The sequence below is a fragment of the Pedobacter ghigonis genome (assembly GCF_903166585.1).
GTDB lineage: Bacteria > Bacteroidota > Bacteroidia > Sphingobacteriales > Sphingobacteriaceae > Pedobacter > Pedobacter ghigonis.
In genome coordinates, this window is record NZ_CAESCM010000003.1 from 403700 (window position 1) to 461370 (window position 57671).

Sequence of the window (57671 nt, forward strand, 5' to 3'; positions counted from 1 at the left end):
GCAGGCGATCAGCAATCGGCTTTATTTGGCCAGATGTGTACCGAAGTGGGTATGGTAAAAAACACCTACGGCACCGGCTGTTTTATGTTGATGAATATCGGAACGACACCCAAAATTTCGGAAAATAATTTACTAACCACCATTGCCTGGCAGATTAACGGTGAAGTACAATATGCTTTGGAGGGCAGTATTTTTATTGGTGGAGCAGTAGTACAATGGCTGCGCGATGAAATGGGTTTAATTTCCAAATCGGCGGATGTAGAAACTTTAGCTAAAAAAGTAAAAGATACCGATGGTGTTTACGTAGTGCCGGCCTTTGCGGGTTTAGGTGCACCACACTGGGACCAACATGCACGCGGAACCATTACCGGCTTAACCCGCGGCACCAATAAATCGCACATTGCACGCGCTGCGCTTGAAAGCATTGCCTACCAAACCATGGATGTTTTAAAAGCTATGGAAGCCGATGCCGGTGTAAACATTGCCGAACTACGTGTAGATGGTGGCGCTACCGCCAATAACCTTTTAATGCAGTTCCAGGCCGATTTGTTGAATTGTAAAGTGATCAGGCCAAAAGTAACTGAGGTTACAGCAATTGGTGCAGCTTATCTGGCCGGTTTAGCTACCGGTTTCTGGGAAAACATCGACCAAATCAGATCGCAGTGGAAAATAGATACCACTTTTGTAGCTGAGGAAGGTGTAGACAATACTGCCCGAATAAAAGGCTGGAACAGGGCTGTAAAAGCAGCCAGGGTAAACGCAGAAGATTAAAAATAAGATATTCGCTAAGAAATTTAACGTATGAACATATATCTCGCAGAATTTATTGGCACCGCACTCATGATCCTTTTAGGTAATGGTGTGGTAGCCAATGTTGTACTTAAAGGTACAAAAGGAAACAATGGTGGCTGGATTTCCATTACCACCGCCTGGGCACTGGCCGTATTTGTAGGTGTAGTAGTAGCCGGGCCATACAGTGGTGCACACTTAAACCCTATTGTTACTTTGGGTTTAGCCATAGGCAAAGGTTTTAGCTGGTCTTTAGTACCTTTTTATATCCTGTCGCAATTAGCTGGAGCCATGGTGGGTTCATTTCTGGTATGGGTAATGTATAAAGACCATTTCGATGCTACCGAAGATCAAGGGTTAAAAGCCGCTCCATTTGCCACTGCTCCGGCCATCAGAAATAATGCTTCCAATCTGGTTTCAGAAATTATTGGCACATTCGTGCTCATATTCGTAATCTTTTATTTCACCGATGCGAGCATGGGTACCAAAGAAAATACTACACCAATTGGATTAGGTTCGCTTGGCGCTATACCTGTTGCATTTTTGGTTTGGGTAATTGGTTTGGCCTTAGGTGGTACTACGGGTTATGCCATCAATCCGGCCAGGGATTTAGGTCCAAGGATTATTCATGCACTGATTCCAATGAAAGGTAAAGGTAGCAGCGGCTGGGACTACGCCTGGGTGCCGATAATTGGCCCAATAGTCGGCTCAACTTTAGCGGCAGTAGTTTACCTGCTCATGCACAAATAAGCCAATCGTCATCTCGACCGAAGCAAAGCATAGTGGAGAGATCTTTAATCAGATTTCTCCACTATACGCTAAAAGACGATCCTCTTCAAAATACGCTCATTACTGAAATGCAGCCTTCCCTACCTGTTCATCGCCCAGGTAAACCCAAATTGCACCTTTCAGGTATTTGGTAAAAGAATCTTTCATATCTGCTAAGGTTACTTTATTAAAGTTAGGCACCATATCTTCCACCAGTGTGTAACTTCCCAATACTTCAGCCTCACCCAAATCTTCTACAATTGAGCTTGCACTTTCCTGGTGCCTGTAGTAACCATCACGATGGTCTTTTTTCAAAGCATCGAGGTAACGCTGACTGTATTTTCCTTCTTTGATGTTGTTGTAAACAGTAATCATAGCCTTAAAAGCTTTCTTGGGTTGCGTGGTGCTTACAAACATAGAACTATACGGAATCTGCTGTGTCTTAATGGTAGCACCCGGCGCGTAAGACAAGCCTAAACGCGTTCTCAACTCATAGTTCATGCTTCCGCTTAATGCATTAATAATCAACACAAAAGCATGATAGTCGGGACTGTTCATGGTGGGTGCATTCATGATGCAGCTCATGTAATTGGTGGCAATATCCCTTTGTTCAACTACCAGACGCTCGCCGGTTAACATTTTACGATCGTAAACCGGAGGTGTGTAAGGTTTTCCTTTAAGCTCCTTAAAAGATGCCTGTATTTTTTGTTCCAAAGCTTCTTTGGTAATCTTACCGGCCACAACCAGAAACATTTTGTTTTTGTTTAACAACTCGTTATGGTAATAATTACTCACCATTTCGGCGGTAAAGCCACCTACCGTTTTACTATTCCCCAATGGATTAATGCTGTACGGCGAATCTTTAAACATGCTTTCCATGCTCATTTGTTCAACCCTGGTTTCGGGATCAGACTGACTGTGGTAAATAGCCGAGATCATCCGCTCTTTGGTAGTCTGAAATTCAGTTTTATCAAAAGCCGGATTCACCACAGCATCCGAAAACAGCTTCCATCCCTGATCCAGGTATTTGGAAATACAGTTCATGCTGATGGTGCCATAATCTGTTGTAGATGAACCTGAAATAGCGATTCCGTATTCATCGGCCAGTTCCTGATAATCGACCACACTATAATTTTTAGTGCCGCAGGTGGCCGCCGATGCTAAAGCCAGGTTTTCTATTCCCGCTTGTTCGGCAGTATAATTCATTACACCACCCTTAAAAAACATGCTAATGCTAACCGTTTCTTTTTCAGTGGGTTTTAAAATTACTTTCAAGCCATTAACATCAAATGAAATCGCTTTGGTTTGGGCATCGCTATATTGGAATAATGCCACAAAGGCAATAAAAAATATAATTCTTTTCATGAGATCACTTAATTTGTCGATTTAAAAAATGTTTCGGGTTTTACCGTTTTCATACTCGCATTATCCATCATTAAACCAGCACAGTAGGGCTTATCTTTAATGTATTTACGCACATAGTCCAGCAAATCCTTTCTGGTTACCTTATTCACCTCTTCTTCGTAATGGGTATAATAATCTATTGAGGCCGATGCCCACCAAAAAGAAAGTAAATGCGCATAATCAGAGGTTACTTCTCTCCTTTCAACCTGTTCGATTGACAGTAATCTTTTTGCCCGCTCAATCTGCAGATCAGACAAATAATCTTCATTGGCCCAAAGCGAAATCTGTTTCAACACTTCATCATAACATTCTTTCACCTTTGCCGGATTTGGGCTCACCATTAAACTTATTGGTCCGGTATATTTCTGCGTATAATAATTTACATCTGCTTCCTGCGCCAGTCCGGAGTTAATTAAAGCCTGCTTCATTTTCGAACCGTTCTGGTTAACGATAAACGAAAACACATCGGCAGCATAGGTTGCCGGGATATCATTACGCGTATCGGGGCCATGCCAGCTAAACAACATGTATGGCACCGGACTTTTATTCGATTCTACCAGATAATAGTCGTTTTTAGTAAGCGGTTTAAATTCTGGAATTGGCCATTTTACAAAAGGATCTACTTTCGAGGGTTTCCAGCCGCTAAAAATATAATCAACGTAACTAAAGGCATCATCAACCTTTACATCCCCGGCAATAACCAACACCGAGTTATTTGGCCAGTAATATTTGTTCTTAATCGAATCCATTTTTGAAGGAGTAGCCGATAAAATTACCTCATGGCTGCCGATTACGTTTTTCCGTGAATAATTTGCACCCCACATATGGCGCGAATTGGCTTCCATTAAAGCAAAAATCGGACTCGATTCGTGACGGGTAAACTCGGCATTTACCACTTCGTTTTCGAGCGCCATGTCTTCCTTAATAAATTTCGGATAGCGGATAGAAGAATTCATCAGGCTTAGGCCGGCCTTTAAATTCGCAGCAGGCAGTGTAAAAAAGTAATTTACTACTTCCTCTCTGGTAGTGGCATTGGAGTTAATATCCAGATCGTTCATCCGGCCGTTAAGGCTTTCAAAATCAGGATAATCTTTGTTCGCCTTAAAGAACAGGTGCTCATATAAATGGCTCAACCCGTTAAATTCGTCGGTTTCGGTAAACGAACCATTTCTGCATGCCATTTCTATGGTAACCAGTGGTACCGTACGATCTACAACAACCAATACCTCCAGGCCGTTAGGCAGCTTTTTGAAGTGCATATTTTCAGCAAGCTTCTTTTGGGCAAAAGCAGAACCCAAACACATCATACATGCGATAACGCTAAATAATCGTGAGAGCATAATTTCAATTAATTTTTTTGGGCAAATAAGTGCAAATCTTTTACTTTATCAAATAATATACTCACAAATTGAAAATAATTTTTAGCCTGGCTATATCCTTAAATTGTTATCGTTTATCGGCCTTATTAATTATCTTTGGTCAACATCGGCTTTTAACTGTAAACCTAACCAAGCATTTTGCAAGCGTACTTCCTCATTGTGGATACTGAAACATCCGGCCTGCCTAAAAACTGGTCGGCTTCCTATGCCAAAGAAAATAACTGGCCGCATATTGTGCAGATTGCATGGGTAATTTATGATGCCAGCTATCAGGAAGTGAAGCGCGAAAACCATTATCTCAGCAATACGGGTTTTGTTATAGATAAGGCTGCGCAAAAAATACACAATATAAGTGAAGAGTACTTACGGGTACATGGAGAAGATAAAGAAGAAATTATGCTCAGGTTTTATGCCGATATTAAAAAGTATAAACCTTTAATTGTAGGACATTTTATTGAACTCGATTATCATATGGTGAATGTTGAGCTGTTTAGAATGGGTAAAGAAGATGTTTTTAAAGAGCTGTCCTTTTTCTGTACCATGAAAGCCAGTGCTTTGTATATTACCGATTCTGTAATCAGCCATTTAAAACTTGATAAATTTTATACCATATTGTTTAATGAGGTACCGGAGAATATGCACAACGCACTATCGGATGCGCTGAGTGCAGCTAAAATATTCTTCCACCTTATAGAAAGTAAAAAAATAAGTTTATCATCGGTTTATAGTCAGCAACATAGCTTTAACCGCGAAAAGAAGAAAGCAAAAGCATTTTCGTTCAAAAAAATTTTAAAAGGAATTTTTAATGGAAGATAAATTAGCCGACCGCATTTATACCGCCCGAATCGGAGATATCACTTTTAAAAAAATAGTGAGTTGCGATCCAGGTACCCCAATATTTGAAGCGGCAATTAAAATGGCCGAACAGAAAACCAGCTGCCTATTTGTTAAAGATGAAGCACAAGGTTATATGGGGTTTGTAACCGATATAACTTTAAGAGATGAGGTTATTGCCAAACAATTAAATGCAGGCTTAGCGATTGAAACCGTTATGGACCGAAACATTGTAACCATAACGCCCGATGCTTATGTTTACGAGGCCATTCTGATGATGTTCAGTAAAAAATCGCGCTACTTGCTCGTAAACGATAACGGTAATTTTGTTGGCTTTTTGAGCCGCAACAGGTTGTTAAGCGAACAGGCCGAATCTCCTTTGGTTTTTATTCAGTCAGTAAAATCGGCGGTAAATACCAGCGACCTGAAGTTGAAATGGCAAAAAGTACCCCATATTGTTGCACAATTGCTAAACAGAGGGGTGCACCCCAAAATCGTAAACGAGGTGGTAACTACCATTGCCGATACCATTTCGTTCAAAATTATTGAAGATGTAATTGCCAAACTCGGGCCACCGCCTGCAAAATTTGTTTTTATGGTTTTGGGCAGCGAAGGCCGTAAAGAGCTGAGCCTTAAAACCGATCAGGATAATGCCATTATTTACGAAGATACCCCCGAAGATAAACGGGCGGCCGTACGCTCCTACTTTCTCGATCTGGCTACGCAGGTTTCAGATAAGTTGAATTATGTTGGTTTTGTATATTGTGATGGCGATTACATGGCTACCAATCCGAACTGGACACATTCATTATCACACTGGAAATACAATTACAAAAACTGGATCGAAGAAGCTTTACCCGAAGCAGCGGTAAAGTTTGCAGCTTTTTTCGATTGCAGGGCAATTTATGGCGATTTAAGTATCATGGAAAGCTTAAGGTCTTTTGTGGATGAAGAACTGCAGAAACCGATAGAGAAATTTTATGTCTACCTGGCTAAAAATGCCTTGCTGTATGAACCGCCACTCACCTATTTCAGAAATATCCGCACACAGAAAATACAGAAGAAAGAGGTTTTCGATATTAAAACCGCTATGACACCCATTGTTGATCTGGCCAGGGTTTATGCCCTGCAAAACAGGATTTTTCAGAAAGAAAATACCGGCGAACGTTTAAAAACCTTAAGAGAACTCGGTGTATTTACAGAAGAGCAGTTTAACGAACTTTCGCAATCTTATTATTATTTGATGGGTTTAAGGCTTAAACACCAGGCCAATTTAATCATTAACCATCAGGCAGCGCCCAATAACTTTATTGAAATCGATACACTGACCAAAATTGAAAAGGTAACCTTAGTCGAGATCTTTAAAATAATCCTCAACTTTCAAAGCGGAATCAGGATGAAGTTTACCAATACTTTGGGCTAAAATCACAACGCTTTTCGAGGTTATTGCTTAGCATTGCCATCAATTATTTGAAGGTAATTTTTTCTTGTTACCCTCCTCTTTATCACATTTTAAGTGGTTATAATTTGATTTTTTTGCATTAAAAATTTCTTTTTTTATTTAACCATTTCTGCAACAAAACCAAAGTTTAAAAGCCTAATAAATAATACATCCAGGATATAACCGCAAAACCACATGTTCTTACAGTTTAACCTGACTAGACAATCAAACGTTTGCGTGTTATAATTATCACATTTTTTATCATCCAAAATAAAAGCTGTAAAAACTGGCTGATTATGTTTTTCAGGCTTCACGAATAAATGTATTTCAGACAATTATAACACAAACGTTTGCGCTGATTTATTTTAACGAAGTATGCTTACTGTGTGTAACTTAAGGATTACAAAACAAACAGAAACTAACTTATTGCGCTTCATTTTTAATTAAACACTGAGAGATAGCGGCCAGGTTTGGCAAATATTGATGATGTGATCTTCCGGTATTATGAAGATCAGGACATGTGGCTGAGGTAGGCACGTTAAACAAGGCATTATTAACCAATTGCATATTATCAAATTCCTAACCTAAAAATTATCTAATGAAAAAAAACAGTCTACTTTTTGCAGGCCTTGTCTCCGCCTGTCTGTTTGCCCTATCTTGCAAAAAGGCCGAAACCTTACAACCTGAGGAAAAAACGCCTACCCTGAGTCATAAAATGGCTACCGCAAACATTATTACTCAAACGCGTAATGTAAATGTAGTGTATTTTGTGCCTAACGACCTCGATACCTTAGCCGGTTACCGTAAAAGATTAAGTGATCTTTTATTGTGGACGCAGGACTGGTACAAACAGGAAATGAACCGGAATGGTTATGGTAACAAAACCTTTGGTTTGGCCGATGATGGTTCTGGTGGCGTCAAAATTCTAACCATCAGAGGAAGCTTACCAAAAAGCAGTTATCCTTACTCAGGAGGTTCGGGTGCTGTAGCGAGCGAAGTAAATGCATATTTTGCTGCTCACCCAGCCGATAAAACCAGCGATCATACCTTAATTATTATACCAAGGTACTCTATCGGTTCTAATGGTACGCCCAGTGGTGGCCCTTTTTACGGTACGGGTAAATGGTGCTATGCACTTGATTACGAAGAAATGGATATTGCCAACCTGGGTTTAAGCACTACCGTGGGTAACCGTTTCAGTGTTTGGTTTGGTGGTATGGTACACGAGCTGGGCCATGGTTTAAATTTACCACACAACAGGCAAAAAGTTTCTGAAAACTCTACGCTGGGTATGGCGTTAATGTGGGCCGGTAACGGAACGCTTGGTAAAAGTCCTACGTTTTTAACTGCTGCAGATGCTGCTATTTTAAACGCCAACCAGGTTTTTAACAATAACTCGAATACCTATTATGGTTCAGTTACGACAAACATTCCTAAAATTTATGCCAGTTACGATAGTGGTCTTGCATCGATTGTGGTGTCGGGTAAATTTACCTCAACAGGCAATGTAACCAGTATATTGTATTATAACGATCCAAACGTAAATAACGAAGGTACGGGCGTAAACAAAGATTACAATGCCATCACCTGGGAGTCGAAAAAGATTGGTACCGATAGTTTTAGGGTAGTAATGCCAATTGCCGATTTACAGGAAAAAGCAGATGGAATTCCTTACGAGCTGAAAGTGAAACTGGTACATGATAACGGTACAGTAACCGAACAGATTTATGCATATACCTTTTCGGGTGGCTTGCCGGTGCTGGGTTTCTCTACTAAGAACGAATTGAGTAAAACCGGATGGAGCATTGCTTCTTTTAGCTCGGAAGAGACCAGTGGCGAAGGGGCTACAAATGGCAGGGCGATCAGGTTAATCGACGGAAATGCAAGCACTTACTGGCATTCGCGCTGGTCGAGCTCTGCAACTACCTATCCGCATAATGTGGTAATTAACTTGGGTTCTTCGAAAACGGCTACAGGTTTAAGCTTAACCCAAAGAAGTGGTTTAAGCAGAGCCATTAAGAATTTTGAGTTGCTAACCAGTACAGATGGGGTGAACTTTACTTCGGTAAACAATTACGTAGCACAAAATGCAAATGGGCCACAGTACTTCGATTTCGGAAGCGCCAAAACCTTTCAATACTTTAAAATCATAGCCAATTCGGCGCAGGATGGCTTACAGTTTGCCAGCTTAGCAGAACTGGGATTATACTAATAAAATTATCGTCATTTCGAGCGGAGTGCAGCGTAGTTGAGATCTATTTAAAGATCTCTCCATTTCGCTACGCTTCATCCGATAGCTATCGGATCGAGATGACGATTCTTCTATCGGGTCTGTCAATACTGGGCTTAATTATTGGATAAAAATCAATATTAGCAACAGCCACTCCAGTGTCGTCATTTCGAGCGGAGTGCAACGTAGTTGAGAAATCTATTTAAAAATTTCACTCTGTTGTGCTCATCCTACAGCTATTGGATGGGAATCTTAAGCATAATGCATTAAGATTCCCTCTTGCGAGGGAATGACGATCTCGATTTTCGATCATTTAACCCCTACGTTAACATACTTTTAATTCTTACGCTGATATTGATTTTGCTTACAAACTTTTATAACTTTAAGTAAATAGCATTTTTTAACCAAATAATTAAAATCAGCACTATGGGAAAATTTGTGATTACTAAAAGGACTAACGGCGAGTATCAGTTTAATCTGAAGGCCGGTAATGGTCAGGTTATTTTAGCCAGCGAAGGTTATTCTTCGAAAGCAAATTGCGAAAACGGAATCGAATCCGTTAAAAAGAATGCTCAGGATGATTCGAAATTTGAAAAGAAAACATCAAGCAATGGCAAGCATTATTTTAGCTTAAAGGCAAGCAACGGACAAATTATAGGTTCGAGCGAAATGTACGAAAGCGCAGCAGCAAGAGATAACGGTATTGAATCTGTTCAGAAGAATGCCTCGGATGCAGAAACAGATGATCAGAGTTAAATGCATAAAAAAAAGGGAGCCATTTGGTTCCCTTTTTTAAATATGATTATCGCCTGAGCGAAAATTTCTATTTTACTGCATCAATTACAGCTTTGAAAGCTTCTGGGTGATTCATTGCTAAATCAGCCAATACTTTACGGTTTAAACCGATTTCTTTTGAAGCTAGTTTACCGATTAATTGAGAGTAAGAAATACCGTGTTGACGCGCACCAGCGTTGATACGTTGGATCCACAATCCGCGGAATTCTCTTTTCTTAACTTTACGGTCACGGTATGCATATTGCAAACCTTTTTCTACTGTGTTTTTAGCAACAGTATAAACCTTACTTCTTGCTCCCCAATAACCTTTGGCTAAATTAAGGATCTTTTTTCTTCTTCTTCTCGAAGCTACTGCGTTTACCGAACGTGGCATGTTGTTGTTGTTTTTTGGTAAGCGGCGTCCAACTAAGGAACTTTAATGCCTGATACCTGGTGAAATTAATGAATTACTTTCCGATGCAAAGCATACGTTTTACGTTACCTGAATCTGCATCTGTTACAATTCCTGCATTTCCAAGCGCACGTTTACGTTTAGTACTCATCTTGGTTAAGATGTGACTTTTGTATGCTTTGTTTCTTTTGATTTTACCTGTTCCAGTAAGCGAAAAACGCTTTTTAGCACTGGAATTGGTTTTCATTTTTGGCATAACCTGTTATTTAATTTATAAAATTGTTTTTATTTTTTTGCTACTTTAGGCGCAACAGTTAGGAACATACGTTTACCTTCTAACTTCGGTAATAACTCTACTTTTCCTACATCTTCCAAAGCCTGGGCAAATTTTAACAATAAAATTTCTCCCTGTTCTTTGTACACAATTGCTCTACCTTTAAAATGCACATAAGCCCTAACTTTCTCACCGTTCTCTAAAAAGCTTACTGCATGTTTCAATTTAAACTGGAAATCGTGATCGTTGGTGTTAGGACCAAAACGGATCTCTTTAATTACAGTTTGTTTGGCATTAGCTTTAATTTCTTTCTGCTTTTTCTTTTGCTCGTAAACAAATTTACTGTAATCAATAATCCTACAAACCGGTGGTACAGCATTTGGAGAAATTTCTACCAAATCCAATTCCAGTTCATCAGCAAGTGCCAAAGCTTTTGCCAAAGGATAAATCCCCGGTTCAACATTATCGCCAGCTAAACGCACTTCAGGCGATTTTATATACTGATTAATGTTATGCTCTGCTTCTTTTTTCTTAAAAGGTGGACGTGGTCCCCTGTTAAATCCTGGTCTTCCTAATGCCAAATTTGTACTATTTTAATTTAAACTGTTATTTCTTTTCTTAATAAATTGTTGAACTCTTCCAACGTCATTTCGCCTAAATCTCCTTCACCATGTTTACGGACAGAAACTTTTCCTTCTGCCATCTCTTTATCGCCGATAATGAGCATGTATGGGATCTTTTTAACCTCCGCGTCGCGTATTTTGCGACCGATTTTCTCATCGCGAAAGTCAATCAGCCCGCGAATATCGGAATTATTTAGTTCATCTAAAACTTTTTTTGCATAATCTTCATATTTTTCTGAAATAGGAAGAATGATAAACTGCTCCGGGCTTAACCATAACGGGAAGTTTCCGGCACAATGTTCAATCAATACTGCAATAAATCTTTCTAACGAACCAAACGGCGCACGATGGATCATTACCGGTCTGTGTTTCTGGTTATCGCTACCGGTATATTCCAGTTCGAAACGCTCAGGCAAGTTGTAATCTACCTGAATGGTACCCAACTGCCATTTTCTACCTAAAGCATCTTTAACCATAAAATCGAGCTTAGGACCATAAAAGGCCGCTTCGCCATATTCTACAACTGTATTTAAACCTTTTTCGGCAGCAGCTTCGATAATTGCAGTTTCCGATAATTTCCAGTTTTCATCAGAACCGATGTACTTCGCTTTATTTTCAGGGTCTCTTAATGAAACCTGTGCGGTGTAGTTTTCAAAACCCAACGATTTGAATACATAAAGTACCAGATCGATTACTTTCTTAAACTCATCTTTTACCTGCTCTGGCATACAGAACAAGTGTGCATCATCCTGAGTAAAGCCACGTACACGGGTTAAACCATGCAATTCGCCACTTTGTTCGTAACGGTATACAGTACCAAACTCTGCAAAACGAACCGGAAGATCTTTGTAAGAACGCGGTTTTGTTTTATAAATCTCGCAGTGGTGCGGGCAGTTCATCGGTTTTAAGAAGAACTCCTCTCCTTCCTGCGGGGTTTTAATTGGCTGGAACGAATCTTTACCATATTTTTCCCAGTGACCAGAAGTTACATACAGGTTTTTATGGCCGATATGTGGAGTAACCACTTGCTCGTAACCTGCTTTAGCCTGTGCCTTAGTTAAGAAATTAACCAAACGCTCGCGCAAAGCAGTTCCTTTTGGTAACCACAATGGTAAGCCCATGCCCACTTTTTCAGAAAAAGCAAACAATTCGAGCTCTTTACCCAATTTACGGTGATCGCGTTTTTTAGCTTCCTCAATCATTGCCAGATATTCGGTAAGCTCGCTCGCCTTAGGAAAAGTTACACCATATATACGGGTTAACTGTTTTTTAGTTTCATCGCCTCTCCAATATGCACCAGCCACATTCATCAGTTTTACTGCTTTTACAAAACCAGTATTCGGGATGTGCGGACCACGGCATAAATCGGTAAATTGACCCTGAGTATAGAAAGTAATTTTTCCATCCTCCAAACCATCAATTAAATCGAGTTTGTACTCATCACCTTTCTCAGTGAAATATTTAATTGCATCGGCTTTACTTACACTTTCGCGTACAAAAGTTTCCTTTTGTTTAGCCAACTCAATCATTTTAGCTTCGATGGCTTTGAAATCATCAGAAGAAAATTCCTGATCGCCGAAATCTACATCGTAGTAAAAACCGGTTTCAATGGCCGGACCAATACCAAATTTAGTTCCCGGATAAAGGGCTTCTAAAGCTTCGGCCATTAAGTGGGCTGATGAATGCCAAAAAGTTGATTTACCAGCTGCATCGTTCCAGGTTAATAATTTAACCGACGAATCAGCCTCGATTGGTCTTGTTGAATCCCAAACTTCGCCATTAACCTCGGCGGCTAATACGTTACGGGCTAAACCCTCAGAAATTGATAATGCAATTTGGTGGGCAGAAGTGCCCTTTTCGTACTGACGGACAGAGCCATCAGGTAAAGTAATGTTAATCATCTACAACTATGATTTAAAGTTTAATAAAAAAGTTTTAAAAGATCACTTACAATGTGATACTAATTTGCTGCAAATATAGGAGTTTTTCGGTCAAAAAGCAAGTTTTAGTTGAAGAGTGGTACGATGCCACGGAGGCACGGATTAACACGGATTTTTCGGGGTCGACATTGCGAGAAGGCTTTTTCAGCCGACGAAGATTGCCTGCAACGGGCAGGCAATCTTCCAGCGATCCTGCACCAGACAAAGCGCAATAATGCCACCGATGCACAGATTAACACGGAGCAACTTTTTGACCTTATATATTTTATGTATTGATTTGTCTAATATGGTTAACCATTAAGCGGCACGCAAAAATTTATCCTTCAAATATTTACGCAAAGGTGCATCTACAAAGCGCATAATGAGGTAAGCCAGAACAATTAAAAGTATTACCGAAACAGGAATTACACCAAAAAGCATCATGCCTGTTGGTTTCACTACCGCTACATAGGTTAAGTAAATCCACACAAAGGGATAATGCGTCATGTAAAGCGGGTAAGATATTTCTCCTGATAACCTACATACATTTTTTAAAGCAGGGTTTAACACAGCTCCTGCACCAAGCGATACCAGTAATGGAAAATAAAGGATCACAATTATGGGCTCGGTAATCCAGTTGTACTGATCGCGGTAAGGGAATAAGAAAGCCATCAGCAGCAGGATGCTAACACCTATAAAACCCAGTTTATTTTTGATGATCCAGTTGAAACGATAAACCATCATTCCCGCCATAAAAGAGAAAAGTACTCTTGCACCGCCATCAAAGAAGTTCTGACCTCCCCAGCCTCCACTTACATTGGTATGGATCACAGCTATATAACAAATGCAGGCCGCTCCTATTACAGTTAATACAGTTAGTATCTGTTTGCTGAGTTTGAAAAGGATGAGGATATAAAATATATTCGCAATATATTCCCAGAATAACGACCAGGCAGGAGCATTAAGGCAAAATAAATTGGTGTAACGCTCGGGCATTGCCGGATAAGGAATTAGAAATGCAGAAGCTAAAAACAGTAAAAGTGTTTTGCCAAATCCATAAATGGCGTAAAAATCGCTGTAAGGATCAAAAAGGAAAGTTAGCAGTCCCAGTACAGAACCGATTAACACCAGGGGATGTAAACGGATTAACCGCAGTTTAATGAACTGCATTAAAGTGATATGTTCGGCTCTGCTATCGTAAGCATAAGCAATTACAAAACCCGATAAACAGAAAAAGAAATCGACAGCCAAAAAGCCGTGAGATAGAAAATTCTTGTTATAGTCTGTAATGGCAATTTCCATAAAATGGTAAATAACCACTATAATGGCGGCTACGCCTCTTAGTCCATCTAAGATCTCGAAATGTTGTTTAGTATTGAGTAGGTTCGTTCTGTTTTCTGCTGTAATCACTTTGGTTAGGTTATATCTGAGGCCAATAATAGGAAATATGTCAGTATTACAATTAATATTTTCAAAAATGATACAAAAAAAGCCTGCCCCATAAATGGAACAGGCTGTTATGTTTTGTTGTTTGTATGCGCTTAATTGCCGCCGCCGCCAAATACCCTTACCTGGCCTGCACCGCCACCTGGTCTGTTTTGTCTAAAACGTTTCATCATGTTATCCATTTTAGTTTTATACTCGTCTGCGGTAATTAGTTTTGCTTTTTTTGGAGCAGTTACATCTTTAGCGCTTACGTTTCTGTACTCAATGCTTTTAGCGATTGAACTGTTTCCTCTGCCTTCGATAGCTAAAACTGCACCTTCGGTCCACATGTTTGGATTAGGAGAAAAATCGAAGCCCAAATCATTGGTGTACCAGATTTTAGTTTCTTCAACCACGTTTTTATCCATATCTAAAATTTTAATGGCCCTGGTTGATCTTACAATAGCCTGATGGCAGGTAAAACCTAAAATCTGTTTAGTAGAATCCGTTTTAACCACTTCAATTTTTGGAGCCGGTGCTGGTTTTGCTTTAGTAGTATCGTTTGGATTACCACCACCCATCCTGAAGGAAGAAATTGGTCCGGAGCTGGCAAGGGTTAACTTGCTTGGCATATAATAGGTCGTATCGTTCAGGTCGAAAACCTCGATTAAACCTTTATCAGCGAAAGTATAGTAGTACTCGCGGTTACCGCCGCCACCACCAAAACGCATCATCATCCGGCCCATGCCGCCGCCACCGCCACCTGCACCATTGCTATCCTCGGTTTCTTCAACCGGCATATAGCTCGCATTGGTTGCGGTAAATAATAACTCAAAATTGCTTTTGCTCGATGAAGGCATTCTGGCTTTCATCTGATCGGTTAACTGGATACCATTGGCAGATGCCATAGCAGCTGGATCGATCGTGTTTTCGAATTGTATAGCTCCTGAAGTTTTTTTCTTTTGCGCGTTTGCAACCGACGCAATCGATAAAACACCCAATAAAGCGATGAATATTTTTTTCATTTTGTTTTGAATTTGTTAGTTAGAGTTTAAAGCCTTTAAAAGGTTTAACAAAGGTATTTTAGATTTAACGTAAAGCTTGTTAAAAATTGTTAATTAAAACAGTAAGATAAACTAAACGAGCCCATTAAAGGCTAAAAATCTCCCTTGTAATTTATTTTTTACAAACGCTTTTACATAAAAAAACCTATCAGGTTTTTAAAGCCTGATAGGTTTGGAATTAGTATTCTGTACTTTCCAGCCAGCCATTACACAGTACATCGGCAATGTGCATGGTTTTTATGGGTAGATTGTTTTTATCGATATAACCTTGCAGGTGCAGCAGGCAGGATAAATCGGTCGAAATGATATAATCGGCACCTTGCGCCATGGCGTGATTTACTTTTTGCTCGGCCATTGCCGAAGAAATGGCATCGAATTTAACCGCAAAGGTACCGCCAAAGCCACAACACATATCGGTATCTTCCATTTCGATCATTTCCAAACCATGTACTTTTGAAAGTAACTGACGGGGTTCGTCTTTAATTTTACATTCGCGTAAAGCACTGCACGAATCGTGGTAAACAGCTTTTCCTTCAAGCTCGGCCCCGAAATAATCTTTCTTAGCCACTTTAACCAGAAAATCGGAAAGCTCCCAGATATTCGATTGCAAACTCCGGCATTTGTTGTGTACAATGGTATTGGTAAACAGATCGTTAAAACCACCTTTTACCATACCTACACAGGAGGCCGATGGTGCTACGATATAAGTGTTTTCAGAAAAATCGTTTAAGAATTTAGTACCTACCTGTTTGGCTTCATCCCAGTAACCAGCATTATAGGCTGGTTGTCCACAGCAGGTTTGTTTTGAATTATAGCTGACCTCGCAACCCGATTTCTCTAACAATCTTAAGGTATTAAAAGCGGTTTCAGGATATAACTGATCTACAAAACAGGGCACAAATAATTCTACTTTCATCATATTCTTTAGCCTACAAACTTACAATTTTGGTGCTTCTTTGCGTTCGATTTTTTTCAAAACAAACAAAAGAATTAAACCAATAATGAAAAAAGATGCCAGGGCGATAATAGAATAACGGATATTTCCTGTGATTTCTTCTATGTAAGCAAAACTAAATAAGCCGATTACAATAGCCAGTTTCTCGGTAACATCGTAAAAACTGAAAAATGAGGTCGTATCCTGTGTGTCAACAGGTAAATATTTAGAATAGGTAGAACGCGATAATGACTGGATTCCGCCCATAATTAAACCCACAATAGCCGAAAGTGAATAGAACTGATACTCATTCGTGATGTAATAACCGTACACACAGCAACCAATCCAAACCAATACAACCATAATCAACACATTTACGTTACCAATCTTTTTGGCCAGGTAAGACATGAGCATAGCGCCCGGAATAGCTACCAGTTGGATAATCAGGATTACCGCAATTAGTTTAGCTGTGCCCAGTTTCAATGTTTTTTCGGCAAAGCCTGCAGCCGCCAGCATAATGGTTTGTACTCCCATCGAGTAGAAAAAGAAAGAAAACAGAAAGCCTTTCAATTTTTGAATCTGTTTCAGCTGTCGCCAAACTTTTGTTAACTCGCTAAATCCGTCTTTAATAATATTGGTTTTAACCCTGCCAGCTTGCGGGGCTCCATTAGGCAGTGCCGAAAAAGGAATTTGCGAAAAGGCAATCCACCATACACCAACCAGCAAAAATGATAAACGCGGAGGAAAAGAAGCATCGGTGATACCAAACCACTCTGGTTTTAGTACGAACAGAAAACAAATTAACTGCAATAAAACTGAGCCGATGTAACCGTAAGAAAATCCTTGCGCACTTACGCGATCCTGGTGTTCTTCAGAAGCGATTTCGGGTAGGTAAGAATTACTGAACAAAACCCCGCCAATATACCCCATGGCTGCTAAAGCAAACAGGATGATACTCATTTCGAGGGTATCGAGTTTAAAGAAATATAAGCCAATACAGGCCAATCCACCCATATAGGTAAAGAATTTCATAAACGACTTCTTATTCCCTCTTCTGTCGGCAATTGATGATAAAATGGGTAAAGCCAGCGCCATAATCAGATAAGCGAAAGACAGCGCATAGTTAGATAGTGAAGTATTAACATAGGTCCGGCCAAAGAAGGTTACCTTATCTCCATGTTCTTTAGTGGTGGTAATAATGGTGTAATAAGCCGGAAAAATAGTTGAGGTAATAACCAGGTTATAGGCAGAGTTTGCCCAATCGAAGAAAGCCCATGAGCGGATGGTTTTCTTATTGTTTTTTTCTATCATTAACTAGCAGTTAAGTTATGGTGGTGTATCTGTCTTTTGTATGGATTATAATTTCGATCGTAAAAATAGAAATAGCTGCGAAAAGTTTTATTATAAAGTCTATGATTTAAAATATCAAATTCAAATGGAGATGAGGTCATTAGTTCTCTATAAATCTTTAAAAGTTTTTGATTTATTATCGGTTCATCCTTTTTAAGACATCTTAAACCGAAAAAAAACATATCATTCTGATCCGTTTCTTCTTTCGCTAAATCAAAAAAAGCAAATACCTGTTCATCGAAATTTGAATGAAATACTTCTACATCGTTATTAGCCCGATCATTATATCTTTTGATCAAGAAATCTCTATCTATCTCTATTTTCAATGTTGTTAAGATTTCAAAAATCTCATTTCCATTAAAATTCGTTTCCCAGTATGAATTCTCTATATTTAAAAGTTCGTAAAAGCATGCATAAAATGAGAATTCAACATAATTCTTATTTTCAGAAAAATCATGTCTTCCATAATGTAAATCTATCTTTTCTATTAACTCCCTTTCATTACTAATCATAAATACATTTTTCGCTTATATCTGTTAAATATAATATTTCTTTCCATCCGTTTTTATCTTGCCAGCATCTAATAATTCGCGGATGATTTCGATGCGTTCATTTTCAGCGCCATTTTTGATATTCATCACCAAATCATCAAGCACAAGTGGCTCTTGTTGCAGCAGCGAAATGATCTCGAATTCTATTTCATCAATCAGCTGGCTTTGGTTCTCTGCTCTTTTTTCGGCCAGGCAAACATCGCATACACCACATTTAGCAGCATTTTGTTCATCAAAATACTCAAGCAGCTGTATGCTCCTGCAAATGTTAGAGGATGCATATTTAACTACGGCGTTAATTTGTTTGTGTAAAATTTCTTTCCTTAAGCCCAGGTATTTTACATCCAGATCGAAATGATCCATATCTACCCGTGCGCGGATATATTGCAATTGTGGCTGATCGGTTTGCTGGATATAGGTAAGCAGTTCAAGCACTTGCAGTTTGTTTAATAAAGCTACAACATCGCGATAAGATAAACCGGTTCGTTTGGCGAGGTCTGCCTCATTTATTTTCACAAAACCATCAAAAGCCCCTCCGTGCGAACGCAATACGGTTTTAATCACGCCATCGTAAGCCTTATTTTCGATTTGGAAACGGTATATATCTTCATGACTGGCAATAAACATGATGCGTGAAGGCAAAAACACGCTTTCGGAAAGGGTGAGGTAACCATCGTGTTCCAGAAATTTTAAACCGGAAATTGTTTTTAAAACACTAATATTAAACCGTTTGCAAAAATCAGCTAAATCGAAAGAAAAGGTAAGTCCCTCTCCTGCTCCAAAAGCCAGCTGAAAGTAATTGCCCAGGTAGTGGTATATCTTTCTAATTTCATCAGGTGTTGGAAAACTATCCAGATACCGCGATTCGAGACTCAACACGTCAGACTGATTAGCCAGCAGCACTGCATAGCTCCGTTTTTCATCGCGACCAGCACGGCCAGCTTCCTGATAATAAGCTTCTAAACTTTCGGGCAGGTCTAAATGCACCACAGTACGCACATCCGCTTTATCTATCCCCATACCAAATGCATTGGTAGCCACCATGATACGGGTTTTGTTTTGTTTCCAGTCTTCCTGTTTCTGAAAGCGGATATCTCTTTCCAGGCCCGCATGGTAATAATCGGCCTTGATTTGGTTACGGTTTAAAAAGTTAGCTACTTCTGCTGTTTCCCTGCGGTTACGTACATAAACCAGGCCTGTGCCTTTTACATTGCTGCAAATATCAATCAGTTTTTTGTATTTATCTTCATTGCCAAAAACCACATAGCTTAAATTCTCGCGGGCAAAGCTTTTAATAAAAACCTGCGGATCTTTCATCTCGAGTTTGGCCACAATATCCTCACGCACAAAAGCCGTTGCTGTAGCCGTTAATGCAAGTACCGGAACATTCGGGTGGATTTCGCGGAGTTTAGCCAGTTGCTGGTAAGGTGGCCTGAAATCATAACCCCACTGCGAAATACAATGGGCTTCATCAACAGCAATCAGGTTCACATTCATGTAAGAAATCCTTACACGAACCAGGTCAGAAAGCAATCTTTCGGGCGATAAATAAAGAAACTTAATCTTGCCGTAAATACAGTTATCCAACAAAATATCGATTTCTCGTTTGCCCATACCTGCGTAAATGGCAATGGCTTCGATCCCTTTTGCTTTCAGATTTTCTACCTGATCCTTCATCAGGGCAATTAATGGTGAAACCACTATACAAATCCCTTCTTTTACCAATGCCGGCACCTGAAAACAAATCGATTTCCCTCCTCCTGTTGGTAAAAGCGCCAGGCTATCTTTCCCTTCTAAAACCGAAGCAATAATATCTTCCTGCAGTGGCCTGAAAGCCTGGTATCCCCAATATTTTTGTAAAATGTCTATTGCTGTCATAAATCGGCGATATCAAAACTATAAAAAAGCTATTGATATTGCCTAAATTGCGGCACAATTAATCAAAAATTTGATGAAGCACCTTTATTTTCTCTCTGCCCTCACCCTAATGTTTCTAAATTCGAATGCCCAGGAAAAAAAATGGGATATCGAAAAATACCAGGGAACAACCAAGAACTTTACTTTAAATACCGACGAAGGCACCTGGATGAATCTCGACGTAAGTGCAGACGGACAGGAAATTGTTTTCGATTTATTGGGCGATATTTATGTAATGCCTGTTACCGGCGGTATAGCTAAACTAATTAGCGGCGGTATTGCCTGGGATGTTCAGCCACGTTTTAGTCCAAATGGAAAATACATTTCCTATACCAGCGATAAAAGCGGTGGCGATAACATCTGGATCATGAACCGCGACGGATCGGGAAAGAAACAGATCACAAAAGAAAGCTTCAGGTTATTGAACAATGCTACCTGGACACCTAACAGCGAATATATTGTGGCGCGTAAACACTTTACAGCAGGCCGTTCGTTAGGTGCAGGCGAAATGTGGATGTACAGCATTAATGGCGGCGATGGTGTTCAGTTAACCAAACGTAAAAATGACCAGCAGGATGCAGGCGAGCCGAATGTTTCGCCTGATGGAAAATATGTTTACTTTAGTGAAGATGTAAGCCCCGGCCCGAATTTCGAATACAGCAAAGATCCCAACGGAACAATTTATGCCATTCGTCAGCTGGATTTAACCACAGGTAAACTAAACACTTTAATTAACGAACAAGGTGGCGCATGCAGACCACAGGCATCGCCAGATGGTAACCTGATTGCCTTTGTAAAACGGGTGAGGTTAAAATCTACTTTATATGTACAAAACCTTAAAACCGGCGAAGAATGGCCGGTAAGTGAAGAACTATCTCACGATCAGCAGGAAACCTGGGCTATTTTCGGGGTTTATCCCAACTTTGCCTGGACACCAGACAGCAAAAGCCTTATCTATTATGCAAAAGGCAAAATCAGGAAAACCGAAATCGGCACATTAATTAACAGTACCATTCCTTTTCAGGCCAATACCATTCAAACGGTTCAACAAGCGCTACACTTTGAGCAACAGGTTTTCAGCAATGAGTTTTCGGCCAAAATGTTGAGGCAGCTTACGACTTCGCCTGATGGAAAAACTATTGTTTTTAATGCTGCAGGTTATTTGTATAAACAGGAACTACCAGCCGGAACACCTGAGCGATTAACCAATGGTTTGGATTTTGAATTTGAACCTGCTTTTAGTCCCGATGGTAAATATGTAGTTTACACCACCTGGAGCGATGAATTACGCGGTGCCATTAAAAGAACCGACTATAAATCGGGCAAAACCATTACTTTAAGTGATGAAAAAGGCTTTTATTATTCTCCCCAATATTCAACCAAAGGCGATAAAATTGTTTTCAGAAAAGGAAGCGGCAACGATGTTTTAGGTTATAACTATGGCCGCGGAACCGGTATTTTTATGATGGCTGCCAATGGAGGTGCCAAAACTTTAGTATCAGAGAACGGCATCCGTCCGCAGTTTAACAACACCGATACCCGCATTTATTTCCAAAGTTATGCCGATGGTAAAAAAGCACTTAAAAGTATCGATTTAAATGGTGCCAATGAGCGTACTCATTTCACTTCTCAATATGCAAACCAGTTCGTGATTAGTCCGGATAACAAATGGGTGGCTTTTAACGAGCTGTTTAATGTGTATATCACCCCGATGATTAATATTGGTGCTGCCCAGGATGCTTCGGCAGGAAATAAAGCGATTCCTGTAACCAAAGTTACTACCGATGGTGGTACTTATATTCAGTGGAGCGCCGATAGCAAAACCCTGCACTGGACATTAGGCCCAAAATATTACAGCATTGATGTAAACAGTGCTTTCAACTTTGATGGCAACACACCAAAAACGCAGGCTACATCAACCGATATTAATCTGGTGCTTAAATCGGATTTACCAACCGGAATTGTAGCTTTAAAAGGTGCCCGTATCATTTCGATGAAAGGTGAAGAAGTAATTGAAAACGGAACGATACTTACCGATGGTAATAAAATAACCGCCATTGGCAAAGTTGATGCTGTAACCATCCCTGCCAACGCTAAGGTTATTGACGTAAACGGCAAAACAATTATGCCGGGTATTATTGATGTGCATGCGCATTTGCGTACCAGTCCTGATGGGGTTACCCCGCAAAACGATTGGAGCTACATGGCTAACCTGGCATTTGGTGTTACCACTTCGCACGATCCATCGAGCAATACAGAAATGGTTTTTAGCCAGAGTGAAATGCTTAAAGCCGGTCGTATGGTTGGACCAAGGGTATATTCAACAGGTTCTATTTTATATGGTGCTGACGGTGATTTCAAAGTCGTCATTAATAGCCTGGATGACGCATTGGCCAATTTACGCAGGTTAAAGGCTGTAGGTGCTTTCTCGGTAAAATCGTACAATCAACCCCGTCGTGAGCAACGCCAGCAGATTTTAGAAGCAGCCCGGCAACTAAAAATGGAAGTGGTACCCGAAGGTGGTTCTACTTTCTTTACTAATATGAATATGGTTGCCGATGGACACACCGGAATTGAGCACAGTATCCCTGTTTTGCCGGTTTATAAAGATGTAACCACGCTTTGGAACAATACTGAAGTGGGCTATACCCCTACTTTAATTGTGGCTTACGGTGGTCAGTGGGGCGAAAACTACTGGTACGACAGAACCAATGTTTGGGAAAACGAAAAGTTAATGACCTACACACCACGCTCGATTATTGATGCCAGGGCACGTCGCCGGACGACATCAGAGTACAGTGATTACAACCACATCGATATTGCAAAAGCGACAAAACAGATTGCAGATGGTGGTACCAAAGTTAATTTAGGTGCACATGGTCAAATTCAGGGACTTGGTGCACATTGGGAGCTTTGGATGCTGGTTCAAGGCGGATTCTCACCTTTACAGGCCATTAAATCGGCTACCTTAAATGGTGCACATTATTTAGGAATGGACAAGGAAATCGGATCATTAGAGGTAGGTAAACTGGCCGATATGGTTATTATGGATGCCAACCCACTTGATGACATCCGCAATTCGGAGAAAATTAAGTATGTAATGATTAACGGCCGCCTTTACGATAGTGCAACCATGAACGAGGTGGGTACCAGAGAAAAATTAAGAGGCAAATTGTGGTTCGAGAACACGAGAGGAAATGGCTTTATCATCCCAACAGGAGATTCAGAAACCTGGACTTTCACTGTTCCTCATTGTGATTAATATATAAACACCATGTAAGACTTTTGGCCCAACAGAAGATCTGAGCTTATAAGTCTTACATGGTAAATTACATCCCATATATGAAACCCAACAAAGTATACAACATTGCCTCAGCTGCTTTTCTGCTTTTAGGCTGCCTGGTATTTGCCTATGATGGTTATAGTTTATTGGGAATATCGACAGTAAACCTGTTTCTGGCCTTAATGGTTATGGCTTATGCCAGTTCTTTTATTGCCTTAATGAAAGACCGTAAATCGGTTATTTCTTGGCTATTGCTGATTTTAAATTCCATCATTGTTATCTGCATCATTTATTTCTTAACGCATTTTAGCATGAAGATGTAGTATCTTCATTTCATTAAATACTGCCCTAAATGAGGATTACGCATTGGTCGGTGAGGACACCAACCAATAGAGAAAGTATTTAGTTAAACTCTTCATTTCATTAAATACTGTCCTAAATGAGGATCGCGCACTGGTCGGTGAGGACACCAACCAATAGACAAATACTTTAGATTAGGCGATGAAATCGCCCGGTTATTTCCACACGCGTTAGAAACGAGCGTGAGCCTATAAGTACTAAACAAACGACTTACAGAACCAATAAGCCGTATTCCCGCAATGTATTAATGGGCTTCGAATACCAGAACAATTCGAAGTTTTCCCTTTCACGCTCAAAATCGGCTTTAATATCCTGAAAGGTGCTAACACCCTCGTTTGATATTGCGATTTTGGTTAATATATCAGCCAGCCATTTGCCTTCATTTTTGTTGGCCTGTACGGTAAAGGTTTCTTTTTTATCATGAAAAGTTAGCGAGGCCAGCTCCCAGGTATTTCCCTTTTTCGATTTGGTAAAATAATCTACCTCCGGCTTACCTCCTATCCAAACCACTTTGGCAGTAGGCTTGGTATTAAAATTTTGATCATCGTTTAAGGCCCTTTCAATAAAATCAGCTGGTATTTTAGTTCTCGGAATCTTAAAATCGAACCAGTCTTGCAACTCGTAATCGAAACAGATGCCATGCATAAAGTTGAACAACGATTTCTTTAAGCCGAAACTGAATTTATTGTGGTCGATGCCCGTTTTATCGATATAATTAATGTCGTTATTGGCAAAAGTACCGATTGTTTCAGTTTCCTTTACTACTCCAAATTTCTCAGGATACATGCCTACAGGGCTATGCGCCGTCATGGCAAACTGGTGCCAGAAACCCGATTGCAACACACCTGCTTCAAAAAGCTGGCGCACCATCTCCAGACTATCAACCGTTTCCTGTACTGTTTGTGTAGGATAGCCATACATTAAATAAGCGTGTACCATAATGCCAGACTCGGTAAAGTTCCGGGTTACCCTTGCCACCTGCTCCACAGTTACACCTTTATCTATAAGTTTTAATAAACGATCTGATGCTACTTCCAGTCCACCCGAAACGGCAATGCAACCCGAAGCTTTCAATAGCAGGCATAAATCGCGGGTAAAGCTTTTTTCGAAACGGATATTCGTCCACCAGGTTACCGCAAGTTTTCTCCTGATAATTTCGAGGGCTACCTCTCGCATTAAAGCTGGCGGAGCCGCCTCATCTACAAAATGGAAACCATTCTGTCCGGTTTTCTGGTACAAATCTTCTATCCGGTCTACAATTAGTTTAGCCGCAACAGGTTCGTAAACCTTAATATAATCTAAAGAAATATCGCAAAAAGTACATTTTCCCCAATAGCAGCCATGCGCCATGGTTAGTTTGTTCCATCGACCATCGCTCCACATGCGGTGCATCGGGTTTACGATTTCAATCACCGAAATATAGCTGTCAAGTAGCAGATCGCTGTAATCTGGAGTGCCTACATCTGCCTGTTTGTAGTCGTTTCTGAATGCATCATTGCGGTAAACCACCTTTCCATCTTCGAGCAGAAATGTCCTTTTGTAAAAATGGGCTGCAGCAGGAATGGGATGGGTAATATTATGATATAACAGTTCGATCGGTAATTCGCCGTCATCTAAAGTGATAAAATCGAAAAACTCGAACACGCGTACATCCGACAACGATCTCAGCTCTGTATTCGGGAAACCACCACCCATTGAGATCTTAATTTCCGGATGATTTGCTTTAACCCATTGGGCGCAGCGGAAAGCGCTGTACAGATTGCCGGGAAAAGGTACCGAAATCAAGAACAACTTTGGGTCAACAGCTTCAATCTTCTCTTTTAGTACCGAAATCAGGATCTGATCGATGTAGGTTGGTGACTGTGCTAAAGCTTCATACAATTCGTCGAAAGAATTGGCGCTTCTGCCTAAACGCTCGGCGTAACGGCTAAAGCCAAAGTTTTCATCGATACATTCTACGATATAGTCGGATATGTCTTCAAGATAAAGCGTTGCCAGGTGTTTGGCTTTATCCTGCGTACCCATGGCGCCAAAAGCCCAGTCGAGTTCTTCCAGTTGCGAAAAACGCGAAGCCTGTGGCAGAAAATCGTCGCTGCAGATTTGTAATGCCAGAGTTGGATTTTTCCCTTGCAGAAAAGCTATCACCGCATCAATCGTTTTTAAATAATCATCCTGCAAGGCATGAATGCGCTTTGCATTATCACTTATGGTTTTCCCCCCATTGACACTTCTACCCTTTGCGGCATGACTGAATAAATCCTGCAATCCTTTTTTCGAAAAAAGCTTCAAAATAACTTCGATGCCTAAATCGGCCTGTGTTGAAGTGATATTTTTGCTATTCAGAAACCCTTTAATATACGCTGTGGCTGGATAAGGAGTATTCAGTTGGGTAAAAGGTGGCGTAACAACAAAAAGTTCTGTTTTCAAAAGAGAAAGGATTAAAATGCAAAAGTAAGGGATTTTTAGCAGTTTAATTAGGCTAATTCCTACAATCGTTACCCTCTGCTTAGTAAAGGCTAATTATCATGTGATTTCTTTTCTGCATTAACCTAAATATTTCCCACAAATTAAAATGATATCAACCATTACATTTTCAAAAAGTAAATTGAAATCTGCCGAATCTGCGTTTCTTTTCTGCGTAATCAGCGGGCAATATTTACTTAATTATTCTCCCGCAGATTTAAGTGATAATCGCAGATTAACCATCACGTTGCATTTCAAAGACAATTAAATCCGCGACATCTGTGTAATCAGCGGGCAATGTGCAGCTAATTATTCTCCCGCAGATTTAAATGATAATCGCAGATTAACTATCATCACTTAGCATTTCAAAGACAATTAAATCCGCGGGATCTGCGTAATCAGCGGGAAGTATATAGTTAATATCCTCTCGCAGATTTAAATGATAATCGCAGATTAGCCATCACGTTGCATTTCAAAAACAATTAAATCCGCGGGATCCGCGTAATCAGGGGGGAAATGTATAGTTAATAATTTCCCTACAGATTTAAACCATATTTTCAATCAACCAGGGCATCTTCAAACGCAATTAAAACCTGTGAGCTATAAACTAAAAACCCAATTCAAACGTTTCATAACTACATCAACGCCTTTTGCTAAATGAGATTTTTGCCCTTACTCCTGTTGCTGCTCTTTGTTCAAGTTACATTTGCTCAAAAAACCTTTCTTTTCCCGAAAGTTAAAGCACAGGGAAATGCTGTTGCACAGCTTACGCCACAAAACTGGACACTAATTGAAAGTGCAAGCGGTGATTTAAATAACGATGCTGCAGATGATCTTGCATTGATTTTCGAATCTAACCAGATTATTGATGAAACACGAACCTACGGCGATAACCATTCCGACATTATCAAAGAAACCCAGAAACCCCGAATTTTAGCGATCTACTTCAAGGATAAAGCCAGTGGCGATTATAAACTATCCGCACAAAACAACGACTTCATTTTACGATCCGAAGAAGGTGGTAAAGTTGGAGATCCGTTGCAGCAAATGGCCATTAAAGATCAGCAACTGTTTTTGAGGTTTAAGGGTGGCAGCGAATGGCGCTGGGAACTGGGTTATACCTTTAAGTTCCAAAACAAAGATTGGTTTTTAACCAGTGCCATTAACCTTTATTTTAACCAGAATACCGGCGATATGACCGAAAGGATTTACGATTTCAGTAGCCGCCAGTTGTTTACTACTGTTGGTAATTTACACCGGCGCGATATTGCCAACCGCAAAACCAGCGAAGTGCTATTTTTTAACCAGTTAAGAACTTTCAAAACCTTTAAAAAGCCATGGGCATGGGAGATTATGCCGAATGTTTATTTGTAGGTTTGAATTACAAATTCTGCGCAATTACAAAACCACTTGCCCAGGCCCACTGAAAATTATAGCCACCAAGCCAGCCGGTCACATCCATACATTCCCCGCCGAAAAACAGATTAGGTATTTTTTTACATTCGAGGGTTTTAGAAGAAATTTCGCTGGTATCAATCCCACCACGCATTACTTCGGCTTTATCGTAGCCTTTATCGCCTGCAGGTTTCACCTTAAAATAATGGATGGTTTGCTCAACTAAATCGAGTTCTGCTTTCGTTAAAGCCGCAACAGGTTTGTTTAAAGGTAAAAACTTGCCCAATGCATCGGTAAATTTCCTGGTGTAAAAACGATGCAACAAGGTAGATAATAAGGTTTTGCCATTGTTTTTCCGTTCATCATCTAACAACTCAACGATATCATGGTTGGGCAACAAATTGATGCGGATTGTTTCTCCCCGTCTCCAGAAAGAAGAAATTTGCAAAATAGCCGGACCACTTAATCCCCAGTGCGTGAAAAGAATATTTTCTTCAAACGCGATTTCATCATTGCTCACTTCGCAGAAAACAGAATTGCCCGAAAGCTGTGCAAACCATTCTTCGTCTTTCCCGGTAATGGTTAGCGGTACCAAAGCAGGAGCTGTTTCTATAATTTTAAGTCCGTTTTTACGGGCAAAACGCAGCGCAAAATCAGTAGCTCCCATTTTAGGGATGGGTAGTCCGCCGCTTGCTATAACTAGTTTTTCGGCTGTTAAAACTATTGTTTTTCCATTCTTTTCGTAACTCACTTTAAAATGGTCATCCAGTATTTCAATCTCGTTTACCGCAGCATTACATCTAATTTCCTGACCAAAATCTTCGCAAATGGAGGTAAAAACAGCAACCACATCTTTTGCATTCTTATCATCAGGGAATAGCTGACCTAAAGTTTTTTCCTTTCCATCAATGCCGTATGTTTCAAAAAAGCTGATGGTATCTTCAACTGTCCATTGGGTAAAGGACGATTTTACGAAATGCGGATTGGCAGAGATAAACTGCTCTGCTGATGCGAATTGGTTGGTATAATTGCAGCGCCCGCCACCCGAAATTAGAATTTTTGCTCCTGGTTTTTCATTTTTTTCGAGTACAATTACCCGCTTGCCCAGATAGCCCGCCTGCACTGCACACATCAATCCACAGGCACCCGCCCCAATAATTATCGCATCTGCATCCATCAATAAATTTAAATATTGTTACTTTTGTGCAAAATTAGCATAATTTTCAACCCCTCATGGCAAAACAGATAAGCGAATTAAAATTAGGTATTTTAGGTGGTGGACAATTGGGCCGGATGCTCATCCAGCAAGCCATCAATTACAATGTTACTTCATTGGTTTTAGATCCTGATCCAGATGCGCCCTGTAAACACATTGCAAATTACTTCGAAAACGGTTCAATTACCGATTTTGATACGGTTTATAATTTCGGCAAAAAAGCAGATATCATTACCATCGAAATTGAGAAGGTAAACATAGATGCGCTGGAGCAACTGGAAAAAGAAGGCAAAAAGGTTTTCCCGCAGTCGCGTGTTATCCGTTTAATACAGGATAAAGGCGTACAAAAACAGTTTTTTAAAGAAAACGATATCCCAACTTCACCCTTTCAAATTGTGAATACAAAGGAGGATATTGCAAACAGCCAGTTCCAGTTTCCATATATCTTAAAACTGAGAAAAGACGGATACGACGGAAAAGGTGTGATGAAAATCAACAGTGCCGCCGATTTAGATAAAGCCTTTGATGCACCTTGTATTATCGAAAAACTGGTCGACTTTGAAAAGGAAGTAGCGGTAATTGTGGCACGCAATGCCAATGGCGACATGAAAACATTTCCGATGGTAGAAATGGAATTTAATCCGGAAGCCAACCTGGTTGAGTTCTTGATTTCTCCTTCAACTTTTGCCGAAAGCTTACAACAAAAAGCCGAAAATATTGCCAAAAATGTAGCTTCGGCGATGAACATTACCGGCATATTAGCGGTTGAAATGTTTGTGTGCAAAGATGGCGAGTTATTGGTTAATGAAGTGGCTCCCCGTCCGCACAATAGCGGTCACCAAACCATTGAAGGTAATTATGTTTCGCAATTTGAACAACACTTGCGTGCGATTTACAACCTTCCATTAGGCGATACCAGCAGCATAACTAATGCAATTATGATTAACCTGCTGGGCGAAAAAGGCTATGAAGGCGTAGCGAAATACGAAAATTTAGAAAAAATATTAGCCATTGATGGTGTTTATGTGCACTTGTATGGCAAGAAATATACCAAGCCTTTCCGTAAAATGGGTCATGCTACCATTGTTGATATTGACAGGGATAAAGCCATTGAAAAAGCACGGTTCGTACAAAAAACATTACGCGTAATTGCATAACCTTTACCATAAAATTTAAAAAATATATCATGAGCAATACAAATTCATCAAACTTCAGTGTCGGCATAATAATGGGTAGCAAATCAGATTTACCGGTTATGCAGGATGCTGCTGATATACTAAAAGAATTTGGAATCAGTTACGAAATTACTGTGGTTTCGGCGCACAGAACGCCTGAGCGAATGTTCAATTATGCCAAAGAAGCACAAGGCAGAGGGTTAAAAGTAATTATTGCCGGTGCTGGCGGTGCTGCACACTTACCTGGTATGGTGGCTTCCATTACAACATTACCTGTTATTGGTGTACCGGTAAAATCATCGAACTCTATTGATGGCTGGGATAGTATTTTATCGATCCTGCAAATGCCAAACGGTATTCCAGTGGCTACAGTTGCTTTAAACGCTGCTAAAAATGCAGGTTTACTGGCCGCTCAGATTTTAGCTACTGCTGATGAATCTTTAACTGTAAAAATGCAGGCTTATAAAGATGATTTAAGGAAAAAAGTTGAGGAAAGTGCTGCTTCAATGTAGTCTTTAGCCCTGGATCCGTTTATGAAAAAATATAACAGACTGAATCCTAAATAAAGATTGTCATCCTGAGGGTTAATTTATTTCATAAAAATCAATATTGTAACAGCCCCTTCTGAGTCGTCATTTCGAGCGGACCCGATAGCTATCGGGTGCAACGTAGTCGAGAACCACGCAGTGCTCAGCGAAGCTAAATCTATTTAAAGATCTCTCCATTTCGCTGCGCTTCAGTCGAGATGACGATTCTTCTATACCGTCTGTTAATGGTAGCTTGTCGAAGGACCTGCTTAAACACAAAGCGAGGCATTTCGACAGGCTCAACGTGACAAACTTAAAAAGAAACTAAAATTAACCATATTTTGCATTTAGTACATTTAGTAACTGAAAATTGCTAAATGTAAACTAATTCAAATTCGGATCAATCGGGAAATTGCTCACATGGGCAAATTTTGGTCCTAAGTGCACAATCACGTCGCGCCAGAGCTTTTCGTCATCGTTACCAAAAATCAGATCAACATTAGGGATATTGCTTACCATCCAGGCATTATCATCAATCTCGCGGTCTAGTTGTCCTACACCCCAACCCGAATAGCCCATAAAAAACTTAATTTCATCAGCACTTATGGCATTGGTATTCATCAGGATTTTAAGTGTTTCGAAATTACCACCCCAGTATAAGCCATCGCCAATAGGCTCCCCGCTTTGCAACTTATCGTAGCAACGGTGTATAAAATGGAGGGTATCAGCTGCTACAGGCCCACCAAAATAAATGTGATTATCGGCCTGCCATAAATCTTGGATTACATCATTTAAAATTAAGTTTCCTACCTGATTAAGGATATAGCCAACCGTCCCCTCTTCGCCATGCTCGGTTAACAGTACAACTGATCTTTTAAAATTCGGATCGGCCATAAAGGGTTCTGAGATCAGCAGGCGGCCAGTTTTCGGTTTAATGTTGTTAAGCATGACGATAATCATTTGTAGCACCGTAAAAGATGCCTATTTTTGTTTATGCAAGTTACAAATGAATTTCTACAAAACCTGCGCCAAGATTACAAAAGCGCTTCACTAGACGAATCAGACGTAGACAACGATCCGATTGTACAGTTTAAAAAATGGTTTGAACACGCTGTTGAAGCTAAAATATACGAACCCAATGTAATGACGCTGGCTACAGCCGATAAATCGGGCAGACCTGATGCACGTATCGTATTACTAAAAGGTGCTGATGAGCAGGGTTTCAGGTTTTACACCAATTACCTGAGCGCCAAAGGAAAAGAACTCAAGAGAAATCCATATGCCTGCCTGGTATTTCACTGGCCCGAACTGGAGCGACAGGTAAGAATTGAAGGTTCGGTTGAGAAACTCGATAAAGAAACCTCAGAGGCTTATTTCAATACCCGTCCTGAAGAAAGCCAGATTGGTGCTATTGCTTCGCCGCAAAGTCAGGTGATACCCGACAGGGCTTTTTTAGAGCAAAAGGTTGCCGATTTTAAAGTTAAAAACCAGGATAAAACTATTGTTAAACCTGCACACTGGGGCGGCTATGTGGTGAAACCTACACGTATAGAGTTTTGGCAAGGACGCAGCAACAGATTGCACGATCGTATTAATTTCGAATGGATTAAGGGCAGCTGGGTGAAAAGCAGATTGGCTCCTTAAGTAGAAAGCTGAAAGCAAGTTACCTTAAACAAATAGAGATCGGCTATCCAGCACGATCTCTATTTTAACTAATCATTAACTAACCTAAATTTACTAGGAAGTACCTTTATTGAAACGCCTTCATTTTTCTTAAATCTGGCGGTAATTTTCTTTTCTTTTTATAAGCAATTAAAAAGCTTTTTTGTTTTTCTTGATGACTCAAATATCCTGAAAATGACATGCTTTTTAAAGTGAGTACCGATGAGTAATTGCTTTGTATCGACTAAAAAAAGCGATTAAAAATTTAACATTTCATTTAACATTTTTTAACTATATATTTTTGCTAATCAGCATTTTAAACAATAATAAATAGATTAAAATTTAAGATAAAAAAGGGGAAGCATCCTTTTGAATCCCCCCCTTTTTTAATGACTACACGAGCTGTTATCTTGCTTTGGTATAAGTCCATTTTTCGTAGAAGAATGTCCTGTCGGCACCAGACTGTGTCATGATGTAACTTACCTCTAAAACTTTGGTATTACCCGAAACAGTAAACTTGTTTACCCCTGCCGGATTTAACCTTGCCGCCCGCACAGATGAGTTGGTTCCCTGTCCGTAATAGTTGGTTACCGAAGTTACATTGCCATCAGCATCCATTGTAAATATTGGGGCAAAGTTGCCATAAGCTGAAGTAGATGTACCGCTTTTAATCGGGTGATAATAATTGTTGGCATACAGATAGCCATCGTATTCTACCACAGATGTAGCACCGGTAGTCCGTAACTCCTGGGTCATTGGGTAATATCCGGTTAAAGTACTCGAAGTATTATCAACCATGGCGCTTGAAGCCGTTACAGTATACACGCCGTCATATTTATTTTTCGCTACTATTAAAAACACCCCTGTTCCGTAATTACTGCTAATGGTTCCGGAAGAAGCAGATTTAATTTTAATGCCCAAAGCATAGGTTTTGGTAAAATCGAAAGTCGCCGTATTCAGTGTCAGGTGAAAAGTTGCCGTTTTTGATCCTTTGGGGATCGTTACATTGTAACTGGGCACAGTGTACAATGATGTAGGCAATACGGTGTAGCTGCTGCTCATGGTGGCTACAGCTGCATCATCAAAACCTAAAACCATATTTACATCTTCGGCCGCGCCATCTACCCCTGTATAATTTATCGTTACAGGAAAATCGATCGAAGCAGCTGCATCAAAAGATTTGGTAGCAACAGCATAGGCCGTAGAGCTGGTTCTTGAAGGCAAATCAGCCAGTTCGATAATCCCACTCGAACCATTCTCGGTATAAATGCCATCTTGTTTGGTACAAGATGTAAGGCCTGCAGCGAATACCAACAATGCAAGACTAATTTTTTTATAATTTTTCATTTCTTTCTGTTTAAAATCAATTAGTTAACATCCCAAAAAATCTTCGAAGTGTAAGCGCTTAGCCCTGTTGGTACATTGGGATTAAGGTTATACTCGGTAGTTGGGTAAAGGTTTCTAACCGGAAGTTTATCGGCCGATGTTGCCGACGATTGCAGCGATACAAAGGTTGTGGTGGCTCCTGTGCCTGAAATTGCCGGATAGCCCGTTCTTTTGTACTCTTGCCAGGCCTCGTAACCATCAACAAAATTTAATGCAATGTATTTTTGTGTAATAATTGCTTCCAAACGTTGTGCAGCAGTAGTTGCGGCGCTATAATTCACGAGATAGTTACCTGCATTTGCGGTTTTATAAGCCGTTAAGTAAGCATCTAAAACAGCAGTAGTAGCCGAAGTGGTGCTGGCACCCGTTTTTTGAAGGTAATTGTAAGATGCTTTAATCCCATTATCGAAATTGGTAGCGGCATCGCCAGATAGCGTGTGACCATTTAAAGCAGCTTCGGCAAGCAGGAAATAAGTTTCTGCAGCGGGCATAATCAATTGTCCCATTACCCTGCTTTTAATAATTCCCTGGGTTTCTGGGGCATTTAGAGCAGTTCCAACGCCGATGTACCAGGCCGGATAACCCGAAATCCATGAACTTACATTGGTTTCATTACCCAACTGGTTAATTGGTGTAGTGCCCGCCACATAATTTTTGTAGATCAGCGCGCCACGCGTAGCGTCAGACAGTTTGGTACCGTTGTAGAAAGAAAAAATCCAGCGGGTAGGAATCTGCTGTGCGGCATACGCACCATTACTGCCAGTGTAAGAAGAGTGATAGGTATTCCACAGCGGGTTCTGCCTTGCACTTGTACTTACATAACCTGGATTAATGGTCACATCTTCGGTTAAAAATCCTTCAGCAGAAAAAGTATTGAATGCACTGGTTGTATAAGCAGCCAGTGTACCGGCCTGTGCACGGGTTAAAATGCGCAGTTTAATGTTGTTGGCAAATTTAATCCATTTGGTGGCATCGCCTTTAAACACAATATCGGCACTACCCAATGCACTCACTACCGAACTTGAGCCATAAGTTTGCAGGTCTTTAATGGCCGCATCTATTTCGGTAACTAACGATTTATAAACTGTGGCAGCATCATCGTAATGCGGTGTCAGGTTATCTACGCCAGCCAAGCCTTCGGTGTAAGGCACATTGCCATATTCATCAACCAAAATCTGATAGTAATAAGATTTCATAATCCGCGCTACTGCATTATACAACACATATTTATTTGCACCTGTGGTAGAAGTGATGATATACTGATAGCTCCTCAAATCGGTAAATGCCGAGTTAAACAAGCCGTTATTGGTACCCGAATTCCAGTTATAGGTAAAAAATGTTGATCCGGTAAACGAATAACCGCCGGCATTAGCCTGATAGCCTGCCATCCATGCACCGTAATTGAAATAAGTAATAAAATTTGAAGCTGTATTGTTCAATACTGCCGGCAAAACCAGGTTTGGAGATGATGATGTTGCAGCGTTGGTATTTTCGTTGATATCCAGATAGCTTTTCTTACAGCTTTGCACCGTAAAAACAGTAATCAGGATGATCGATAAATTTAAAAGTCTTTTCATAATTCTTGACATTAGAAAGTTAATGATATAGTTCCTCCGTAATATCTGGTTGGAGGGGTTTGCGAAAGTGAAGTAATCCCCACTGCATTGCTGTCAGCACCGTTATTGCTGTAATCAGGATCGGCGTATTCATTCGATTTAGGCATCCAGATAAATAAATTTCTACCCTGTGCACTAATTGTAGCCGATTTGATAAACTTTACATTCCGCAATACTGATGATGGCAGTTTATAAGACAATGCCAGTTCGCGCAGTTTCCAGTAATTTCCTGAATACACATAATTGCTGGTTACGCTCGAATATAAACTGCTGCTGGTCCAGAAACCTGCACCGCCATCAGAAACAGTAATGCTCTTGTTGGCTACATAGGTACCTGTTGTACTGTCGTAATAAGAAGAATTAGGGAATACAAATTTCTCTCTATTGTAATAAGCGCTACGGGCAGAAGAGCCTGAGAAATCGTAAGTAGAGCCTGCTGAGCTATACTGAACGTAATTTGAGCGGTATTCGAATAGACCTGAGAATGTCAATCCTTTATAGCTTAATTGAAAATCAAGTCCCAATCTATTCTTCGGAATGGTGTTTCCTAAAATGTTACCTTCAGTTTTACCAACAGGATAGCCTGTATTCTGATCAACAACTACCCTTCCTTCCGGATCGCGGATATAATCGGAACCAATAATTACCGGATAAATCTGGCCTACCTGACCAAAAATGGTCGAACTGTTGCTTACGCCAATGCGGGTTAAATCGTTAGATAATGACACCAGTTTATTGTTATTGTAGGTGTAATTACCTCCAAGGGTTAGTTTCCAGTCGCCTTTTCTGATTGGCGTAAAGTGTAATGCAGTTTCCAAACCTTCGTTGGTTAATTCGCCTGTGTTAAGCAAATAATAGCTGTAACCAGTTGTAATGGGTACACCGGCCACAATGGCCTGTCCGGTAGAACTGGTATTGTAATACGTAACCGAACCATCAACCAAACCTTTAAACAACCTGAAATCTACACCACCTTCGTAACCTGTGGTAATTTCGGGTTTCAGGTTGTTCGAAACCAGGGTATTGTTAGGGGTATAACCAGTTCCATAACCATAACCGGTTTGCGAATCGAATGTAGACTCGAGCGAATAAGCACCACCGTTGGTACTATTGCCTACGTTAACGTTACCTACTTTTGAAATACCAGCCCTGATTTTCATGTAATCGATTACCTTGCTGTTTTTTAAGAAAGCAAAAGCATCAGTTGGGATAAATGACACATCTGCTGCAGGGTAAAAGAATGATCTGTTAGCCGGTGCCAGTACCGAAACCCAGTCGTTTCTACCGGTTAAATGTAAAAAGAGGTATTTTTTATAACCAATGGTTGCATCGGCCCACACGCCGTACTGACGGGTGTTGTAATTCGACTCATCAGCCGAAGGCGTTCCGGTAATGTTACCCAGGTTATACAAATCGGTAACCTGTAAACCACTACCCGAAGCATTGAGGTATTTGTAGTTGTAGCTTTTTAATGAAGTACCCACCAATGCGTTGATCGAGAAATCTTTAATATCTTTCTTGATATTGGCAAAAAAGTCGGTACTGAAGTTACTGGTACTTAACATCTGATCAGACACACCACTGCTTTCGTTGGTTTTTGCCGAATGATCGAGGGTGTACTGGGTGTAAGTAAAACCAGTTGTGCTGTTCTTATTCTTATAGTAGCGGTTGCTGATAGCTGCCCTGTAGGTAAAATCTAACCAGTCAGTAGCCTTATACTTTAATTCCAACAAACCAGTTAAATACTCATTCTGTGTTTTTTGTCTGTAATTATCGATAGCCCAATACGGGTTTTCATAATAGTCGTTATAATAATTATCCGGACTTCCCCAGCCCGAAGTATTTTGCCAGTCTTTGTAGCTCAACAATGGAATCTGACCAGGCGTATTCAATAAATTATTATAAATCGTAGAAGTTGCACTGGTAATATCATATTTATTCTGGGTGTAGCTTGCATTGTAATTGGCTGTGAAATTTTTGCTGAAATTTCTCGATCCGTTGTATCTCAAAGCAATACGGGTATATTCATCTTTGGGTGTAGTACCCGATCCGTTAAGATATTGTGCAGACAAATAGGTTGATGATTTCTCATCAGCAGCAGAAATGGAGAAGTCGGTCTGGTTAGAAACACCGGTATCCCAGAAATCATATTTATCATCTGTAGCCGAGTAACTGGCATATTGTTGTGTACCATTTTCGAGCACACGCCCGATAGGTTTTAAAGTACCGTCAAATGCTGGCCCGTATTGCTGGTTCTCAATAGGATCGTAAACCTGAGCACCAGAAGTAGAACCTGAGCCAAAGCTGTTTTGCAAAAGTGGATAGAAACTAACCTGTTCCAGCACTGTCGTATTCGAAAGTTTAATTACTGGCGTGCCTTTCTTGCCTTTTTTAGTGGTAATGATCAACGCTCCGTTCGAAGCATCAGAACCGTATAGCGCAGCACCACTGGCACCATTCAAAACGGTAATATCGTCTACATCATCCGGATTAAGATTACCAAGCAAAGCATTGGGCACAACGGCACCATCCAATACAATCAGGGCCTGATTATTACCTGTAATGGAGCGGTTTCCCCTTAACACCAAACGGTAACTCGGATTAACACCGCTACCTACAGCATTAATCTGCAATCCGGCTACTTTACCTGCCAAACCACCTGCAATAGTAGGCGATTTACCTGCAGTAAGCGACTCGCCATCTACACGGGTAGAAGCATACCCCTGCTCGCGTGCTGCCCGTTTTATACCTCCGGCAGCCACTACCACTTCATCCAGGCTGTTTACATCCGATTCGAGTACGATATCGATATTTCTGGCATTTACATTCTGTTCTCTGGTTTTATAGCCAACAAAAGTATACACCAGAATGTGTACACCCGAAGGCACTTTGATAGCATAAGCGCCGTTGACTCCGGTAGTTACGCCGTTATTGGTTCCTTTTACCTTCACACTCACCCCGGGCAGTGGCAAACCATCTTCTTTTGCCGATACCACTCCTGTTACCGTTCTTTCCTGAGCCGAGGCCTTCATCCCCAGCAAAACAATAAAGAACAACAAAAACTTTAGTAGTTTTCTTTTCATTTACATTTTAGTTTAATAAGTTAATAATGTGTTTTGAAGAATTAACCACAACAAGTACCGCAACAGAACCGTATGCCCTGTATCAATTGAAACCTGTTAAATGATTAGTTTAATTTTTCATTGTTACCGGAAATTGAAGGGAGATCCGGTCCATCACGAATAATTGTAGCGAATAATAATTCAGCCACTAATAAAGAAATTTGAGAATAACTAAAATTTTAAGAAACGATAAATTAAGTTTATGTATCGATAAATCGTTTTAACATTGTTAAATGACATTTTTTAACACAATTTTTCGATTATTTTATTAATACACCAAAAAATTAAGCGCCTAAACACTGTTTAAAAACAGTATATCTCAGCAAAGGAACAAAACTTAACCAACAAGACCTCGAAAGCTCGTCTATTTTCAAAAGAACTATCAAAAGCACCAAAATCCAGGAACAATTAGTGATAAAAAGTAGCATAATTCTGTTCGGATTCTTATCGGTGAATATATCCGTCAGGCATGATAGAAGTCAGTTACAAATAAGTAAATTCGTCCATTAATCTGTTAAAATGATGAAACAAATCGCAGTAATAGGATCGGGTACAATGGGAAATGGCATCGCCCATACCTTTGCACAATTCGGATATCCCGTAAACCTGATTGACATAAACCAAACAGCCTTAGATAAAGCGCTTGATACCATTGGCAAAAACCTCGACAGACAGGTAAATAAGGGTACTTTAACAAACGAGCAAAAAGCAGTTACACTTCAAAACATCAAAACATTTACCAGTTTAAAAGCGGGTGTTGAGCATGCAGATCTAGTGGTAGAAGCCGCTACCGAAAATATAGATCTTAAACTGAATATTTTTAAAGAACTGGATCAATATGCTCCTGCGCAAGCTATACTGGCATCTAATACCTCCTCTATTTCCATTACGCAAATTGCTGCGGTAACTAATCGTGGCGACAAAGTTATCGGGATGCATTTTATGAATCCCGTTCCGGTGATGAAGCTGGTTGAAGTGATTCGTGGTTACGCCACCAGTGATGAAACGACTAAAACGATCATGGCGCTATCTGAAAATTTAGCTAAAGTTCCGGTTGAAGTAAACGATTATCCCGGCTTTGTAGCCAACCGTATTTTAATGCCAATGATTAATGAGGCCATTTACACGCTTTATGAAGGTGTAGCGGGTGTTTACGAAATTGATACCGTAATGAAACTGGGCATGGCACACCCGATGGGGCCCTTGCAACTTGCTGATTTTATTGGTTTGGACGTTTGTTTGGCCATATTAAAAGTGCTGCACGATGGTTTCGGAAATCCTAAATATGCACCATGCCCTTTATTGGTAAACATGGTAGCTGCTGGCAAAAAAGGTGTTAAAACCGGCGAGGGCTTTTATACCTATACCGCAGGTTCAAAAGATTTGGTGGTAGCAGCTAAATTTAAAAAATCCTAATTTTTTTAGCATTTAATTTTATATTTGTGGTATGAATGAGCATCTAGATCCAAATGCAAGTCACTTAACCCCTACCGATCGCGATATTGAGCGGGTGTTAAGGCCACAGGCGTTCGAAGATTTTACCGGGCAGGAAAAAGTGATGGAAAACCTGAAAATTTTTGTTCAGGCGGCAAAACTTCGCGGAGAAGCTTTGGATCATGTACTGTTACATGGCCCTCCGGGATTAGGTAAAACGACACTGTCTCATATCATTGCCAACGAAATGGCAACAGGCATTAAAGTAACCTCTGGACCAGTATTGGATAAACCCGGCGATTTAGCTGGCTTGTTGACTGGTTTAGATGAAGGTGATATTCTGTTTATAGATGAGATTCACCGCTTATCGCCCCTGGTTGAAGAGTACCTCTACTCGGCCATGGAGGATTTTAAGATCGACATTATGCTCGAAACCGGCCCTAATGCCCGTTCGGTGCAAATTTCATTGAATCCCTTTACTTTGGTTGGTGCCACTACCCGTTCGGGTTTGTTAACTGCACCTTTACGTGCACGTTTTGGTATTAATGCACGACTGGCTTATTATGATGCCAAATTACTAACTACCATTGTGCTCCGTTCTTCCGAAATCCTGAAAACACCAATCAGTGATGAAGGTGCTTACGAAATTGCCCGCAGAAGTCGCGGTACACCCCGTATTGCCAATGCCCTCTTGCGTAGGACCCGCGATTTTGCCCAGATTAAAGGAAACGGCACCATCGATCCGGAAATTGCGCGTTATGCTTTAGATGCTTTAAATGTTGATGAACATGGCTTGGATGAGATGGATAACCGCATCCTGACCACCATTATCGATAAATTTAAAGGCGGTCCGGTGGGCTTAAAAACCATTGCCACAGCTGTTGGCGAAGATGAAGGTACTATTGAAGAAGTTTACGAACCGTTTTTAATACAGGAAGGTTATATCATGCGTACTTCGCGCGGCCGCGAGACTACCGAAGCAGCTTATAAACATTTGAATAGGAATTATCCCGGGCAAAGCGGAAGGTTGTTTTAAGCAATTAATATTTCCCGCAGATTTAAAACGATTAAAATCGCAAATCATACAGATTAAATTGCCAGGCATTATCCAATTAAATCTGCGTACCTTATCTGTTAAATCTGCGGGAAAATAAAAATGTAGTACGGCTTCGTCAATAAAGTCCATACGCTTTCCGAAAAATATTATCTGCAATGTTATCTGTATTAAAGTTGACCAGTAAGCCTAATTTATATCCTGATAACTTTAAATAAGTAAGCAGTTGTTTGTGGTGCACATTCAAAATAAATTCAACAGATTTTAGTTCAACAACCACCTTTTTTTCTATTACGAGATCAAGTTTGTACCCAACATCCACTGTAATTTCTTCATAATACATGGGTAATGAAACTTGTCTTTGTACAAATAATCCAGCCTTTTCAATTTCGTATTGTAATGCCGCTTCATAAGCTGATTCGAGCAAACCAGGACCAAGTGCATTATAAACATTGAAAATGCTGCCACGCACGATATAAGATATTTCATTTTCAGTCATAATTAAACTTAATCATTTCTTCTAAAAAATTAGTTATCAATTTATTATTCAATCTGACCGGAGCGCTGCATAAATAAGCAATCAATACAAGCTGTAAGGGACACTTGGGAGTATCTGCTGAAAAGATTGCTTCGCCCTTTCACCTTGCCCCATTTTTCAGCTGGCAATGACGTATAAAAAATCCGTCATTGCGAAGAGGAACGACGAAGCAATCCTTTTTACTAATCTTAATGCTGACTATTTAAGATTCAACTATACATTTCAAGTCCTCCCGATCTTAATTTCCCTATCATTTCATTGCAGAAATTTAACATCTCTCTGAACATTTATAGCCTTTTGGTGTTCATTAGATACAAATCAAACAAGTCATGAATATCGAAATACGTAAACTAACGCTTGAGGATTACGCCGATCTAAAAGAATCCATGCTCCAGGCTTACGATAGCATGGGTGGTTCTATCTGGCCTAAATCGAGCATTGCAAAGCTTTTAAATCTTTTTCCTGAAGGACAACTCTGTATTGCCGTTGATGATAAGGTAGTAGCCTGTTCGCTATCTATAATTGTAGATTACGATGAATATGGCGACCGCCATACCTACAAACTCATTACAGGCGATTATTCATTCTCTACACATAATCCGAATGGAGATACGCTCTATGGTATTGAGATTTTTGTACACCCCGAATACCGCGGGTTAAGGCTCGGCAGGAGGTTGTACGAAGCCAGGAAAGAACTCTGCGAAAGTTTAAACCTGAAAAGCATCATTGCTGGTGGTAGAATCCCCGGCTACCATACCTATGCCGAAACTTTAACTCCGAGACAATACATTGATAAGGTAAAAGCCAAGGAGATTTACGATCCAACGCTAACTTTTCAGATTTCAAACGATTTTCACGTTAGAAAGGTACTGAAAAACTACCTGCCAGGCGATAAAGAATCGAAGGAATATGCCACATTAATTGAGTGGAACAATATTTATTACCAGGGAGTTGATGCTTCGGCCCGTTCGGCCATGACCATACGTCTAGGACTAGTGCAATGGCAAATGCGCCTTTTCCCAGATATGGAATCATTTTATGAGCAGGTAGAATTTTTCGTTGATGCTGTAAGCGGATATAAATCAGATTTCATCATGTTTCCGGAGTTGTTTAACACCCCTTTACTACAGCCTTACAACCACCTGCCCGAAATTGAAGCCATGCGCAAACTGGCCGAAAAAACAGAAGAAATTGTACAGAAAATGCACGAGTATGCATTGAGCTATAATGTAAATATCATTACCGGAAGTATGCCGCTACTTGATAATGGCAAGCTTTATAATGCCACTTACCTTTGCCATCGCACCGGAAAAATCGACGAATACCGGAAAATCCACATCACACCAAACGAACAGAAGTATTACGGTATGATTGGTGGCGACAAAGTGCAGGTTTTTGATACCGACTGCGGTAAGATAGGAATCTTAATCTGTTATGATGTTGAATTTCCTGAATTGAGCCGCATTTACGCAGACCAGGGCATGCAAATATTATTTGTTCCGTTTTTAACCGATACGCAGAATGGTTATACACGCGTTCGCCATTGCGCACAAGCCCGTGCCATCGAAAATGAATGTTATGTAGCCATTGCCGGGTGTGTGGGCAATTTACCGAAGGTAAACAACATGGATATTCAGTTTGCACAGTCGGCTGTTTTCACGCCGTCAGACTTTGCCTTTCCTACCAATGCCATTAAGGCCGAAGCCACTCCCAATACTGAAATGGTTTTGGTGGTTGATGTAGACCTGCACCTGCTTGATGAGCTTCACCATTATGGTACAGTAAAAGTATTAAAAGATAGAAGAACCGACCTTTATCAGGTTAAACTTCTGAAATAAAAACAAAAATGCCGGTCGCTATTATTGCAACCGGCATTCAATCGGTACTAAAGCTAGTTATTTACGCATAGCGAACCAAACGATTAAAGCAATGATAATCAGTATTGGTAAAACCCATTTCAAGGCCTGTCCTGCCCCATTTACATCTTTCTCAGTAACTGCGGGTTTTGCTGGCCCGGGGTTTTCTTTATGGCTTTCGTAATCTTTTTCTATAGGTCTGTGAGCTCCTCCAGTTTCCGTATGTTTTGGATCTATATTTTCCATGATATTAAACGTTAAATGTGTGCCTAGTTGGTCAAATTCCGGTTCTTAAAAAACTATAAGCTATTTTTTAGTTTCTGTATTTAGAACAAGCGATTAGTAAAAATGTTTTAATGCTAAGCCTTATCTTTGCAAACTGGTGTATAACAATTCTGCAAAATATAGTCAACTGATAAAAGACGAAGCGCTCCGTTTGGGCTTTCTGTCGTGCGGTATTGCGAAAGCAGAATTTCTGGAGGAAGAAGCGCCACGCCTGGAGAAATGGCTGAGCCAAAACCACCATGGCGAAATGAAGTACATGGAAAACTACTTCGATAAGCGACTCGACCCGAGGCTGTTGGTTGACGGTGCAAAATCGGTGATCTCACTTTCGTTAAACTACTATACAAACGAAACACAAAATGACCCCAATGCGCCAAAAATCTCTAAATACGCTTACGGACAAGATTACCATACCGTAATAAAAGATAAGCTTAAAGAACTTACCCATTTTATAGAAACGAACATTGGTGAGGTTTCGGGCAGGGCTTTTGTAGATTCGGCACCGGTTTTAGATCGTGCCTGGGCAAAAAAATCGGGTATTGGCTGGATTGGTAAAAATTCGAACCTGATTAGCAAAAACAACGGTTCTTTTTTCTTTCTGGCCGAGTTAATTATAGATCTGGAGCTGGATTACGACCACCCTTACCAGGCCGATTACTGTGGTAGCTGCACACGGTGTTTGGATGCCTGTCCAACGGATGCGATTATTGCCCCACAGGTTGTTGATGGTACCAAATGCATATCTTACCTAACCATTGAGCTTAAAAACGAGATCCCTGGCGAATTTAAAGACAAGATGAGCAACTGGATGTTTGGCTGCGACATTTGTCAGGATGTTTGCCCCTGGAACCGCTTTTCGAAAGTACATAATGAAGCAGCCTTTAAACCCGAAAATGGTTTGCTGGATTTGAACGCCAAAGACCTGACTGAAATAACTGACGAAGTTTTTAAAAAGGTTTTCAAAGGCTCTGCAGTTAAACGTACTAAGTTTGCCGGGTTAAAACGGAATATTGATTTTTTAAAGCCTGAATAAATGAAAGGTTTGCTCACTGTTTTATTGTTGCTTACAACTTTCTCCTTTGCAAGCGCTCAGGAGCTCAAACTCCCCAAAAGAAAATTAAATGCCTTAACCGGCAAAGCATTTGCACTTAGTATCAGCGATAGCAGTCTCAGCTTAGTGAATCGTGAAAAAATCATATTCAGGGAAATTAAAAAAGGTAACATCCCGGATTTCTTAAGAAAACTGGTGCCTATGGACACACAGTGGACTAATCAGGTAAGTAATCAGACTTACCAAATCCGCTATTATGTGCTTCCAGATTATTTTGCCATCGGCAATAACAACGATTATTTTTATGTCCCGATGACACCCATATTGGCTCAAAAGGTTGCAAGGCTTGCCAAATGTTTGCTCCCTACTAAAACCATTGTCGATCATATTTATAGCAAGGCTACGATAAAACTAAACCCTCAACCTATACCACCAACAAGGGCAATGACCACCTTACCTGTTTTTATCGCGCATACCGATTCAATACAGCAGCAGCTTAAAAGCTTGTTTCCTGATCATCAACCGGGGAGCCTGACTGCCGGAGATAAAAAAGACATTATTATTTCGAATAAAATTTACGGAGAAACAACACCCAGGGTAGTAATTTATGGCTGGCATAAACCAGATGGCAAAGCCATACAGCCGGTTTATAATAAGCATACTAATACCTGGGCCGACTATAGTCATGGACTGAGGTTAATCCAGAATAAAATTTACATCAACAATAAAAAAGCCTCCCTTAAAAAAGTTTTAAAGGAGGCTGAAATATGTGATGCTTTCAGTAATGAAGGCCCGATTAACAAGCCGTATTATCCGATATTTAAATCCTACTAGTTTACAGAGAAACTATTATCGCTCTTAACCTTATCGGGTACATGTGCGCTTCCCATTACTACTTTGGATAGTTTCTTAGTGGTTTTAATTTCAATTTTTACCTGCTGATCACCTTTTTCCCAAACTCCAATGGTACTGTGGTGCTTTTCAGCACTCCCATCAGCATAAGTTAAAGTTAAATCGATAGGCAAAGGTTTAATGCTTTTATTTTCAATTGTAATTACATAACCATTGCTGCTTTTATCTACCGCTTTTATGGCCATATCAGTTACGCCACTTTCAAAAAACCAGGCTTTCCAAAACCAGTTTAAGTTTTTGCCGCTACCTTCGTTCATGCTGTTGAAGAAATCGTATGGCATGGGATGCTTGCCGTTCCAGTTTCTGATATAGGTATGTAAAGCTTTAATAAACAATTCATCGCCCAGATAATCTTTCACAAACAAATAAGCCAAACCAGGTTTAGGATAGGAATTGGTGAAAGTACCCGATCCTTTCAAATCAGGAGTTAAGGTCATAATCGGGCTATCGTCTTTACCGCCCGAGGTAGATGCTGTTGGCTGCACACCATATTCATCAACAATAGTCGAATCAATCATCGGCGATATAAGCCACTCACCTATGGTTGCCCAACCTTCGTCCATCCAACCGTATTTTGTTTCGTTAATACCCATGTAAAACGGAAACATGGTATGGAAAATTTCGTGGTCGGTTAGGGTAATGGCATCAGTACGGTTATCAACCGGGTTATCGTTTACCATCATCGGGTACTCCATCTGGTCTAAACCATCAAAAATCGTTTCGTGGTTGTATGGAAAAGGCCATTTCGGAAAAGTATAACTCATTGATTCGACGGTTTTACGCGCAAAATCAATCACTTCGTAGTAATCTTTGTGTTTTGGATTAAAAACAGCGTCCACTCGGGTACGTCGTTTAGTTTTGGGGTCTACCACCAAACTGCTCGATTTCCAGAGGTAATGATCGCTCAAAGCGAACACAAAATCGGTCACATTTTTTGCTTCAAATTTAAAAGTATTAAACGCATTAGGCTGGGTTACTTTCTTATCAGCCAGATCTTTACCTGTAATCACATCAATTACAGCATCATTCTTCTCAGCCGATAACATTCTGGCTACAATATCTTTCTGAAAAACCTCGTTTGGATTTTTCAAATCACCTGTGGCCCAAACGCCATAACCGCCGGGTACAGTAATGGCCGCATTAAACTGGTCGAAGTCGTTGTAAAACTCTTCCGCTCCGGTATAGGGAAATTTGTTCCAGCCGTCTACATCATCGTAAACAGCAATGCGCGGAAAGAAATAAGCCACAAAGTGAGATCCTTCATCTACCTGACCTGTACGCATATGCGAACCCTTATTTAAAGTATAATTATAGTCAACACTAAAGCTAATGGTTTTACCGGGCAACACAGCAGGCACGTCGACTGTCATGTTGGTACCGTCAATTTTAAAACCGGTGATGGTTTTACCGTTGGCAGCCAGCTTATCAATGGTTACACCTTCGCCTAAATCAGACTCCGAGAATTTGGCTTTCCTTGGTGTTCCTTTTTTGTAAAGATTAGGGTAAAGCTTAAACCAGATTTCCTTTAAAGTATCGGGGCTATTATTGGTATAAACAACCTGTACTTTACCTTTTAACAAACGGCTAACCGGATTAAAATCTACCTGAATATCATACTTTGATGAATTTTGCCAGTAATGTTTACCAGGCTTACCACTGGTACTCCGGGTTTCCTTCTGATAGGTTTGCTGAAATACGGGCTCAATTGGTAATTGCGTTTGCGCATTGGCGCATATTGCTGAACACAGTAAGAGGCTTAATAACTTTATAATTTTCATTCTTAGGGCTTAGAGCATGGCGCTGGGCGTTTAGCATTCGACTTAATTTAACTGAACAATTTAATTAAGCAATACAACAATTAACCAGTTAACCGATTTAAACAATTAACCAACAATCTACTTTCCAAATTTCATTTTCAGCTGCTCCAACATATCCGTGTTGATTGGCTGTGCAGGTTTCTCTGGTTTTGGCTGAGGTCTTTTTTGAAATTGTGGTTTATTAGCTGGTGCACTGTTCTGAGGTCTGGCGCCTTTATTTTCGTTCTTCTTAGCGTTAAACTTCGCCCACTCCTCGTCTAGTTTCTTTTTAGTGTATAACGGAAAATCGCCTTGTTTCATCCAGGCGTAATAGCTTGGCTCTACAGCAAACACCTGTGCAGTTGTTTTGCCTTTATGTTTACCGAAATTGAAGCATACCTCATTATTATCGTTGTATACCATACGACCGGCAAAATCAACAGGTTTATTGATATTGGTAAAAACATGGAGTGCATCCACGTCATTCACTACAGGAATGCTTTTTTCCCCTTGTTTGTTTTCAAACTCGGTTTCTTTATACATTTCCAATTGTCCGAGTAATACTTTGTAAGTAGCAATTACATCAGCTTCGGCAGCATGGGCATTAACTAAATCCTCCTGACAGTAAAATTTATAGGCAGCCTTTAAGGTGCGTTGCTCCATTTGGTGGAATATGTTTTGTACATCCACAAACTTCCGGTCGTTCATATCAAAATCAACCTCGGCTCTTAAAAATTCTTCTAAAAGCATAGGGATATCAAATTTATTCGAGTTATACCCAGCCAAATCGCTATCACCAATAAAGTCTGCAATTTCTACAGCCAAAGCTTTGAAAGTAGGTTCATTTGCAATATCTTCATCGTAAATGCCATGAATAAGGGAAGTTTGTAAAGGGATAGGCATTTCTGGATTTACACGCCAGGTTTTAACAGTTTCAGAACCATCTGGCATGGCTTTTAAAATTGCAATTTCTACAATTCTATCGGCTCCAACATTTATTCCAGTAGCTTCTAAATCAAAAAATGCTAAAGGGCGCTTTAAATTTAATTTCATTTCTTTTGATGTGAGATTAGCGACATTAGATTTGGGATCGGCATGTCAAATTCTTTTTTCCAAAAATGCTAAAAAGGTTTCATTAGTTCTATAAAACCACTTTATTAATTTATAAATTTAATTTTCAAATTATTTTAGAATCTTAATTGCTACACCTAAATTGCGCCAATTTATATACGCTCTAATGAAGAATATATCCACCCTGATTATCCTGTTTTTTTTATCGTTAAGCACTTACGCTCAAAACTTTACTTACGGGGCTGTTACCCACGATGATTATCAATTCGACAGAAAAACGCTTGATAGCAATGCCAATGCCATTGTTTTAAAGGAATTTGGTACTGCATCTATACAGCTCGATGACAATACGCATAGCCTTGTACTGGTTTTTGAGCACCATGTAAAAATGAAAATCTACAATAAAGAGGGTTTTAAAGAAGCCAATATTGTGATTCCAATGTATAAGGATGATAGCCGCGAAGAAACCATCAGCGATTTAAAGGCCTCTACCTTTAACTTAATCGATAACAACTTTGTAGAAACAGTAATGGATAGAAAAGCAGTTTTTACCGAAAACCGGTCTAAATATACCCGCTTAACCAAATTTACCCTTCCTAATTTGAAAGAAGGCTCGGTAATCGAATACAGTTACATTTTAAAATCGCCAAACCTGTTCAATTTTAAAACCTGGGAATTTCAGGGCGACATCCCTAAAGTAAACAGCGAATACCTGGTTTATATTCCCGGAATTTATAACTATAACGTTTCGTTACGGGGCTTTCAAAAACTTACCGATCAAAAAGTAGAGCTAAGCAAAGAATGCCTGCGCTTATCGGGTGCCGCTATCGATTGTTCGAAAATTACTTACCTCATGAAAAATATTCCTGCATTTATTGAGGAAGACAACATGACGGCTCCCAGTAACTTTAAGTCTGCGATTTATTTTGAGCTTTCCGATGTTCAGAATTTAAACGGAGGCAAAACTTCTTATACCAAAACCTGGAAAGATATCGACCACGAGCTGTCGACTGATAAATCGCTGGGCTCGCAGATGAAAAGGAAAGACCTTTTTAAAGACCTTATCCCCGGAATTACCAAAGGTGCTTCTGATGAGCTCGAAAAAGCAAAGGCTGTATTCAATTATATCAAAAAACAGATCAAATGGGATAATTATTACGGAAAGTACTCGCCCGATAACATTAAAAAAGCACTCGAAACACGCTCCGGTAACGTAGCAGATATCAATCTGAGTTTAATTGCTGCGCTTTCGGCTGCTGATTTAGATGCCGAAGCCGTTATTCTTTCTACACGCGATAATGGAACGGTAAACAAGCTTTACCCCGTAATGAGCGACTTTAACTATCTGGTTGCCAAAGTAAATATTGGTGATAAAAGTTATCTGCTAGATGCTACAGAACCACTTTTACCATTCGGACTATTACCACTAAGGTGCATTAACGATCAGGGACGTGTAATTAACCTCAAAAAACCGTCATACTGGATTGACTTAAAAGCGAGCATGAAGTCGGTTACCAACTATATTCTTTCGGGAAAAATGACCACCGATGGTAAAATTGTAGGCACACTTACCACCCATTCGATGGGCTACTCGGCATTTAACAAAAGACGCGATATTTTACGTTATACTTCGCCAGATGAATATGTAGAAAAGCTGGATGAACGCTTAACGCGGATTAAAATAACAGATCACCAGATCTCGAATCTTGATAGCGTAGAAAACCTGCTGACTGAAAAATACGAAGTGGAGTTTACCATAAACGATGGTTCGAACCAGAATCAGTTTTATTTCAGTCCTTTTTTCATCAATCCGATTTCCAAAAACCCTTTCAACTTAAATGAGCGTACCTACCCGGTTGATTTGGGTGCAGGATCTGACGAACGCATTACCCTGAATATTACTTTACCAGCCAAATACCAGTTGCAGGAAAAGCCAAAAGATATGGCTATTGCTTTACCAAATAATGGTGGCAGATATATTTTGTCGAGCAAATTAGAAGAAGACAGCATTAGCTTAAATCAGGTTTTACAGTTTAACAATGCTATTTACCAGCCAGATGAATATCTTTTCCTTAAAGAATTTTACAGCAGGATTATCCAAAACCAAAAGACAGAATTTTTATTAAAGAAGTAAACTAAAATGAGAATACTACTTACCTTTTCCCTTTTATTGCTCGCTTCTTTTACTGGCTTTGCCCAGGATAATTACGATACCGACCTTGTTCCTGCCAATTTGCGTAACCGCGCCAATGCCTGCATCCGTAACGAAGAAACCACCATCGATATGCGCTCGCCGGATAATGTGATGATGAGCGTTAAAAAAGCGATCACTGTTTTTAACGAAAATGGTGAAGATGAAGCACGCCTTGTAATCTTTTATGATAAAAACATCTCCATAAAAAGTATAAAAGGTGAAGTTTACAATGCTGTGGGCAAGTTAACCAATAAGTTTACCCAGAATGATTTTACAGATGTAAGTGCAGCCGATGGTTTCTCGCTTTTTGTAGATAGCCGTGTGAAGCATTATTTGCCATCGGTAAGCCAGTACCCTTATACCGTAGTTTACAATTACGAAATCAGAAACAAACAAAACCTGCTTATCCCCGACTGGACTCCCAAACCAGCCAACGATGTTTCGGTAGAAAAGAGCAGCTATACTTTTATCAGCAAACCAACTGATCAGGTAAGGATAAAAACACAGAACTACAGTGGCGTGCCAGAAGTGATCACAGATGAGAAACAGAAGAAAAGCACCTGGAAAGTTAACAATGTTTTAGCAGTGAGAACCGAGCCCTATAGCCCTGACCCCGAAACTTACCGCACCAGCATTCAAATTGCCCCGCAAGAGTTTTACTACTATGGTCATAAAGGCAATTACACCAGCTGGCAGGATCTGGGCAAATGGATATACGACGATTTGTTAATTACCCGCACGCCATTATCGCCCGCTACCGTACAAATGGTTAAAGACCTGGTAAAAGCAGAAAAAACAGATAAAGATAAAGCCCGTAAAATTTACCAATACCTGCAGGAAAAAACAAGATACATTAGCGTACAGATCGGGATTGGTGGTTTCCAGCCCATTGCTGCCAGCGAGGTAGACCGATTGGGCTATGGCGATTGTAAAGCACTGGTTAATTACATGCAGAGCTTACTAAAAGCCGCCGATATTGATTCGTACTATTGCGTAGTAGAAGCCGGCTCGGAAAAGAAAAGCCTGAACCCGAATTATGCAAGCATGGCTCAGGGCAACCACATCATCCTGTGTATGCCTTTAAAAGGCGATACTACCTGGCTCGAATGCACCAGTCAGAAAATACCATTTGGGTTTTTAAGCGATTTTACCGACGACAGACTGGTATTGGCTTGCACTGCCGATGGTGGCAAATTGCTACATACTCCTAAGCTAACCACAGCCGAAAACAAGCAAATCAGAACAGCTAACCTAATCATTGCCAGCAACGGAAGCATATCGGGTAAAATGAATACCGTTTATTCAGGTGCACAATACGACAACCAGGAATCGCTGATTGGCAAATCGGTAACAGAGCAGCATAAGCTATTAAAAGAAGCCTACAATATCGATAACATTGATTTTGATGCAGTGGTTTTGGCACAAAAGAAAGATGCCGATCCGAAACTAACTGAAGAAGTGAGCCTTAATATCAGAAATTATGCTCCTGTAAATGGTGATAAGATGTTTTTGCAGGTTAATGCCTTTAACATTAAAAAATCGGCACCCGAAATCAGGAACAGAACCCTGCCTGTGTATATTAACCGCGGCTATACCGATGAAGATACGATTGTTTATACCCTTCCTGACGGCGTAGATACAAGCTTAATTGCAGCACAGGATAAGACTTTCAAGAGTGCTTTTGGTCAGTACACCAGCAAAACCAGCGTTAGTGGCAATAAACTTACTTATTACCGCAAATTTGTGTTAAACGATGGCACCTTTCCGGCAAACCAGTACGAAGAATTTTCGAAGTTTATTAACGACGTAAACGGAGCCGATTACCTGAAACTGGCGCTTAGCTTAAAAAAATAATTCCGAGGGCGATACCAATAATCATGATCAGGTACATTAAGATTTCAGTAGAGGCAAATCTTTTGTATTTCGTCCAGAACGAATAATCATTTTCTTGGTTTGGCATAGATTGTAATTATACGCCAAAAGTAGGTAATTAGATTTAAAGATTTGTTATAGCTTTTTTTCATACAGAATAGATATTAACACAATCTGCGTCTTTTTCTGTGAAATCTGCGGGAACAACAAAGCTCAATACATTAAATTATTTTCTCCCGCGGATTTAAGAAGATCAACGCTGATAAATGGACCAATCTCAATCAGCGGTCTCTGCGAAATCTGCGGGAACTATAAAGCTCAATACATTCAATTCTTTTCCCACGGATTTAAGATAATCAACGCAGAATAATAGAACCCAATACATCAGCGCAGTCTGTGAAATCTGCGGGAACAACAAAGCCCAATACATTAAATTATTTTCTCCCGCCGATTTAAGAAGATCAACGCTGATAAATGGACCAATCTCAATCAGCGATCTCTGCGAAATCTGCGGGAATAACAAAGCCCAATACATTAAATTATTTTCTCCCGTGGATTTAAGAAGATCAACGCTGATAAATGAACCAATCTCAATCAGCGATCTCTGCGAAATCTGCGGGAACAACAAAGTTCAATACATTAAATTATTTTCTCCCGCCGATTTAAGAAGATCAACGCTGATAAATGTACCAATCTCAATCAGCGGTCTCTGCGAAATCTGCGGGAACTATAAAGTGCTATGTATTCAATTCCTTTCCCACGGATTTAAGATAATCAACACAGAATAATAATCAGCACTATCTGCGGGAACAACAATGCCCAATACATTAAATTATTTTCTCCCGCGGATTAAAGAAGATTAGCGCTGATAAATGTACCAATCTCATTCAGCGGTCTCTGCGAAATCTGCGGGAACTATAAAGTGCAATACATTCAATTCCTTTCCCACGGATTTAAGATAATCAACACAGAATAATAGAACCCAATACATCAGCGCCGTCTTCGAAATCTGCTGGAAACTTAAGCAACATCCAACCCATTTAAACCACTCAACTCCTTATTCCTCAAAGCTATATCTTACCATTTTAAGTCACAAGAGTGTAAAACAAACCCTGTTTCCAGGTCCATATTTCCTGTTAGGGCAACATTCGGGAGAAACCACCGTATAAATAACTCATTATCAAACAATACTGAATGAAGAAACAAATCCTGGGCATTGCTGCGATTTTTTTAGTGGGGATGAGCATTGTCGGAACAAGTTGGAAAGCCGTGGAGCTTCCACAAACACAACAACAGGCGGTAAAAAACATTGCTGCCGATAGCCTCTACAATCAATATATTACCAACCTCTACCATAGCGTTCATCTCGATTCGGCGGGATTAAACGAACAGGTTTTCGAAAAGGCACTAACCGGTTTCTATAACATGAAATATTCGGGTTTATTAAGTGCCAAATCCATTTTAACCATCGCCGATTTCGACCAGGAAAGCACCAAAAAGCGATTGTACATCATCGATTTAGCACAGAAAAAGCTGATTATGAATACCTGGGTTGCGCATGGACAAAACAGTGGCGGCGATAAACCTGCACATTTTTCGAACAGCGTAAACTCTAACCAAAGCAGTTTGGGTTTTTATGTAACCGGCGAAATCTATTATGGAAAGCATGGGCGTTCGCTTAAATTAGATGGTATGGACCAGGGTTTTAACAATAAAGCACGCGAAAGATCAATTGTGGTACATGGTGCTGATTATGTTTCTCAGCATACCATCAATGAACTTGGCCGCTTAGGCAGAAGTCAGGGCTGTCCGGCGGTATCAGCGAAACTGGCCGATCAGGTAATTAACAACATATCCGATCGCACAGTATTGTTTATCAATAATTCCGATCAATTATACCATTCTTCTTTTTTAAACGAAACACTGGCGGCTAGCGTAGCCTTAAATCAGGAAGGAGTTTTAGCCGCACAGGTTGATTAATGGTGCTTAATATTTTTTGCATTCATATTTTTGGGCAGGAGTTTGATAAAAACGGGTGTGCATGGGGCAAGTAAATCCCATACCCATCTGTTTCCGTCTGCTTCCTTTTCGCCACAATCAACCACTTCGGCTCGTTTCAACAGCTTTTTAACCAGGCTTTGAATCCACTTTACCTTTACCAAACGGTTAAAAGACAAACCCAGGTAATCGCAATACACGTGTACCAAAATCTCCGCAATTAACGAGCGGTTACTAATGGCAAGCCCTTGCCCAAACTCGGTTTTATAATCGGCTTTAATAGTATCTGCAAGTTGGTTAAAACGAATATCTGGCCTAACACTCAGGTATTGCCATAAAGCAGCATTACTATACACCCTGATAATTTTCGGTTCGAGGCCTACTTTAATCAGTTCTCCTTCCAGTTCGTAAGTTTTCTCCATTCAGGCTTAATCCGTTTTTTATAATTAGAGTAAAATACCGGCAATTTGTTAATCCCATTCATATTAAATCTACAACATGGACAAATAGCCCCCTCTTTTGTTTGCTTACAATGCGTAAAGCCTTAATAAGCTTAAATTGTCCATTTTACTTTGAAACCTTCCTGCCGTGCGCAGCGGCAAATCAAAGTTACTTTGAAACCTTCCTGCAGTGCGCAGCAACAAATCAAAGTAAAATGATGATTTCAGCCTTATTCTTCAATTAAATCTATAAGCTGTAGCGCGCTTTTTTTTGATAAAGATAACTGGAACCAAAAAAACGACTGTAAACCTTTGACATTTAACCAAATCCATACCAGGCCATTACATTAAGATCGGCCAGCGGCCTATTGTGAGTAATTTTATTGAGCCCTTTGCCATTATTTTAAGCATATTTGAGGTTTGAAAAGATAAGACTATTTAATGAAGATTGTAATTGCAGAAAAGCCATCTGTTGGCCGTGAGCTTGCTAAAGTTTTCGGGGCAACCACCAGAAAAGACGGATACATTGAGGGTAAAGGCTATTCTTTTACCTGGGCATTCGGTCATTTACTGCAATTGGCACCACCACAGGATTATGGTTTTATTGGCTGGCGTAAGCAACATTTACCCATGCTGCCACAAAAATTTAAACTGGCTATCCGTAAAATCAAAACCAAAGATGGCTTTGTTGATGATCCTGCAGTAAAAAAGCAGCTCGATACCATTAAGAAACTTTTTGATGAGGCTACAGAAATTATTGTAGCAACGGATGCCGGGCGTGAAGGTGAATTAATCTTCCGGTACATTTATTACTTCCTAAAATGTAAAAAACCGTTTAAACGCCTGTGGATTTCCTCTCAAACAGATGAAGCTATAAAAGATGGTTTCAGGAATTTAAAACCGGGAACCGATTACGATACTTTATTTAATTCTGCCCACTGCCGCTCTGAATCTGATTGGTTGGTTGGTATGAATGCCACGCAGGCCTTAAGTATTTCGGCAGGAAACCGTACTGTGCTTTCGCTTGGCCGCGTGCAAACGCCTACTCTTGCCATGATTTGTGCGCGCTACCTGGAGATTAAAAATTTTGTACCGCAAACCTATTATCAAATCGCTATTCTGTTAAGCAAAGATGAACAGGTGTTTAAGGCCGTATCTACCTCAAACTACAAGGATAAAGAAGAAGTTGAAAAACTTTTTGCCCTGGTAGAAGATGTGGCATCGGGTTTCCCTACTGGTGGTAATATTACCGCTGTAGAGGCCAAACCACGAAAGGAACCACCTCCGTTATTGCACGATTTAAGTAGCTTACAACAGGAGGCCAATAAGAAGAAAGGCTATACAGCCGATCAAACCCTTAATATTTTACAGAATTTATACGAGAGCAAGCTCGTTTCTTATCCACGTACAGGCTCACGCTATATTGGCGATGATGTGTACGCCGGCGTGCCTGATTTGATTGCTAAATTTACCGATCATCCTGATTTTGGAAAACAGGCGCAGTTTTTACAAACCGTAACATTGAACAAAAGAAGTGTTAATGCAAAAAAAGTAACCGATCACCATGCCGTTTTACCAACGGGCGAGCAAGCTTACGGACTTAGTCCAGATAAACAGGCAGTTTACGACATGGTAGTTGGCCGGATGATTGAGGCTTTTCACCAGGAATGTCTGAAAGACCTGACCAAAATTACCATTCAATCGGGTGTTACTTTCGTTGCTAACGGAACAGTAATCCGTTCGGCGGGCTGGAGGGCGGTATTTAACGATCCGGAAGATGATAAAAAGGATGAAGATAATGCTGCACTACCTAAAGTAGTTGTTGGCGAACTTTTACCTATCAACGAAAAAACACTGCTGGAGAAACAAACCAAGCCTAAATCAATGTATAACGAAGCATCTCTGCTAAAAGCCCTCGAAACCTGTGGTAAAGAGATTGAAGATGAGGAGTTGCGTTATGCCATGAAAGATAGTGGTTTAGGTACACCCGCAACACGTGCTTCGATTATAGAAACCTTAATTACCCGCGAGTACATTACCCGCGAAAAACGAAATCTGGTACCAACCAATAAGGGGCTGGCCGTTTATGAGGTGGTGAAAGACAAGCAAATTGCACAGGCCGAGCTTACCGGGCAATGGGAAAAAAGGCTCGAAGAAATCAGGTCGGGATCGTCGGTAAAAGATTTTAAATCAGAAATTACCGAATATACCAAAATGATCACCAACGAATTGCTGATTGCCGGAGCAACTATTTCGGGTAAGATTAATGAAGAAAAGAAGCTGGAAAAAGCTTAGAAACTGTTTAAAAACGAATAAAAATTCACAGCTCTGTCAGGTGCTTTGGGCAGTGTCTCGCCCATTTGATATTGCGCAGAGATTTAAACAGTTTCTCAATTAAAGGTTTTTTTAATTAACTGCTCCAACGATGTGCTCAGGTTTTCGTCTTTTTGAATAAAGCCAATTGCGCCTGCCGCTAAAAAATTTTGTTCGAGTGCGGCCTTGTCGTTGCCGCTAAACATACAGATTTTAAGAGCTGGCTGTATGCTCAGCATTTCTCTTACTATGTTTGGAGAACTGTCTCCTTTAGGCATATTAATATCTAAAAGTACAAAATCAAACTGCTCCTTGCCCAGTAACTCCATCGTATCGGACAGATTACTCCTTTCGGAAATGACCGGAGATTTTATCCATTTAGCAAAAATCCGCTTCAGTAAGAGCCTCATCAGCTCACTATCATCGGCAATTAGAATTTTAATGTTTTCAACCATTTCGGAAAAAATGTAATTTACCTATACTTCATCCAGGTTAGCCATAGCATCATACTGCAAATTGCACTTATTCTGGCATTTAGATTCCTGGGGATTAAGATGACACAGG

45 protein-coding genes (1 of these 45 cut by a window edge) are annotated in these 57671 nt (G+C 40.2%); 21 read left to right on the plus strand and 24 right to left on the minus strand.

The genetic code is table 11. The annotated features are described in order from the left end of the window. Both glpK and HWV58_RS07195 read left to right on the plus strand, forming a co-directional pair. Positions 1-771, plus strand: partial view of a glycerol kinase GlpK gene (glpK, locus tag HWV58_RS07190; RefSeq protein WP_175633436.1) — the 3' portion only. Its footprint begins 720 nt before the window's first position; 771 of the gene's 1491 nt are visible here — the last part of the coding sequence; the start codon falls outside the window, past its left edge; the stop codon is at positions 769-771. 30 nt (positions 772-801) lie between these two features. Continuing rightward, complete coding sequence (locus HWV58_RS07195) at positions 802-1539, plus strand: MIP/aquaporin family protein (RefSeq protein ID WP_175633437.1); 738 nt, start codon at positions 802-804, stop codon at positions 1537-1539. 99 nt (positions 1540-1638) lie between these two features. Here the strand turns inward: HWV58_RS07195 and HWV58_RS07200 are convergent, their stop codons facing one another. Next, positions 1639-2922 (minus strand): M16 family metallopeptidase, encoded by a 1284-nt coding sequence (locus tag HWV58_RS07200; protein WP_175633438.1) that lies wholly within the window; start codon positions 2920-2922, stop codon positions 1639-1641. Between the two features lie 8 nt (positions 2923-2930). After that, positions 2931-4301, minus strand: a complete 1371-nt coding sequence (locus HWV58_RS07205; protein WP_235972677.1) for a M16 family metallopeptidase — start codon at positions 4299-4301, stop codon at positions 2931-2933. Between the two features lie 177 nt (positions 4302-4478). On the opposite strand from HWV58_RS07205, the gene HWV58_RS07210 reads away from it, so the two are divergent. The 4 genes from HWV58_RS07210 to HWV58_RS07225 all read left to right on the plus strand — a co-directional run bounded on the left by HWV58_RS07210 (position 4479) and on the right by HWV58_RS07225 (position 9601). Beyond that, positions 4479-5156 (plus strand): 3'-5' exonuclease, encoded by a 678-nt coding sequence (locus HWV58_RS07210; RefSeq protein WP_175633439.1) that lies wholly within the window; start codon positions 4479-4481, stop codon positions 5154-5156. Further along, positions 5146-6597 carry a DUF294 nucleotidyltransferase-like domain-containing protein gene (locus HWV58_RS07215; RefSeq protein WP_175633440.1) on the plus strand — a complete coding sequence of 484 codons (1452 nt, stop codon included), beginning with the start codon at positions 5146-5148 and terminating at the stop codon, positions 6595-6597. The genes HWV58_RS07210 and HWV58_RS07215 overlap by 11 nt, the downstream gene beginning before the upstream one ends. 616 nt (positions 6598-7213) lie before the next feature. Then, complete coding sequence (locus tag HWV58_RS07220) at positions 7214-8827, plus strand: discoidin domain-containing protein (RefSeq protein ID WP_175633441.1); 1614 nt, start codon at positions 7214-7216, stop codon at positions 8825-8827. A 444-nt stretch (positions 8828-9271) separates the two neighbouring features. Further along, complete coding sequence (locus HWV58_RS07225; protein ID WP_175633442.1) at positions 9272-9601, plus strand: YegP family protein; 330 nt, start codon at positions 9272-9274, stop codon at positions 9599-9601. A 67-nt stretch (positions 9602-9668) separates the two neighbouring features. Here HWV58_RS07225 and rplT read toward each other — a convergent pair whose 3' ends face one another. The 10 genes from rplT to HWV58_RS07275 form a co-directional block, all read right to left on the minus strand. Next, positions 9669-10013, minus strand: a complete 345-nt coding sequence (gene rplT / locus HWV58_RS07230) for a 50S ribosomal protein L20 (protein WP_025144714.1) — start codon at positions 10011-10013, stop codon at positions 9669-9671. Between the two features lie 73 nt (positions 10014-10086). Continuing rightward, a complete protein-coding gene (rpmI, locus tag HWV58_RS07235) occupies positions 10087-10287 on the minus strand; it encodes a 50S ribosomal protein L35 (RefSeq protein WP_010600880.1) in 201 nt (66 codons plus the stop codon). A gap of 29 nt (positions 10288-10316) precedes the next feature. Continuing rightward, positions 10317-10886, minus strand: coding sequence for a translation initiation factor IF-3 (gene infC, locus HWV58_RS07240; protein WP_051691975.1), 570 nt, complete (start codon positions 10884-10886; stop codon positions 10317-10319). A gap of 17 nt (positions 10887-10903) precedes the next feature. Beyond that, positions 10904-12829 (minus strand): threonine--tRNA ligase, encoded by a 1926-nt coding sequence (thrS, locus tag HWV58_RS07245; protein WP_175633443.1) that lies wholly within the window; start codon positions 12827-12829, stop codon positions 10904-10906. Positions 12830-13165: 336 nt separating this feature from the next. Further along, on the minus strand, positions 13166-14257 hold the full coding sequence (locus tag HWV58_RS07250; protein WP_175633444.1) for an acyltransferase family protein: 1092 nt from the start codon (positions 14255-14257) through the stop codon (positions 13166-13168). Between the two features lie 131 nt (positions 14258-14388). Then, a complete protein-coding gene (locus tag HWV58_RS07255; RefSeq protein WP_175633445.1) occupies positions 14389-15297 on the minus strand; it encodes a hypothetical protein in 909 nt (302 codons plus the stop codon). A 217-nt stretch (positions 15298-15514) separates the two neighbouring features. Beyond that, positions 15515-16252: a (Fe-S)-binding protein gene (locus tag HWV58_RS07260; protein ID WP_175633539.1), complete on the minus strand. Its 738-nt coding sequence runs from the start codon at positions 16250-16252 to the stop codon at positions 15515-15517. Between the two features lie 21 nt (positions 16253-16273). Then, entirely contained in the window at positions 16274-17581 is a 1308-nt protein-coding gene (locus HWV58_RS07265) for an MFS transporter (protein ID WP_175633446.1), read from the minus strand. Beyond that, complete coding sequence (locus tag HWV58_RS07270) at positions 17581-18132, minus strand: hypothetical protein (protein ID WP_175633447.1); 552 nt, start codon at positions 18130-18132, stop codon at positions 17581-17583. The genes HWV58_RS07265 and HWV58_RS07270 overlap by 1 nt, the downstream gene beginning before the upstream one ends. Positions 18133-18156: 24 nt before the next feature. Next, entirely contained in the window at positions 18157-20049 is a 1893-nt protein-coding gene (locus tag HWV58_RS07275) for a RecQ family ATP-dependent DNA helicase (RefSeq protein ID WP_175633448.1), read from the minus strand. A gap of 73 nt (positions 20050-20122) precedes the next feature. Between HWV58_RS07275 and HWV58_RS07280 the strand changes: the two genes are divergently transcribed. Both HWV58_RS07280 and HWV58_RS07285 read left to right on the plus strand, forming a co-directional pair. Then, the gene (locus HWV58_RS07280) at positions 20123-23350 is read left to right on the plus strand and encodes an amidohydrolase family protein (RefSeq protein WP_175633449.1); all 3228 of its coding nucleotides are present in this window, start codon (positions 20123-20125) and stop codon (positions 23348-23350) included. An 80-nt stretch (positions 23351-23430) separates the two neighbouring features. Then, positions 23431-23694 (plus strand): hypothetical protein, encoded by a 264-nt coding sequence (locus HWV58_RS07285; protein WP_175633450.1) that lies wholly within the window; start codon positions 23431-23433, stop codon positions 23692-23694. Between the two features lie 247 nt (positions 23695-23941). On the opposite strand, the gene HWV58_RS07290 is transcribed toward HWV58_RS07285, so the two are convergent. Further along, positions 23942-26158, minus strand: a complete 2217-nt coding sequence (locus HWV58_RS07290) for a B12-binding domain-containing radical SAM protein (protein ID WP_175633451.1) — start codon at positions 26156-26158, stop codon at positions 23942-23944. 702 nt (positions 26159-26860) lie between these two features. On the opposite strand from HWV58_RS07290, the gene HWV58_RS07295 reads away from it, so the two are divergent. Beyond that, positions 26861-27568 (plus strand): hypothetical protein, encoded by a 708-nt coding sequence (locus HWV58_RS07295; RefSeq protein ID WP_175633452.1) that lies wholly within the window; start codon positions 26861-26863, stop codon positions 27566-27568. Between the two features lie 7 nt (positions 27569-27575). Here the strand turns inward: HWV58_RS07295 and HWV58_RS07300 are convergent, their stop codons facing one another. Beyond that, positions 27576-28766, minus strand: a complete 1191-nt coding sequence (locus tag HWV58_RS07300; protein ID WP_175633453.1) for a BaiN/RdsA family NAD(P)/FAD-dependent oxidoreductase — start codon at positions 28764-28766, stop codon at positions 27576-27578. 56 nt (positions 28767-28822) lie between these two features. On the opposite strand from HWV58_RS07300, the gene HWV58_RS07305 reads away from it, so the two are divergent. Beyond that, complete coding sequence (locus HWV58_RS07305) at positions 28823-29962, plus strand: 5-(carboxyamino)imidazole ribonucleotide synthase (protein WP_175633454.1); 1140 nt, start codon at positions 28823-28825, stop codon at positions 29960-29962. A 29-nt stretch (positions 29963-29991) separates the two neighbouring features. Next, a complete protein-coding gene (gene purE, locus HWV58_RS07310) occupies positions 29992-30492 on the plus strand; it encodes a 5-(carboxyamino)imidazole ribonucleotide mutase (RefSeq protein ID WP_175633455.1) in 501 nt (166 codons plus the stop codon). 399 nt (positions 30493-30891) lie between these two features. Here the strand turns inward: purE and HWV58_RS07315 are convergent, their stop codons facing one another. Then, positions 30892-31455: a YqgE/AlgH family protein gene (locus tag HWV58_RS07315; RefSeq protein WP_175633456.1), complete on the minus strand. Its 564-nt coding sequence runs from the start codon at positions 31453-31455 to the stop codon at positions 30892-30894. Positions 31456-31500: 45 nt separating this feature from the next. On the opposite strand from HWV58_RS07315, the gene pdxH reads away from it, so the two are divergent. After that, positions 31501-32151, plus strand: a complete 651-nt coding sequence (pdxH, locus tag HWV58_RS07320) for a pyridoxamine 5'-phosphate oxidase (RefSeq protein ID WP_175633457.1) — start codon at positions 31501-31503, stop codon at positions 32149-32151. 423 nt (positions 32152-32574) lie between these two features. On the opposite strand, the gene HWV58_RS07325 is transcribed toward pdxH, so the two are convergent. Genes HWV58_RS07325 through HWV58_RS07335 form a run of 3 tightly spaced genes read right to left on the minus strand, consistent with a single transcriptional unit; the run spans position 32575 to position 38254 of the window. Continuing rightward, on the minus strand, positions 32575-33516 hold the full coding sequence (locus tag HWV58_RS07325; RefSeq protein ID WP_175633458.1) for a DUF1735 domain-containing protein: 942 nt from the start codon (positions 33514-33516) through the stop codon (positions 32575-32577). A gap of 20 nt (positions 33517-33536) precedes the next feature. Continuing rightward, a complete protein-coding gene (locus tag HWV58_RS07330) occupies positions 33537-35132 on the minus strand; it encodes a SusD/RagB family nutrient-binding outer membrane lipoprotein (protein ID WP_235972678.1) in 1596 nt (531 codons plus the stop codon). Between the two features lie 11 nt (positions 35133-35143). Then, complete coding sequence (locus tag HWV58_RS07335; protein ID WP_175633460.1) at positions 35144-38254, minus strand: SusC/RagA family TonB-linked outer membrane protein; 3111 nt, start codon at positions 38252-38254, stop codon at positions 35144-35146. A 561-nt stretch (positions 38255-38815) separates the two neighbouring features. Here HWV58_RS07335 and HWV58_RS07340 point away from each other — a divergent pair. After that, on the plus strand, positions 38816-39709 hold the full coding sequence (locus HWV58_RS07340) for a 3-hydroxyacyl-CoA dehydrogenase family protein (RefSeq protein ID WP_175633540.1): 894 nt from the start codon (positions 38816-38818) through the stop codon (positions 39707-39709). A gap of 31 nt (positions 39710-39740) precedes the next feature. Further along, the gene (ruvB, locus tag HWV58_RS07345; protein WP_175633461.1) at positions 39741-40763 is read left to right on the plus strand and encodes a Holliday junction branch migration DNA helicase RuvB; all 1023 of its coding nucleotides are present in this window, start codon (positions 39741-39743) and stop codon (positions 40761-40763) included. 136 nt (positions 40764-40899) lie between these two features. Here the strand turns inward: ruvB and HWV58_RS07350 are convergent, their stop codons facing one another. Then, positions 40900-41280, minus strand: a complete 381-nt coding sequence (locus tag HWV58_RS07350; protein WP_175633462.1) for a GxxExxY protein — start codon at positions 41278-41280, stop codon at positions 40900-40902. 368 nt (positions 41281-41648) lie between these two features. Here HWV58_RS07350 and HWV58_RS07355 point away from each other — a divergent pair, with 368 nt between their 5' ends. Beyond that, positions 41649-43157 carry a bifunctional GNAT family N-acetyltransferase/carbon-nitrogen hydrolase family protein gene (locus HWV58_RS07355; RefSeq protein WP_175633463.1) on the plus strand — a complete coding sequence of 503 codons (1509 nt, stop codon included), beginning with the start codon at positions 41649-41651 and terminating at the stop codon, positions 43155-43157. A gap of 57 nt (positions 43158-43214) precedes the next feature. On the opposite strand, the gene HWV58_RS07360 is transcribed toward HWV58_RS07355, so the two are convergent. Beyond that, positions 43215-43421, minus strand: a complete 207-nt coding sequence (locus HWV58_RS07360; protein WP_175633464.1) for a hypothetical protein — start codon at positions 43419-43421, stop codon at positions 43215-43217. A gap of 136 nt (positions 43422-43557) precedes the next feature. Here HWV58_RS07360 and queG point away from each other — a divergent pair, with 136 nt between their 5' ends. Continuing rightward, the gene (queG, locus tag HWV58_RS07365; protein ID WP_175633465.1) at positions 43558-44493 is read left to right on the plus strand and encodes a tRNA epoxyqueuosine(34) reductase QueG; all 936 of its coding nucleotides are present in this window, start codon (positions 43558-43560) and stop codon (positions 44491-44493) included. Then, positions 44494-45345 carry a hypothetical protein gene (locus HWV58_RS07370; protein ID WP_175633466.1) on the plus strand — a complete coding sequence of 284 codons (852 nt, stop codon included), beginning with the start codon at positions 44494-44496 and terminating at the stop codon, positions 45343-45345. On the opposite strand, the gene HWV58_RS07375 is transcribed toward HWV58_RS07370, so the two are convergent. Next, positions 45342-47201, minus strand: a complete 1860-nt coding sequence (locus HWV58_RS07375; RefSeq protein WP_175633467.1) for a M1 family metallopeptidase — start codon at positions 47199-47201, stop codon at positions 45342-45344. The genes HWV58_RS07370 and HWV58_RS07375 overlap by 4 nt on opposite strands. Before the next feature lie 117 nt (positions 47202-47318). After that, a complete protein-coding gene (locus HWV58_RS07380) occupies positions 47319-48272 on the minus strand; it encodes an exonuclease domain-containing protein (RefSeq protein WP_175633468.1) in 954 nt (317 codons plus the stop codon). Between the two features lie 184 nt (positions 48273-48456). Here HWV58_RS07380 and HWV58_RS07385 point away from each other — a divergent pair, with 184 nt between their 5' ends. The 3 genes from HWV58_RS07385 (at position 48457) to HWV58_RS07395 (ending at position 54336) form a co-directional block, all read left to right on the plus strand. Further along, on the plus strand, positions 48457-50424 hold the full coding sequence (locus HWV58_RS07385) for a DUF3857 domain-containing protein (protein ID WP_175633469.1): 1968 nt from the start codon (positions 48457-48459) through the stop codon (positions 50422-50424). 6 nt (positions 50425-50430) lie between these two features. After that, positions 50431-52338 carry a DUF3857 domain-containing transglutaminase family protein gene (locus HWV58_RS07390; RefSeq protein ID WP_175633470.1) on the plus strand — a complete coding sequence of 636 codons (1908 nt, stop codon included), beginning with the start codon at positions 50431-50433 and terminating at the stop codon, positions 52336-52338. 1212 nt (positions 52339-53550) lie between these two features. Continuing rightward, a complete protein-coding gene (locus HWV58_RS07395) occupies positions 53551-54336 on the plus strand; it encodes a murein L,D-transpeptidase catalytic domain family protein (RefSeq protein WP_175633471.1) in 786 nt (261 codons plus the stop codon). Here the strand turns inward: HWV58_RS07395 and HWV58_RS07400 are convergent. After that, positions 54333-54776 (minus strand): hypothetical protein, encoded by a 444-nt coding sequence (locus HWV58_RS07400; RefSeq protein ID WP_175633472.1) that lies wholly within the window; start codon positions 54774-54776, stop codon positions 54333-54335. The two genes, HWV58_RS07395 and HWV58_RS07400, sit on opposite strands and share 4 nt — an antisense overlap. Before the next feature lie 459 nt (positions 54777-55235). Here HWV58_RS07400 and topB point away from each other — a divergent pair, with 459 nt between their 5' ends. Further along, the gene (gene topB, locus HWV58_RS07405; protein ID WP_175633473.1) at positions 55236-57089 is read left to right on the plus strand and encodes a DNA topoisomerase III; all 1854 of its coding nucleotides are present in this window, start codon (positions 55236-55238) and stop codon (positions 57087-57089) included. A 95-nt stretch (positions 57090-57184) separates the two neighbouring features. Here topB and HWV58_RS07410 read toward each other — a convergent pair whose 3' ends face one another. Further along, positions 57185-57562 (minus strand): response regulator, encoded by a 378-nt coding sequence (locus tag HWV58_RS07410; RefSeq protein WP_175633474.1) that lies wholly within the window; start codon positions 57560-57562, stop codon positions 57185-57187. Between the last annotated feature and the right edge of the window lie 109 nt (positions 57563-57671).

Bases quoted from the DNA above. Each gene is read 5' to 3' on its own strand.
- HWV58_RS07370 (WP_175633466.1), top strand. From the start codon at position 44,494: ATGAAAGGTTTGCTCACTGTTTTATTGTTGCTTACAACTTTCTCCTTT.
- HWV58_RS07350 (WP_175633462.1), bottom strand. From the start codon at position 41,280: ATGACTGAAAATGAAATATCTTATATCGTGCGTGGCAGCATTTTCAAT.
- HWV58_RS07380 (WP_175633468.1), bottom strand. From the start codon at position 48,272: ATGAAATTAAATTTAAAGCGCCCTTTAGCATTTTTTGATTTAGAAGCT.
- HWV58_RS07205 (WP_235972677.1), bottom strand. From the start codon at position 4,301: ATGCTCTCACGATTATTTAGCGTTATCGCATGTATGATGTGTTTGGGT.
- HWV58_RS07390 (WP_175633470.1), top strand. From the start codon at position 50,431: ATGAGAATACTACTTACCTTTTCCCTTTTATTGCTCGCTTCTTTTACT.
- HWV58_RS07220 (WP_175633441.1), top strand. From the start codon at position 7,214: ATGAAAAAAAACAGTCTACTTTTTGCAGGCCTTGTCTCCGCCTGTCTG.
- HWV58_RS07265 (WP_175633446.1), bottom strand. From the start codon at position 17,581: ATGATAGAAAAAAACAATAAGAAAACCATCCGCTCATGGGCTTTCTTC.
- pdxH (WP_175633457.1), top strand. From the start codon at position 31,501: ATGCAAGTTACAAATGAATTTCTACAAAACCTGCGCCAAGATTACAAA.
- HWV58_RS07255 (WP_175633445.1), bottom strand. From the start codon at position 15,297: ATGAAAAAAATATTCATCGCTTTATTGGGTGTTTTATCGATTGCGTCG.
- HWV58_RS07300 (WP_175633453.1), bottom strand. From the start codon at position 28,766: ATGGATGCAGATGCGATAATTATTGGGGCGGGTGCCTGTGGATTGATG.
- HWV58_RS07410 (WP_175633474.1), bottom strand. From the start codon at position 57,562: ATGGTTGAAAACATTAAAATTCTAATTGCCGATGATAGTGAGCTGATG.
- HWV58_RS07400 (WP_175633472.1), bottom strand. From the start codon at position 54,776: ATGGAGAAAACTTACGAACTGGAAGGAGAACTGATTAAAGTAGGCCTC.
- HWV58_RS07355 (WP_175633463.1), top strand. From the start codon at position 41,649: ATGAATATCGAAATACGTAAACTAACGCTTGAGGATTACGCCGATCTA.
- HWV58_RS07280 (WP_175633449.1), top strand. From the start codon at position 20,123: ATGAAGCACCTTTATTTTCTCTCTGCCCTCACCCTAATGTTTCTAAAT.
- purE (WP_175633455.1), top strand. From the start codon at position 29,992: ATGAGCAATACAAATTCATCAAACTTCAGTGTCGGCATAATAATGGGT.
- HWV58_RS07285 (WP_175633450.1), top strand. From the start codon at position 23,431: ATGAAACCCAACAAAGTATACAACATTGCCTCAGCTGCTTTTCTGCTT.
- topB (WP_175633473.1), top strand. From the start codon at position 55,236: ATGAAGATTGTAATTGCAGAAAAGCCATCTGTTGGCCGTGAGCTTGCT.
- HWV58_RS07375 (WP_175633467.1), bottom strand. From the start codon at position 47,201: ATGAAAATTATAAAGTTATTAAGCCTCTTACTGTGTTCAGCAATATGC.
- ruvB (WP_175633461.1), top strand. From the start codon at position 39,741: ATGAATGAGCATCTAGATCCAAATGCAAGTCACTTAACCCCTACCGAT.
- HWV58_RS07200 (WP_175633438.1), bottom strand. From the start codon at position 2,922: ATGAAAAGAATTATATTTTTTATTGCCTTTGTGGCATTATTCCAATAT.
- HWV58_RS07315 (WP_175633456.1), bottom strand. From the start codon at position 31,455: ATGCTTAACAACATTAAACCGAAAACTGGCCGCCTGCTGATCTCAGAA.
- HWV58_RS07225 (WP_175633442.1), top strand. From the start codon at position 9,272: ATGGGAAAATTTGTGATTACTAAAAGGACTAACGGCGAGTATCAGTTT.
- HWV58_RS07360 (WP_175633464.1), bottom strand. From the start codon at position 43,421: ATGGAAAATATAGATCCAAAACATACGGAAACTGGAGGAGCTCACAGA.
- HWV58_RS07325 (WP_175633458.1), bottom strand. From the start codon at position 33,516: ATGAAAAATTATAAAAAAATTAGTCTTGCATTGTTGGTATTCGCTGCA.
- HWV58_RS07305 (WP_175633454.1), top strand. From the start codon at position 28,823: ATGGCAAAACAGATAAGCGAATTAAAATTAGGTATTTTAGGTGGTGGA.
- HWV58_RS07335 (WP_175633460.1), bottom strand. From the start codon at position 38,254: ATGAAAAGAAAACTACTAAAGTTTTTGTTGTTCTTTATTGTTTTGCTG.
- HWV58_RS07275 (WP_175633448.1), bottom strand. From the start codon at position 20,049: ATGACAGCAATAGACATTTTACAAAAATATTGGGGATACCAGGCTTTC.
- HWV58_RS07260 (WP_175633539.1), bottom strand. From the start codon at position 16,252: ATGAAAGTAGAATTATTTGTGCCCTGTTTTGTAGATCAGTTATATCCT.
- HWV58_RS07215 (WP_175633440.1), top strand. From the start codon at position 5,146: ATGGAAGATAAATTAGCCGACCGCATTTATACCGCCCGAATCGGAGAT.
- HWV58_RS07385 (WP_175633469.1), top strand. From the start codon at position 48,457: ATGAAGAATATATCCACCCTGATTATCCTGTTTTTTTTATCGTTAAGC.
- thrS (WP_175633443.1), bottom strand. From the start codon at position 12,829: ATGATTAACATTACTTTACCTGATGGCTCTGTCCGTCAGTACGAAAAG.
- rpmI (WP_010600880.1), bottom strand. From the start codon at position 10,287: ATGCCAAAAATGAAAACCAATTCCAGTGCTAAAAAGCGTTTTTCGCTT.
- HWV58_RS07340 (WP_175633540.1), top strand. From the start codon at position 38,816: ATGAAACAAATCGCAGTAATAGGATCGGGTACAATGGGAAATGGCATC.
- HWV58_RS07195 (WP_175633437.1), top strand. From the start codon at position 802: ATGAACATATATCTCGCAGAATTTATTGGCACCGCACTCATGATCCTT.
- HWV58_RS07330 (WP_235972678.1), bottom strand. From the start codon at position 35,132: ATGAAAAGACTTTTAAATTTATCGATCATCCTGATTACTGTTTTTACG.
- HWV58_RS07270 (WP_175633447.1), bottom strand. From the start codon at position 18,132: ATGATTAGTAATGAAAGGGAGTTAATAGAAAAGATAGATTTACATTAT.
- HWV58_RS07395 (WP_175633471.1), top strand. From the start codon at position 53,551: ATGAAGAAACAAATCCTGGGCATTGCTGCGATTTTTTTAGTGGGGATG.
- rplT (WP_025144714.1), bottom strand. From the start codon at position 10,013: ATGCCACGTTCGGTAAACGCAGTAGCTTCGAGAAGAAGAAGAAAAAAG.